Origin of the sequence: Guyparkeria halophila, from assembly GCF_034479635.1 — a bacterium.
Lineage (GTDB): Bacteria > Pseudomonadota > Gammaproteobacteria > Halothiobacillales > Halothiobacillaceae > Guyparkeria > Guyparkeria halophila.
Window position 1 is genome coordinate 1,140,916 of sequence record NZ_CP140153.1, and the last position, 55,742, is coordinate 1,196,657.

A 55,742-nucleotide genomic window follows, 5' to 3' on the forward strand; every position below is an offset into this window, starting at 1 on the left:
CATTCCTTAGCCAGTTAAGCAATCCGGTGCGTGGCAGTGTATCGAGTTGATCCACCCTCGAACAGGGGCCGGACCGGGCGGGTCGGTGGACGGCGTCGATGCCCGTGCGAGCACGAAAAAGCCCCGGCAGGGTGCCGGGGCTGGTGTGGTCTGCGAGACGGCGGGAATCAGTAGTCGGTTTCTTCTTCCATCTTGTCGCCGGCTTCTTCGGCCTTGCCACCCATCTCGTCGGTGGCCTCCTCGACTTCATCGCCCGCTTCTTCCATGGTCTGGTCGATCTGCTCGCCGGCCTTCTCGGCCGGGCCTTGCTCCTCGGAGCAGCCGGCAACCGTCAGACCCAGGGCCATCATCAGTGCGATCAATGCGTTACGTGCGTTCATCGTTTGCTCTCCATGTCGTGCCGGTACTCCCCGGCAAATGGGTGTTGGACTCGAAAATTGAACAGGCAGCCTCGCGCTGCCGGCCCTTGGAGGATCATGCGATCGACAAGTTCAGAATCCGTCGACGTGCCGCACCTCGTCCAGAGAAAGCTGGCCGGGGCGTGGCCAGACGTCGGCGGCCTTCTTGCCGATCGCGACCATGAACGAGATCAGGTGGTCGTCCGGCAGGTTGATCAGGCGGCCGACGGCCTCGAAATCAAAGCCGTCCATGGGGCAGGAATCGAGCCCCATCTCCCGTGCGGCCAGCATCAGGCTCTGCCCGGCGATGCCGCAACTGCGCATGACCTCGTCGCGCTCGACCTGGGGCTTGTCACGGTAGTAGGCATCGATCGCGCCGGCCATCATCTCGCGCACGTCGGCCGGGGCATCCCGCCAGACGCGTTCTGCCTCGTCCTGCCAAACATCGCGCCGGCCGGTGAGAATGACCAGCATCGCCGCGTCGGTCACCTGGGCCTGGTCCCAGGCCACTTCGCGGATCGCCTGGCGGCGGGCAGGGTCCCGCACCACCACGAACCGCCAGTGCTGCAGGTTGAAGGCAGTCGGCGACTGCATCGCCAGTTCGATCAGTCGATCCTGTTCGGCCTCGGGCAATTGGTGTTCCGGGTCGAATTGCTTGATGGCGCGTCGGGTTGCAATCGCCTCGCTGACTCGCATGCAGTCTCCTCGTGCAATGGATTTCGGTAGGGGAGTATAGGCACCGAGTCGGTCGTTCGCCGCCGGGGGCCGGGGCTTGCGCGGGGACGATCGGCTCAGAATGACTTGCCGCGCAGGGCCCGCAGCAGGGCGCGCGCCTGCTTGGCCGGCTTGTGATGGGGATTGAGCTCGCGTTCGGCCCGCTGTTGCTCGGCGACCAGTCGGCGCTTCTCGATGCTCTCCGGTGTCTCGTGGTAGAGCTGTGACGCTTCGCTGGCCGGACCGCGTTTGGGGTTGAGTGCATCGACATCGACCACGAACCGCAGGCCGGCCTTGCTGATGGTCAACCGGTCGCCGGGCCGGACCGACTTGCCGCGCTTGGTCACGGTCTGGCCATTGAGCTCGATCTTGCCACCGTCGATCGCCGTCGAGGCCAGCTGGCGCGTCTTGAAGAAACGCGCGGCCCAGAGCCAGGTATCGAGCCGTTGGCTGTCCTGGGTGGTCGATGAGGAGGAAGGTTGACGTTTCTTGGCGGTTTTTTTCACTGCAACGGCGGCAATAGCGGTGGCCTGTAGGCTACGATTCGGGTCTGATTCGGACGACGCGATGCGCGTCGCCCGCCGTTTTCTCGATGTGGAGGCATCATGCAACTCGAACTGATCAGCTTCAAGCTCTGTCCCTTTGTCCAGCGCTCGGTGATCACCCTCAAGCACAAGGGCGTACCGTTCGACACCACGTTCATCCAGCTCAACGACCCGCCAAGCTGGTTCGATGAGGTCTCGCCGCTGGGCAAGGTGCCGGTGCTCAAGGTCGATGGCGAGGTGTTGTTCGAGTCGGCCGTGATCAACGAATTCCTCGATGAATCCTTCGGCGAGCGCATGCTGTCGGACGATGCCTTCGAGCGCGCCCGGCAGCGGGCCTGGATCGAACTGGGGTCGGCAGGAATCATGGCGATGTTCGGCGCGATCACCGCCCCGGAGGAGTCGGCCAGCAAGGCCAAGCGTGATGAACTGGCCAAGCTGTTCGGTCACCTGGAGAAGCATCTCGCCAAGAAGCCGCCGGCACCGTACTTCGCCGGACAGACGCTCTCGCTGGTGGATACGTCGTTCGCGCCTTTGTTCCAGCGCCTGTTCGCCCTGCCGGAGTCACTGCTTGACTGGAATGCCATTCCGACGGTGATGCGCTGGGGTGAGCGGCTGACCGACGAGCCGGTCATTCGCGAGTCGCTACCGGAGGGTTTCGACGAGCTGTTCCCGATGATGCTGAGAAAGCAGAACGGCTGGTACGCGCAGCAGTACCTGGCCGACTGACGCTCGCCAACCGTCTTGGGCGGGGCTCAGCCCCGCTCGAGGCGGTGATTGATCACGCTGCCGGCACCGGCGCCCAGCACGATGCCGGCGCCCACCCACAGCGCGAACCACTTGCCCTCGCCGATCATCGCCAGTGCCGTGCCCGGGCAGACCCCGGTACCGGCCCATCCCAGCCCGAACAGCACGGCGCCGACGATCAGTCCGCGCTTGAACGGCTTGTGCTGGATGGTGATCGGCTGGCCGGTGTTGCGCGCGTGCCAGCCTGAACGCCAGGCAAGCCAGGTGAGGGCGGCGCCCAGACCGACGGCCGTGGCGATCACCCACAGCAGGCGCAGGTCGTCGAACAACAGCAGGTCGCTGATGATCGCCGGGCTGGTGGCCCCGGCGCGGCTGAGCAGAAAGCCAAAACCGATGCCGAAGGCAAGGAACAGGGCATTGCGTCGATTGATCATGGCTCAGACCCCCAGGATCCAGGCGGCGAGCTGGGCCGTGCCCACTGCGACGGCGAAGAAGACGGCCGAGGCCACCAGGCTTGCCGGTGCCCCCATTGCGACACCCGCGATGGTGTGGCCCGAGGTGCAGCCGCCGGCCAATCGGGCACCGAGGCCGATCAGTAGGCCGCCTGCCAGCCACCAGATCGCCGAGCCGAGCGTGGACTCCGGCACCAGGGCGGTGTAGAAGCGCCCGAATTCCGCGGCAGTGCCTTGCCAGGCAGGGGCGCCATCCGTGAGGGCCGCGATCAGGCCGCCGATCACGATGCCGATCAGGAACACGATCCGCCAGTCGCCGTCGCGATCCCGTGTCGCGCCGGGCTGGAGATAGCCCGCGAGGTTGGCAAACCCGGTGGAGCAGGACAGGGGCTGGTCGGTCAGCCAGCGCTGAGCGAAGGCGAGCAGGGCGATCAGCGCGCCCACCAGCACGGGCGTCCACAGCGGGGAAAAGAGCGCGTCGATGAGCGTTGTGAACGTATCCATTGTCGACAATTCTTTGCTTAACGGACCGGGCACCTTAGCGGCCGTAGCGTATCGGCGCCAACAGATGTTTTTTACACGCCCATAACGACGAACACCCCCGGCAGGCGGGGGTGGGTGGCGTCATTCGAGTGACAGGGCGCCGGTTCAGTCAGGCCGTTCGCGGCCTTCGCCCTTCTCGGGCAGGGTGATGTTGAGCTCGAACAGTTCGAACTGCTCGTTGTGCTCGACCTCGAACTTGACCGCGTCGTCCTCGACATGGACGTACTTGCGGATCACCTCGAGGATCTCCTTCTGCATTTCGGGCAGGTAGTGCGGTGTGCGTTCCTGGCCCTGGCCGCGTTCGTGCGCGATCAGGATCTGCAGGCGCTCCTTGGCCATCTTGGCCGAGGGTTCCTGGGAACGGTTACGAAAGATATCCAGCAGACCCATGGCTTAACTCCGACCGAACAGGCGACCGAGAAAGCCTTTCTTCTCGGTCTCGATGAAACGCATGGGCAGTTCTTCGCCCAACAGGCGGCCAACCGCGTCGTGGTAGGCCTGACCGGCATCGGTATTCTCGTCCAGGATCACCGGTCGGCCGGCGTTCGAGGCCTGCAGCACGGCGTTGGACTCCGGGATGACGCCCAGCAGCGGGACGGCCAGGATCTCGAGCATGTCCTCGACCGAGAGCATCTCGCCGGTGCCGACGCGTTCGGGGGCGTAGCGCGTGATCAGCAGGTGCTCCTTGATGGCGGTCTCGCCATCCTTCGCCCGGCGCGACTTGCTCGCGAGGATGCCCAGCATGCGGTCGGAATCGCGCACCGAGGAGATCTCGGGGTTAGATACCACGATGGCCTCGTCGGCGTAGTACATCGCCAGTTGCGCGCCGCGCTCGATGCCGGCGGGCGAATCGCAGACGATGTAGTCGAAGCCTTCCTCTCGCAGGTCGTTGAGGACCTTGCCGACGCCTTCCTCGGTCAACGCATCCTTGTCCTTGGTCTGCGAGGCGGGCAGGACGTAGAGGTTGTCGACTTCCTTGTGGCGGATCAGGGCCTGGTTCAGGCCGGCATCGCCCTGGATGACGTTGACGATGTCGTAGACCACGCGGCGCTCGACGCCCATGATCAGATCGAGGTTGCGCAGGCCGACGTCGAAGTCGATCACCACGGTCTTCTTGCCGGCCATGGCTAGGCCGCTCGAAATGGCGGCGCTGGTCGTCGTTTTACCAACGCCGCCCTTGCCGGAGGTTACCACCAGGACTTTGGACACGGATTAACTCCCTAATCGCGAAAGATTGTTGACGTCATACTGCCCCGAGGGGCGGGGTCGTCAGGTGGGGCGGACTGTGCCACAAAGGCGAGCCCTTTCCCAACGACCGCGAAATTCTTCCCTGAGCACCCAATGCGCGGCACTCAGTCGAACGGATGGGCCACCAGTTGGCCATCGACCAGTTCCACCACCACGCGCTTGCCCCAGGCCGGGTGCCTTGCCAACTGCTCGCCATCGAGGAAGGTGCCGCAGATGGCGATGATTTCCGGCTCGAAGGACTCGCAGAAGATCCGGGCCTCGGTCTGGTTGCCGGCGCCGGCCGCCGCGGTGCCCTTGAGGGCGCCATGGATGTAGATCGAGCCGTCGGCCACCACGCGCGCCCCGGCACCGACGGTATTCATTACCACCATGTCCTGGCCTTGGGCGTAGAGCTCGGTACCCGAGCGCACTGGGTGGCGCAGGATCATAGGGGCGACCGGGCCGGCCGGCCCGACCGGGGCAGGTGATCCGGCTTCGGCAGGCGGGGCCGGTTCCGCGGACTCGACGGGTTCCGGCTCGGCGGCCGGCTCGGGTTCGCTCTTGGCGGGTGCCGGGGCGTCGGCCAAGGGCTGATCGTCGAATACCGGCAGGTCGGCCCCGCGTGCCTGGGTCTTCTGCTGGTCATTGCCGTGAACCACGCCGACCGGTTCCAGCCGATAGTTGCGCAGCAGGCTCACAAGCGCGGGGAAATCGATCCACTTGCCGCTGTCGGCAATGGCTGCCAGGTCGATCACGCAAGGTTGTCGCTCGTCACCGACTCCGGGGTTGCCGAACCGCTCGCTCAGGCTGCGGGTGAGCTTGAGCAGGTGCGTCTCGTACAAGTGAACATGGGTGAGCGCGAGAGAGCGCTGATCGATGTCGAGGGCCGGGGCGCCTGTCCTGGCGGCCTTGCGGGTGGTTGCGGTCATTGATGAGCTCGATTTTCGTCCTGACGATGGTAAAGCCATGCTCGCCCTTGTCTGTGCCCGCTCCCCTCCCGGACGATCAGCCGGTGAAGGGGAGTCCCGGGTGTCACAAACGGCAGAGGGCAAGGCGGAATTCGATGTCCTCGTGGACCTGACGGGGGTGGCCGTTCTCGCGGTCCAGCGTCATGAAACGCACGGTGAAGCGGTGCTTGCCGGCGCTGATTTCGGGATAGCAGATAGTGTCGTCGTCGATCATCACGCGCAGCAGTTGGTAGGGCGTGGCGCTCTCGATGCTCTGCTGCAGGAAGCCTTCCTCGGCCACCACCGACATCGTATCGACGCTGTTGCGGATCAGGCTGATGACCAGTTCGTTGGCCTGGCGGATGTCGGTAAACGGCTCGAGCCATACCGCGATGTCCTCGCGGCGCTCGGCGTCCGGCAGGCTGAGCCAGTAGTGCAGGCCGGGGATGTCGAATTCGCACAACGCGCCCGGAATCGAGGCACGCTGGCGCACGGCATTCAGCAGCTCGTGGGTCTTCAAGTGCGCGCCGGGCTGGGCGTGATAGCCGTGCAGTGCCTTGATCAGGCGATTCTGCTGATCGAGCAGGGCATTGAGCTTGTCGCGATCGACGCCGGGCGAATCCGGCACGCTCATCAGTCGGCCCTGCTGGCGCTCGAGCTCCTTGATCAGCTCGCGCTTGATGTCGATGCGCGAGAGCACATCGGCGGCTTCAAGCAGCAGCAGCACGGTGCAAAGCGTGTCATCCCGCGAGCTGCTCTGCAGATGATGATCGATGCGGGCGAACAAGTGGTCGAGCCTGAGGCAGGCCCGGATCCGTTCGTTCAGTGGTTGCTCGTAGATTTTCAGAGGTGCGTTCCGATCCATTGGATGCCGATGCGAGTCGAGGGTGTGCCGGCCGTCTTAGGGAAACTCTGCACGAATGCCATGCCGCTCTGGCCAAGCGAGCCGTTCGTGATCAAGGCGTGTCGTCGCCAGCGTGCCGGTGGCCACGTCAAGACGACGCAACGCCGAGCAAGGGCGGCTCGCCTGGCCCCGCAGGGCGAGCCTTGATCCGGGCATCTGCTGTGTTGCCGTCCTTGGAAAGGGAATAACCCTTCCGCGTCGGGCGGCCGCCTTGCATCTGCCCGGCTCAAGGCTCGCAGAGCGGTATGCCATTCGTGCAGAGTTTCCCTGCATTCTCAGCCTGCTTGCGGGATAACTCAACTCCCGCGAGCAGGGGGCTGCCGCGTGACGGTCAATCTGGCTCGTACCCCAGGATCGGCGCCAGCCATTTCTCGGCCTCCTTGCGGCTCCAGCCCTTGCGTTGGGCATAGTCGTCGACCTGGTCGGGGCCGATGCGGCCCACACCGAAGTAGCGCGCCTCCGGATGGGCGAGGTACCAGCCCGAGACGGCGGCGCCCGGATGCATGGCGTACGAGTCGGTCAATTCCATTCCGATGCGTTCGGGCGCCAGGAGTTCCCACAACAATGCTTTTTCGGTGTGATCCGGGCAGGCGGGGTAGCCGGGCGCGGGGCGGATGCCCTGGTATTTCTCGGCGATCAGCTCGTCGTTGGAGAGCGTCTCGTCGGCGGCATAGCCCCAGGATTCCTTTCTTACATGCTCGTGCAGTCGCTCGGCGAAGGCCTCGGCCAGACGGTCGGCGAGCGATTGCAGCAGGATGGCGTGGTAGTCGTCGTTCGCCTCCTCGAAGCGCTTGACGTACGGCTCAATGCCGTGGCCCGTGGTGACCGCGAACCCGCCGATCCAGTCCTTGATCTTGCTGCCGGTGGGCGCGACGAAGTCGGCCAGGCACTGGTTGGGTTTGCCACCCGAGCGCGGCATCTGCTGGCGGATGTGGTGCAGGGTGGTCTTCACGCCCTGGCGTGACTCGTCGGTGAACAGACGGATGTCGTCATCGATCGACGCGGCCGGCCAGAACCCGTAGACGGCCTTGGCCGTCAGCCACTTCTCCTCGACGATCTGCTTGAGCATGGCCTGGCCGTCCTCGTAGAGCTTGCGCGCCTCGGTGCCCACCTTCTCGTCGTCGAGGATCGCCGGGAACTTGCCGAACAACTGCCAGCTCTGGAAGAACGGCGTCCAGTCGATGCGCTCGACGATCTTCTCGAGCGGGTAGTCCTCAATGACGTGCACGCCGGGCTGCTTCGGTGCGACGGGTTTGTAGTTGTCGAAGTCGACGCGTTGGCGGTTGTCGCGCGCCTGCTGGATGGAGACGCGCTTGGCCTCCTTCTGATTGGCCTGGCGGCGCTCGACCACCTTGGCGTACTCGCCTTCGACCTCGTCGACGAACGCCTGCTTGTGCTTGCCCAACAGCTTGCTGGCCACGCCCACGGCGCGCGAGGCGTCGAGCACGTGGATCACCGGCTGGTCATAGGCCGGCTTGATCTTGAGTGCCGTGTGCAGCTTGGAGGTGGTTGCCCCGCCGATCATCAGCGGGATGTCGAAGCCCTGGCGCTGCATCTCGGCGGCGACGTTGGTCATCTCCTCGAGCGACGGGGTGATCAGGCCGGACAGGCCGATCAGGTCCGCGTTTTCCTCGCGGGCGGTGTCGAGGATCTTCTGCGTCGGCACCATCACGCCCAGGTCGACGATCTCGAAGCCGTTGCATTGCAGGACCACGCCGACGATGTTCTTGCCGATGTCGTGGACGTCGCCCTTGACGGTCGCCATGACGATCTTGCCGGCTGATTGGGCCTGGCAGCTTTCCTCTTCCATGTAGGGCAGCAGGTGGGCCACCGCCTTTTTCATCACCCGCGCGGACTTGACCACCTGCGGCAGGAACATCTTGCCGGCGCCGAACAGATCGCCGACGACGTTCATGCCGTCCATCAGCGGGCCTTCGATCACGTGCAGCGGCAGCTCGGCGTTCTGGCGGGCCGCCTCGGTGTCCTCGATGACGTACTCGTCGATCCCCTTGACCAGCGAATGCTCGAGCCGCTTTTCCACCGGCCATTCGCGCCATTCGAGATTCGGGCCGCTGGATTTCTCGCCACCGGACTCACGGTATTTGTCGGCCAGCTCCAGCATCCGGTCGGTGGCGTCATCGCGACGGTTGAGCACGATGTCCTCGACCGCCTCGCGCAGTTCCTCGGGGATCTCGTCGACCACGGTGAGCTGGCCGGCGTTGACTATCCCTAAGTCCATGCCGGCCCGGCCGGCGTGGTAGAGGAACACGCTGTGGATGGCCTCGCGCACCGCCTCGTTGCCGCGGAAGGAGAACGACACGTTGGATACCCCGCCGGAGACCAGTGCGTGCGGCAGGTTTTCCTTGATCCAGCGAGTGCCCTCGATGAAGTCGACCGCGTAGTTGTTGTGCTCCTCGATGCCGGTGGCGATCGCGAAGATGTTCGGGTCGAAGATGATGTCCTCGGGCGGAAAGCCGATGCCGGTCAGCAGGTCATAGGCCCGCTGGGCAATCTCCTGGCGCCGCTCGAGGCTGTCGGCCTGACCGTCTTCGTCGAAGCCCATCACCACCGCGGCCGCCCCGTAGCGCTGGACGGTGCGTGCCTGCTCGAGGAACGACGCCTCGCCCTCCTTGAGCGAGATCGAGTTGACCACGGCCTTGCCCTGGACGCACTTGAGGCCCGCTTCGATCACCTCGAACTTCGAGGAGTCGATCATGATCGGGACACGCGAGATGTCCGGCTCGGCGGCGACCAGGTTCAGGAAGCGCTGCATGGCCTCGACGCCGTCGATCAGGCCCTCGTCCATGTTGATGTCGATCATTTGCGCGCCGTTTTCGACCTGCTGGCGCGCGACGTCGAGTGCCGTGTCGTAGTCGCCTTCCTTGATCAGGCGACGGAAACGGGCCGAGCCGGTCACGTTGGTGCGTTCACCGATGTTCACGAACAACGAGTCAGGGGTGATGTTGAACGGCTCGAGCCCTGACAGGCGGCAGGCGACTTCCGGTTTGACGGGCTGGCGCGGCTTGACCCCATCCACGCGGCGTGCCATCTCGGCGGTATGCGCCGGCGTGGTGCCGCAGCAGCCGCCGATGATGTTGAGCAGGCCGGCTTGCGCCCATTCGCCGATCGCGGCGGCCATCGGGTCGGCCTCAAGGTCGTACTCGCCCAGCTCGTTGGGCAGGCCGGCATTGGGGTGCGCGGAGACGAAGTATTCGCTCAAGCGCGAGAGCTCGGCGACGTACTGGCGCAGCAGATCCGGTCCGAGCGCGCAGTTCAGGCCGATCGACAGCGGCCGCGCGTGGCGCAGGCTGTTGTAGAAGGCCTCGGTGGTCTGGCCCGACAGGGTGCGTCCGGAGGCGTCGGTGATCGTGCCGGAGATCATCACCGGCCAGCGCTGGCCGTGCGCGACAAACAGCTCCTCGAGGGCGAACACCGCCGCCTTGGCGTTGAGCGTGTCGAAGATGGTCTCGATCAAGAAGATGTCGACGCCGCCCTCGAGTAGGGCTTCAGCCGACTCGCGGTAGGCCTCGACCAGCTCGTCGAAGCTGGTGTTGCGGTAGCCGGGATCATTGACGTCCGGCGAGATCGAGGCGGTACGGTTGGTGGGGCCGAGGATGCCGGCGACGAAACGCGGCTTGTCGGGCGTCTCGGCGGTCTTGGCGTCGGCCGTCTTGCGGGCGATCTGGGCGGCGACCACGTTGATCTCCCGCGACAGCTCTTCCATCTGGTAGTCGGCCATGGCGATGCGCGTGGCCGAGAAGGTGTTCGCCTCGATGATGTCCGCGCCGGCGTCCAGGTACTGGCGGTGGATGTCCTCGATCACGTCCGGACGCGTCAGGACCAGCAGATCGTTGTTGCCCTTGAGGTCCACCGGCCAGTCGGCAAAACGCTCGCCGCGGAAGTCATCCTCATCGAGCTGCGCGTTCTGGATCATGGTGCCCATGGCGCCGTCGAGCACCAGGATGCGCTCGCGCATCAGGTCACGAAGCTGGTCGAAAACGGGGTGGTCTCGGTCGATCGAAGTCATGGGCGACGCGCGGTCCTGGATCGGCCGGGCCGGCGTCCTGCACAGGCGGGGCAGGCCGCACGGCCCGGCGCGGTGAGTTTGAGGAGCGGCAGTATAACGTAGAGCCCCTGCCAGGAGGGGAGGGGCGGGCTCAGTGCCTGCGCGAGTCGCGTTGGGACTGGCGCAGGCGCAGACGGCGCTGGGCGAGCCGGCGGCGCTTGTGGATCGAGATATTGATCCGCCAGAGCACGCGGATGATGGTAAAGCCGAGCAGCGCGCTGACGAATGACAGGGTGAGCAGCCCGACTCCCAGCGGCAGCCAGATCGCGGGCAACTGGCTCATGGCATAGCCGACGCTCATCTCGCCGGTCGGCGGGGCAAGCTCCGCGCCGGTGAGCATGGCGCCGATCTGGTAGGCAAGCCAGAGCAGGGGGGGGATCGTGACCGGATTGGTGGCCCAGACCATGGCCACGGCCAGGGCGATGTTGACCCGCATGGCGATCGCGCCCACGGCCGCGATCAGCATCTGACCGGGAAGCGGAATAAAGGCGAGAAACAGACCGAGGGCGACGCCGCCGGAAACAGAACGGCGGTTGAGGTGCCAGAGGTTCGGATCGCCGAGGAATTGCGCCACCGGGCGCAGGAACGGTTGGTTGACGATCCGCTGGCGATTGGGTGTCAGTCGACGGAAGAACTTGCGTGGCATTCTGGCCTCGTCAAACCTCGGCTTGCCGATCCGGGCAGTCCTGGCGTGCCGGCGTTGTCCGTGAAGGCCGGCGACCGTTGTGTCGCCTCATTCAGAGACTCTTGAGCAGGTCTCGTACCTTGCGGCTCAGCGTCATGTAGTCGCGCTTTTCCTCGTCGGTCAACTCGCCGATCACCCGGTGACGAAAACGGGCCAGCGCCTGGTCGGCCGCCTCGATGCGCGCATGGGCGTCAGGCTTGAGCCAGATGGTCTTGGCGCGACGGTCCGATTCGGAGATCCGCCGCTCGATCCAGTCGCCTTTTTCCAGGCCGTCGAGCAGCTTGACCAGCGTTGGCCCTTCGATGGCCAGTTCGCCGGCGAGTTCCTTCTGCGTGCGGCCTTCACCCTCGTCGCGCAGGATGCGGAGCACCGCCCACGCCGAGGCCGTCAGGTCGAATTCGCTCAGGGTGTCGTTGACCTGAACGCGCCACAGCCTGGAGACGTCGAAAACCAGGCGGGTGATTTCGTCTTCGCGTTGCTGGGCCGGATCGGTAGATTGGGTCATGGTTTGGTGCCGGCTGTCATGGGAATCAAACATCCGTATGGTCGCATTACTTGGGCGTTTTGACCATCCCGGGGCATCGAGCGCGGTGGGCAGGGGTGCGGCGGCTCTTGGTGGTCGGCGGCGGGCCGTGAAGGCGGCTCGCGATCCCGCTTGCGGCCGGTCGGGCAGATTGCCGCAGCAAGGCGTTTGCGGTACCATCGCGCCCTTGAATCGGGGCCCGTCGGTCCGCCATCAACCCGTCAAGATTGTGGTTCGTTAATGACCAAGTTCGTCTTCGTTACCGGTGGGGTCGTTTCGTCACTGGGCAAGGGAATCGCTGCCGCCTCGCTGGGCGCGCTGCTCGAATCGCGTGGTCTGCGCGTCACGCTGATGAAGCTCGATCCCTACATCAACGTCGACCCGGGCACCATGAGCCCCTTCCAGCATGGCGAGGTGTTCGTCACCGACGATGGCGCGGAGACGGATCTCGATCTGGGCCACTACGAGCGGTTCGTGCGCTCCCCGGTCGGTCGGCGCAACAATTTCACCACCGGGCGGGTCTACGAGACCGTCATCCGCCGCGAACGGCGTGGCGACTACCTGGGCGGGACCGTTCAGGTGATCCCGCACGTCACCGACGAGATCAAGCGTCGGGTGGTCGAGGGGTCCAAGGGCTACGACGTCGCGTTGATCGAGATCGGCGGTACGGTCGGTGACATCGAGTCGCTGCCGTTCCTTGAGGCAATTCGTCAGCTGGGCGTGGAGATGGGCCGTGATCGCGCCATCTTCATGCACCTGACGCTGGTGCCCTACATCAAGGCGGCCGGTGAGGTTAAGACCAAGCCGACCCAGCATTCGGTCAAGGAACTGCGCTCGATCGGTATCCAGCCCGACATCCTGGTTTGCCGTGCCGAGGTGCCGCTGCCGGAGGAAGAACGCCGCAAGATCGCGCTGTTCACCAATGTCGAGCACGATGCGGTCATCTCCGCGATCGACGCCGACACCATCTACCGCATCCCGCGCCTGCTGCATGCGCAGAAGCTCGACGAGACGGTCTTGCGCAAGCTGCACATGAGTGCCGGCGCGGCGGATCTCACCGAGTGGGACCGCGTGGTCGAGGCGCAGACCAAGCCCGATCGGATCGTCGATATCGCCATGGTGGGCAAGTACGTCGATCTCGTCGATGCCTACAAGAGTGTCAACGAGGCGCTGCTGCACGCCGGCATCCAGACCCGCACCCGGGTCAATATCCACTACTTCGACTCCGAATCCTTCGAGCACGACGGCGTGGCCCGGCTCGAAGGCATGGACGCGATCCTGGTGCCGGGTGGCTTTGGCTCGCGCGGGGTCGAGGGCAAGATCGCCGCGGTGAAATACGCGCGCGAGTCGGGCAAGCCGTATCTGGGCATCTGCCTCGGCATGCAGGTCGCCGTGATCGAATACGCGCGCCATGTGGCCGGTCTCGAGGGGGCGCACTCGACCGAGTTCGATCGCGAGACGGAAAACCCGGTGATCGCGCTGATCACCGAATGGCGCGACGAAGAGGGCAACCGGATCGAACGCAGCGAGGACGTCGACATGGGCGGCACCATGCGCCTGGGCGCCCAGCGCTGCCGGATCGAGGCGGGCACCCTGGCGCAACGCATCTACGGCTCGGACGAGATCAGCGAGCGCCATCGCCACCGCTACGAATTCAACAACGGTTACCAGCAGGCGCTCGCCGAGGCCGGGCTGGTGTTCGCCGGTTGGTCGGCGGAAAACGAATTGGTGGAGACGGTGGAACTGCCGGATCATCCGTTCTTCTTTGCCTGTCAGTTCCACCCGGAATTCCGTTCCACGCCGCGCGACGGCCACCCGCTGTTCGTCGCCTTCATCAACGCGGCCCATGTCCAGCGAGTGGGCAAGGCCGAGGCCCTGGACGACGCATGACGATGAAGCTTCTGGATTTCGAGGTCGGACTGGACCAGCCACTGTTTTTGATCGCTGGCCCCTGCGTGATCGAATCGGCCGATCTGGCCCAGGAAACGGCCGGTCGCTTGAAGGAAATGGCGGAAACTGCCGGTATCCGGCTGATCTACAAGAGTTCGTTCGACAAGGCCAACCGCTCGTCGACCGAAAGCTTTCGTGGGCCGGGACTGGATAAAGGGCTGGCGATCCTCGAGGACGTCAAGCGCGAATTCGGCCTGCCGGTGCTTACGGATGTCCACGAGGATACGCCGCTCGAGGAGGTCGCCTCGGTGGTCGACGTGCTGCAGACGCCGGCCTTCCTCTGCCGTCAGACCAATTTCATCCAGAACGTCGCCCGCCAGGGCAAGCCGGTCAACATCAAGAAGGGCCAGTTTCTCGCGCCCTGGGACATGGCCAACGTGGTCGAGAAGGCCCGTGCGGTCGGCAACGACCAGGTGATGGTCTGCGAGCGTGGTGTGTCCTTTGGCTACAACACGCTGGTCTCCGACATGCGCGGCCTGGCGATCATGCGCCAGACCGGGGCGCCGGTGGTCTTCGATGCCACCCACTCGGTCCAGCAACCGGGCGGGCAGGGCAAGGCCTCGGGCGGCCAGCGCGAGTTCGTCCCGGTGCTGGCGCGCGCCGCGGTGGCGGCCGGTATCTCGGGTCTGTTCATGGAGACCCACCCGGATCCGGCCAAGGCGCTTTCCGATGGGCCGAATGCTTGGCCGCTCGACGAGATGGCCGACCTGCTGCTGACGCTGACCACGCTCGATCGTACGGTCAAGGCCTCGGGTTTTCCGGAGAATGCGCGGCTGGGCCTGACCGACTGAGCTGGAGCAGGGCCGACCTTGGCAGACAACGGGGTGGCCGAATAACGAATACGGGGCCGGGCGCGGCAAGGCGCCGGTCCGCAACCGATCCAAACCGAACATAAAGTCAGGAGAACACTGCATGGCAGCCATTGAGCGAGTGCACGCACGCGAAGTCATCGATTCACGCGGCAACCCGACCGTCGAGGCTGAGGTCCATCTGGCCGGCGGTGTCGTGGGCCGGGCGATCGTGCCCTCCGGCGCCTCCACCGGCGCCCGCGAGGCCATCGAGCTGCGTGATGGCGACAAGAGTCGATTCCTTGGTAAGGGCGTGACCCGTGCGGTCGCCAACGTCAACGGCGAAATTAACGACGCCGTCAAGGGCATGAACGTGCACGCGCTGGCGGACATCGACAACACGATGATCGATCTCGACGGCACCGAGAACAAGTCTCGCCTGGGCGCGAACGCCATCCTGGCCGTCTCGCTGGCCGCCGCCCAGGCGGGTGCGCTCGAGCGGGGCGAGCCGCTGTTCTCCTACCTCGGTGGCGAGGCGGCGGTGACCCTGCCGGTGCCGATGATGAACATCATCAACGGCGGCGAGCACGCCGACAACTCCATCGACATGCAGGAGTTCATGATCATCCCGGCCGGCGCGCCGAGTTTCTCCGAGGCGCTGCGCTACGGTGTGGAGGTGTTCCATGCCCTCAAGCAGGTGCTGGCGGCACGCGGCCTGTCGACCGCCGTTGGTGACGAGGGCGGCTTCGCCCCGGACCTGCCGTCCAACGAGGCGGCGATCGAGGCCATCATGGAGGCGATCGAGAAGGCCGGCTACACCCCGGGCCAGGACGTGTTCCTCGGCCTGGACGCGGCCAGCTCCGAATACATCAAGGACGGCAAGTACGTCCTGACCGGTGAGAACCGCACGCTGGACGCCGCCGGCATGGTCGACCTGCTGGCCGAGTGGGTCGAGAAATACCCGATCCTCTCGATCGAGGACGGCATGGCCGAGGACGACTGGGACGGCTGGGCGCTGCTGACCGAGCGCCTGGGCGACAAGTGCCAGCTGGTTGGCGATGACCTGTTCGTTACCAACGAGAAGATCCTGCGTGAAGGCATCGAGCGCAAGATTGCCAACTCCATGCTGGTCAAGGTGAACCAGATCGGCACCCTGACCGAGACGCTGGCCGCCATGCGCCTGGCGCAGGAAAACGGCTACACCAACGTCGTCTCCCACCGTTCGGGCGAGACCGAGGACACCACGATTGCCGATCTGGCGGTGGCGACCAACGCCGGCCAGATCAAGACCGGCTCGTTGTCCCGCTCCGACCGGATCGCCAAGTACAACCAGCTGCTGCGCATCGAGGAGCGTCTGGGCGACAAGGCCCGCTTCCCGGGTCGCGCGGCCTTCGGCCAGTAAGGCCTGCGCCTCGGCTTTCCGGACGCACTGACCCGATGCCTCTCACCCGATCGGCGCCGCGCATCGAATCCCCCTGGGTCGTCGTGGATGCGGCGGCGTCGGCATCGCCGAGGGTCTTGTGCGCCTGCTGACCGTCATCCTCGTGCTGATGGTCGCCGGCCTGCAATGGCGGGTCTGGTTCAGCGAGGCCTCGATGGGCGAGGTGAGCGCCAAGCAGGAACGTCTCGCGACCCTGCAGGCCGAACAGACCCGGCTCGAGCGACGTAACGAGACCCTGATCGCCGAGGTGGGCAGCCTGCGCGAGGGCGTGGATGCCGTCGAGGCTCAGGCACGCCTGACACTGGGGCTGGTGCGCGAGGAAGAGCGTTTCTACCAGGTGGTCGAAGCCGTTCGCCCCGATACGATTACCCCGCCCGCGGTCGACCCGACCCGCGTGACGTCCCCCTCGATCGGCGAGTGATTCCTTGATGAATCCCTCACGATCGTTGCGCGTTCCTGTGCCCGTGGGTGTTTGCATGCGGTCGGGCGGGGCAGGGCGATGAGCGCCACCGCCTGGCCGCCCGCCGCGGCGACCCCGGCCGAAGCCGGGCGGTGGTGGCTGGTCGTGCCCGCCGCCGGTTTCGGCCGGCGCATGGGGGGCGACACGCCCAAGCAGTACCTGAGCCTGGGCGGGCGGTCGGTGCTGGAGGTGACCCTGTCGCGGTTTGCCGATTTGCCGGGTCTCGCCGGGGTGGTGCTGGTGACCGGCGACGGCTTCCCTGTGGGCGCGCTGAATGCGCCGCAGCTTGGCGGTGTGCCGATCCATCGGGTCGACGGCGGTGCCAGCCGGGCCTTGAGCGTGCGTAACGGGCTGGCCCTGTTTCGTGATCGCTGGGCGAGCCTGTCGGCCGGGGAGCGCCACGAGCCGGCCGAGGGGGTGGGCGATGGGCTGGGTGAGTGGGTGATGGTGCATGACGCCGCGCGGCCCTGCGTGACACCGGCGGACCTGCATCGACTGCTGGCCGCCGCTCGCTACCCGGACGGCGCGCTGTTGACCGCGCCGGTGCGCGACACCATCAAGCGGGTCGATGCGAATGGGCGGGTGGTCGAAACCGTCGATCGCCGGGTGTTGCGCCATGCCTTGACCCCGCAGCTGTTCCCGGTGGGCGTGTTGCTCGAGGCGATCGAGCAGGGCTTGGCGGCCGGGGCGGAGATCACCGACGAGGCCTCGGCGCTCGAACGCCTGGGCCTGTCGCCGCTGGCCGTCGACGCCGGCACGGACAACCTCAAGATTACCCACCCGGAGGATCTCGGCATCGCCCGGACGATCCTCCGGCGGCAGGGGGTACTCGATGATTGATCCCTTTTCGTTGCGTATCGGCCACGGTTTCGACGTGCACGCCTTCGAGCCGGGCGATCACCTCTGGATCGGTGGCTGCCGGATTCCGTTCGAACGGGGTTTTCGGGCGCATTCCGATGGGGACGTCCTGCTGCATGCGATCTGTGATGCCCTGCTGGGTGGGGCCGGGCTTGGCGACATCGGCCGGCACTTTCCGGATACGGACCCCACTTGGTCGGGGGCCGACAGTCGCGACCTGCTGCGTCGGGTGGTCGTCCTGCTCGAACAGGGCGGTTGGCGGCTGGTCAATGTCGATGCGACCGTGATTGCCCAGGCGCCCAAGCTTGCGCCCTGGATCACTCCCATGCGCGAGTCGATCGCGGCGGCCGGCGGTTGGTCGACCGAGCAGGTGAACGTCAAGGCCACCACCTCGGAGAAACTCGGCTTTACCGGACGGGGTGAGGGCATCGCCGCCGAGGCAGTCGCCATGCTGGCACGTACGCCGCGGGCGGATTGATTTATGGGGGGCGGCCAAGTAGTCTTGTCGCCCGTTTCCCGGGGCGGATGACGCAACTCGCGACATTGCGTGCCCGGAGTGACCGATTTCGACACGATTTCGACATCAGACTCGCGAAACTAGCTCTCGAACATTTGAAGTGGAACCATCGGATGCGTAAACCGATCGTCGTAGGAAACTGGAAGCTCAATGGCGCGTTGGCCGACAACGAGTCGCTGGTGCTGGGCATGCTCGACGGCATGCCGCAGCTCGAAGGCATCGACGTGGCGGTGTGCCCGCCGTTCGTCTTTGTGCCGCAGGTAGCCCGGCTGGCCGATTCGACCGCGCTGGGTGTCGGCGCGCAGAACTGTTCCGAACACGATAATGGCGCGTTCACCGGCGAAGTCGCAGCGTCGATGGTGGCCGACGTGGGGGCGCGCTACGTGATCCTCGGTCACTCCGAGCGTCGTGCCATGTACGGCGAGACCGACGAGATCGTCAGCGCCAAGGTCAAGGCCGCTCTGGCCGCCGGGCTCACGCCGATTCTCTGCGTTGGCGAGACCCTCGAGGAGCGTGAGGCCGACGAGACCGAGGCAGTGGTGCGTCGCCAGCTGGCCGCCGTGATCAGCGGCAACGGCATCCAGGCCTTCGATCGGATCGTGATCGCCTACGAGCCGGTCTGGGCGATTGGCACCGGGCGGACGGCCTCGCCGGAGCAGGCACAGGACGTCCACGCGTTCATCCGCGGTCAGTTGGCCGATCACGACGCCGGTATCGCGCAATCGGTACGCATCCAGTACGGCGGCTCGATGAAGCCCGGCAACGCAGCCGACCTGCTCGCGCAGCCGGACATCGACGGCGGCCTGATCGGCGGGGCGTCGCTCAAGGCCGAAGACTTTCTGGGAATCTGCCGCGCCGCGGCGGACACGGTAGGTAAGTAATGACCACATTCGTAATTATCATCCACGTGCTGCTGGGTCTGGCCCTGATCGGGCTTGTGTTGATCCAGCATGGCAAGGGCGCGGATGCCGGCGCGGCGTTCGGTTCGGGCGCGTCTGGCACCGTTCATGGGGCGCGTGGGCCGGCAAACACCCTGCAGAAAGTGACTGGGTGGATGGTGGTGGCCTTTTTTGGCACCAGTTTGTTGCTTGCCTACGTGATTAACACTTCCCAGGAGCCCTCGAGCGTGGTAGATTCTGCACCCGTTTCCGAGAGCGGAAACGCGCCAGGGCAAGACGGACGCACCCCGTCCGACAAGCCGGCAGGCACGCCGACCGACGTCCCATCCCCGAACTCGGCGGCACCCTCTGGGCAGCAAGACGGCAGCACCCAATCGCCGTCGGACGTGCCCGGACAGTAACGGCGGGCAATCGCCGTTGCGGCCGGATCAAGCGATGATCCGGTTGACAACCAAAGCGGACGTGGTGGAACTGGTAGACACGCTATCTTGAGGGGGTAGTGGCGAAAGCCGTGTGGGTTCGAGTCCCACCGTCCGCACCAAACACACTTTTCCGGTTCGATTGGCTATTCTTGTACGTTGCCGTGGTGATTTCTCCCGGTGCGCGCAAGGCGGTCGAACGCGCAGAAAAAACCGGTCGGGATCGACCCGGCCGGGTTTCGAGCAAGAGGGTGTCAGATGCTTGAAGGCTACATTCCCATCCTGATCTTCTTCGGTGTGGCCACCCTGTTCTCCCTGGGGCTCCTGGTCATCGGTCAGGTATTGGCACCCAACCGGCCGGATGCGGCCAAGCTGGATGCGTACGAATGCGGTTTCGCGCCCTTCGAGGACGCGCGCATGAAGTTCGACATCCGCTACTACCTGGTCGCCATCCTGTTCATTATCTTCGATCTGGAGATCGCCTTTCTGTTCCCCTGGGCCGTTGCGCTCGAGGACATCGGCGGCTTCGGGCTCGCGGCCATGGCCATTTTCCTGGGCGTGCTCGTGATCGGCTTCATTTACGAGTGGAAGAAGGGGGCGCTGGAATGGGAGTAGAAGGCGTTCTGGAGAAAGGCTTTGTCACCACCTCGGCCGACAAGCTGATCAACTGGGCCCGTACCGGCTCGCTCTGGCCGATGACCTTCGGTCTGGCCTGCTGCGCGGTCGAGATGATGCATGCCGGTGCGGCCCGCTACGACCTGGACCGCTTTGGCGTGGTGTTCCGTCCCAGTCCGCGTCAGTCCGACGTGATGATCGTGGCCGGCACCCTGGTCAACAAGATGGCTCCGGCATTGCGCAAGGTCTACGACCAGATGGCCGAGCCACGCTGGGTGATTTCGATGGGGTCCTGCGCCAATGGCGGCGGCTACTACCACTACTCCTATTCCGTGGTGCGTGGCTGTGATCGGATCGTGCCGGTCGATATCTACGTACCTGGGTGCCCGCCGACGGCCGAGGCGCTCTTGTACGGAATCATCCAGTTGCAGAACAAGATCCGTCGCACCAACACCATCGCGCGTGCCTGACGGGTACCGGCAAGCACAGGGGTAGCCTCATCCATGAACCTGCAAACGGCCCTCAAGGAAACCATCGGCGAGTACATCGTCGATCAGACCTTCGACCGCGGTGAGCTCACCATCGAGGTCGAGGCCAAGCATTGGCGCGATGTCGCCGCGCGTCTCGAGTCGAGCGAGGCCACGCGTTTCGAGCAGTGCGTCGATCTGTGCGGTATCGATTACCTCGAGTACGGTCGCGATGAATGGGCCGGCGAAGAGACGGTTTCCTACACCGGCTACAGTCGCGGCGTTGAGCCGAACACCAGCGGCTGGCTGAAATTCGGCGATGAGCCGGACCTCGGTGACCTGGGTCGCCCGCGCTTTGCCGCGGTCGCCCATCTGCTTTCCTACACCCACAACTGGCGCCTGCGCGTGCGGGTCTATTGCCCGGACGACCAGGCCCCGGCGGTGCCGTCGGTGGTGTCGGTCTGGGCCGGGGTCAACTGGTTCGAGCGCGAGGCGTTCGATCTGTTCGGCATCCTGTTCGATGGCCACCCGGACCTGCGTCGGATCCTGACCGACTACGGCTTTGTCGGGCATCCGTTCCGCAAGGACTTCCCGCTGATCGGGCATGTCGAGGTGCGTTACGACGACGAGAAGCAGCGGGTCGTCTACGAGCCGGTGTCGATCGAGCCTCGGGTGCTGGTGCCGAAGGTGCACCGTGACGACAGCCGCTACATTGACCTCGACGAGGGCTGATAGATGCCGGAAATCGCCAACTACACCCTGAATTTCGGTCCCCAGCACCCGTCGGCCCACGGCGTGTTGCGCCTGGTGCTCGAGATGGACGGCGAGACCGTCGTGCGCGCCGACCCGCATATCGGTCTGCTGCACCGCGCCACGGAAAAGCTCGCCGAGAGCAAGCCCTACAACCAGTCGATCGGCTACATGGACCGGCTCGACTATGTCTCGATGATGTGCAACGAGCACGCCTACGTGCGCGCCATCGAACAGTTGCTGGATCTCGAGATTCCCGAGCGCGCCCAGTACATCCGGGTGATGTTCGACGAGATCACCCGCATCCTGAACCACCTGCTGTGGCTCGGGGCCCACGCGCTGGACATCGGCGCGATGGCGGTGTTCCTGTACGCCTTCCGTGAGCGCGAGGACCTGATGGACTGCTACGAGGCAGTCTCCGGGGCTCGCCTGCACGCCACCTACTACCGCCCGGGCGGTGTTGCACGTGACCTGCCGGATTCGATGCCCAAATACCAGGCATCCAAGTGGCACAGCGAGCGCGAAGTCACCCGGATGAACGAGGCGCGCCAGGGCTCGCTGCTCGACTTCCTCGAGGACTTCACCGAGCGCTTCCCCAAATACGTCGACGAGTACGAGACGCTGCTCACCGATAACCGGATCTGGAAGCAGCGCACCGTCGATATCGGCATCGTCTCCAAGGAGCGTGCGCTGCAGATGGGCTTTACCGGCCCGATGCTGCGCGGCTCCGGCGTCGAGTGGGACCTGCGCAAGCACCAGCCCTACGCGGTGTACGACCAGCTCGACTTCGACATTCCGGTGGGCAAGAGCGGTGATTGCTACGACCGTTACCTGGTGCGCGTCGAGGAAATGCGGCAGTCCAATCGCATCATCCGCCAGTGCATCGACTGGTTGCGGAAGAACCCGGGCCCGGTGATGGCCGACGACCACAAGGTCGTGCCGCCACGGCGCGAAGAGGTGAAGGCGGACATGGAGTCGCTGATTCACCACTTCAAGCTGTTCACCGAGGGGTATACCCTGCCGCGCGGCGAGGCCTATGCCGCGGTCGAACACCCGAAGGGCGAGTTCGGCATCTACCTGGTTTCCGACGGGGCCAACAAGCCGTACCGTCTCAAGATTCGTGCGCCGGGCTTTGCCCACCTGTCGGGTCTCGACGAGATGTCACGCGGCCACATGCTGGCCGACGTCGTGGCGATCATCGGCACCCAGGACATCGTATTTGGAGAGGTCGACCGCTGATGACCGAGAGCAAACTCCACCTGCTGACCGATCACAGCCGCGAGGAGATCGACGGCTGGCTCGCGCGCTATCCCGAGGACCAGAAGCAGTCGGCCTCGCTGGCCGCGCTGCGGATCGTGCAGCATCAGAACGACGGTCACGTCACCGTCGACCTGATGGACGCGATTGCCGAATACCTCGGGATGGAGCCGATCTCGGTCTACGAGGTCGCCTCGTTCTATTCCATGATCGAGACCAAGCCCTGTGGGCGCCACCACGTCTCGGTCTGCACCAACATTGCCTGCTCGCTGATGGGCTCCGACGAGATCGTCGACCACTGCGAGAAAAAGCTCGGTATCAAGACCGGCGAGTCCACTTCCGACGGCCGGATCCTGCTGAAAAAGGAAGAGGAATGCCTGGCGGCCTGCGGCGGTGGCCCGATGATGCAGGTCGATCACGTTTACTACGAGAATCTGACGCCCGAAAAGGTTGACGAGATTCTCGACAAGCTGGATTGACGCCATGAGTTTTAATTACGTCAGTTCCACCGCGGTCTGTTTCGCCACGCTCGAGCACGAGCAGCCGTGGTCGCTGGAGGCGTACCTCGCCTCCGGCGGCTACCAGGCCTGGAAGAAGATCCTCGAGGAGAAGACCGACCCGGCCCTGATCATCGAGGAGGTCAAGACCTCCAATCTGCGTGGTCGCGGCGGTGCCGGCTTCCCCACCGGGCTCAAATGGTCGTTCATGCCGCGCAACGCCCCGGGCCAGAAGTACATCGTCTGCAATTCGGACGAGTCCGAGCCGGGCACCTTCAAGGATCGTCAGATCCTGATGAACAACCCGCACGCGCTGGTCGAGGGCATGGCGATCGCGGGTTACTCCATCGGCGCGACCAAGGGCTACAACTACATGCGCGGCGAGTTCTCGGACCTGGTGTTCGAGCGCTTTGAACAGGCCGTGCGGGAAGCCTACGAGTACGGCATGCTCGGGGAAAACATCCAGGGTTCGGGCATCGACTTCGACCTGTATGGCTCGTTGGGCGCCGGCGCCTACATCTGTGGCGAGGAAACCGCGTTGCTCGAGTCGCTCGAGGGCAAGAAGGGCCAACCGCGCTTCAAGCCGCCGTTCCCGGCCAACTTCGGCCTGTACGGCCGGCCGACCACGGTCAACAACACCGAGACGCTGTCGTCCGTACCCGCGATCATGCGCAACGGCGGTCAGTGGTTCGCGGATCTGGGCGTGCCCAACAGTGGTGGCGTGAAGATCTGGTCGGTATCGGGGCACGTCAACAAGCCCGGGGTATTCGAAATACCGATGGGCACGCCGTTTGCCGATCTGCTGGAAATGGCCGGCGGCATGCGGGGCGGCAAGAAGTGCAAGGCCGTGATTCCGGGCGGCACCTCGTCGCCGGTGATCCCGGGCGAGATCATGCTCGAGACCAACATGGACTACGACTCGATCGCCAAGTCGGGCACGTTCCTGGGCTCGGGCGGGTTGATCGTCATGGACGAGGACACCTGCATGGTCAAGGCGCTGCGTCGGGTGGCGCAGTTCTACTACAAGGAATCCTGTGGCCAGTGCACGCCGTGCCGGGAAGGCACCGGCTGGCTGTTCCGCATGCTCAACCGGATCATCGACGGCAAGGGCACGCTCGAGGATCTCGACCGTCTCGACGACGTGGCCAGCAAGATCGAGGGGCGGACCATCTGCGCCTTCGGCGATGCCGCCGCCACGCCGGTTCGGAGCTTTATCAAGCATTTCCGACCGGAATTCGAGTACTACATCAAGCACGGCCACAGCATGGTCGACCGCGCATCCCAGGCGGCCTAAGGCCGGCCGTGCAATCAGGTTTCCAGGTATGAGTGACGAGCAGATTACCTTTGAAGTCGACGGCATGACCCTCCAGGGCAACCCGGGGGACATGTTGATCGAGGTGACGGACAAGGCGGGGATCAACATCCCGCGCTTCTGTTATCACCGCAAGCTGTCGATCGCGGCCAACTGCCGCATGTGCCTGGTGGAGGTCGAACGCGCGCCCAAGCCGCTGCCGGCCTGTTCGACGCCGATCTCCGAGGGCATGAAGGTTTCCACGCGCAGCCCCAAGGCGATCAGCGCACAGCGCTCGACCATGGAGTTCCTGCTGATCAACCACCCGCTCGATTGCCCGATCTGCGATCAGGGCGGCGAGTGCGAGCTCCAGGACGTGGCCATGGGCTACGGCGAGGGCGTCGGCCAGTACTCCGAGGCCAAGCGCGTGGTCAAGGACAAGGACATCGGTCCGCTGATCGCGACCGACATGACCCGCTGCATCCACTGCACCCGCTGCGTGCGTTTCGGCGAGGAAATCGCGGGCCTCAAGGAACTGGGCGCGACCGGGCGTACCGACCAAATGGAGATCGGCACCTATATCTCCAAGAGTGTTACCTCCGAGCTGTCCGGCAACGTCATCGACCTGTGCCCGGTCGGTGCCCTGACGGCCAAACCTTCGCGTTACACGCATCGCCCGTGGGAACTGGTGCAGCACAAGCACCTGTCCACGCACGATGCCTTCGGCTCGAACCTCTACATCCACACCCGCGAAGGGCGGGTGATGCGTACCGTTCCGCGTGACAACGACGCGGTCAACGAGACCTGGATCGCCGATCGCGATCGTTACGCCTATACCGGCCTGTTCACCGACGATCGACTGACCCGTCCGATGGTCAAGCGTGACGGCGAGTGGGTGGCCGCGAGCTGGGAGGAGGCACTTGAGGCCGCCGCCCAGGGCATCCAGCAGATCGTCAACCAACAGGGGCCCGCGTCCCTCGGCGCGCTGGTCTCGGCCAATGCGAGCCTCGAGGAGCAGTACCTGGCCGCGCGCATCGTCCGCGGCATGGGCTCGAACAATATCGACCACCGTCTGCGCCAGACCGATTTCTCCGGTGATGCCGACGACCCGGTCATGCCGTGGCTCGGTATGGACATCCCCGCGATCGCCGATCTGAACGCGGCCGTGACAGTCGGCATGGCGGTGCGCGAAGAGGTACCGCTGTTCGCCCATCGTCTGCGTCAGACGGCGCTGAACAACCAGGCGCACGTCACCCTGATTCATCCCTACCAACAGGATCTCACCTTCCCGGCGCGCCAGGCCCCGAGCCAGGCGGCCGAGGGTGGCGATCTGGGTAGCCTGCTGGCGCTGCTCAAGGCGGCCGGTGGTGACATTCCGTCGAATCTGGCCGATCACCCGGTCGGGTCGATCGAGGAGGCCGCGGCGATCGTCGCGGAGCTCAAGGATGCCGAGAAGGGCGCGATCTTCTTGGGTGCCGTGGCGCAGAACGCCCCCGACTTCGCCGCGCAGCGAGCCGTGGCGGCCGAGCTGGCACGCCTGACCGGCGTTCAACTGGGCATCGTCGCTCAGGGGGGCAACGCCGCCGGTGCCTGGCTTGCCGGGGCCGTGCCGCACCGCGCCGCCGGTGGCGCCGATGCCGTCGGTCACGGTCGTCACGCCGCCGACATGCTGGCCGATCCCTGCGAGGCGATGATCCTGCAAGGCGTCGAGCCGGAATTCGACTCGGCCGCCGGGCAGGCCGCCATCGAGCGGCTGGAGCAGGCCGGTTGCGTGGTCGCCATCACCAGTTACGTCACCCCCGCGATGAAGCGTTACGCGGACGTGCTGTTGCCGATGGGCACCGCGGTCGAGACGGCCGGCACCTGGGTCAACGGCGAAGGCCGCTGGCAGTCGGTCAACGGCGCGGTGCGCGCATTGGGCGAGTCGCGTCCGGCCTGGAAGATCCTGCGGGTGCTGGGCAACATGCTCGACCTCAACGGCTTTGACTACATGGCGGTCACTGAGGTGCGCCGCGAGCTCCAGACGCAATGCCAGGAAGTGGCGCTCGAGAACAAGACCGCGTCCCTTGCCGACGCGCGCTTCGAACTGCCGGACCAAGCCGGGCAGGGCGCCTACCAGCGGATTGCCCCGGTCGCGATGTACGGCATCGATCCGGTCATCCGCCGGGCGGCCCCGCTGCAGGGCACCGAAAAGACCCAGTTGCAACGGCACGTGCTGGTCAACCCGGCCGATGCCGAGCGCGAGGGCTGGGCGGACGACATGACCGCGGCGATCGAGCAGGACGGCGTGCGCGCCGAGTTGCCAATCCGCGTCGACCCGCGCGTCACGCCGGGCAGTGTGGTGGTGTTCAGTGGCGTGCACGCCGGTGAACTGGCACCGCGTGCCGGTAAGGTCGAAATTCAGGTGGAGGTCGCCGCATGATCACCGAATGGCTTTCCCCGGTCATCGGCTGGATGTCGCCGTCATGGCAGTACCTGGTGGTGCACGTGCTGCTGACCCTGGTCATCATGATGCCCATCATCGTGGCGGTGGCCTACCTTACGCTCGCCGAGCGCAAGGTGATCGGTTACATGCACGTGCGCATCGGTCCCAACCGGGTCGGGCCGCGCGGGTTGTTCCAGCCATTCGCCGATGTATTCAAGCTGATGTTCAAGGAGGTGATCACCCCGACGGTCGCCAACAAGTTCATCTTCTATCTCGCGCCGATCCTGATCCTGGTCGCGGCCTTGGTCGCCTGGGCCGTCATCCCGTTCGACGACGGCTGGGTGCTGGCCGATATCAACGCGGGTCTGCTGTACGTGTTGGCGATCGGCGCGGCGGGCGTCTACGGCGTGATCCTGGCCGGCTGGGCCTCGAACTCCAAGTACGCCCTGCTGGGCGGGATGCGCTCGGCGGCGCACAAGGTGGCCTACGAGCTCGCCATGGGCTTCGCACTGGTCGGTGTGCTGATGGTCGCCGGCAGCCTGAACCTGTCCGAGATCGTGCGCGGCCAGGAGGGCAGCATCTTGCACTGGTACTGGCTGCCGCTGCTGCCGATGTTCGTGGTCTACTTCGTCTCCGGCGTGGCCGAAACCAACCGGGCGCCATTCGATATCTCCGAGGGCGAGTCTGAAATCGTGGCCGGCTTCCACGTCGAGTACTCCGGCATCGCGTTTGCCCTGTTCATGTTGGCCGAGTACGCCAGCATGATCCTGATCTCGGCACTTGCGGCGGTGATGTTCCTCGGCGGCTGGCTGTCACCATTCCAGGGCACGTTCCTCGAGCCGGTGTTCGCCTTCGTGCCGGGTATCGTCTGGTTCCTGCTGAAAATCTCGGCGCTGCTGTTCGTCTTCATCTGGTTCCGGGCGACGTTCCCGCGTTTCCGCTACGACCAGATCATGCGACTGGGCTGGAAGGTCTTCATTCCGGTAACGATCCTGTGGATCGTGGTAGAGGGCGCGTTCTTCTACTTCGAAGTCGGTCCGTGGTTCTAAGGGGTCTCTGACATGAACGCGATCAAGCATTTCTTCAAGACCTGGTTCCTGTGGGAGCTGTTGCTCGGCATGTCGGTGACCGGCAAGTACTTCTTCGGTCACAAGTACACCGTCCAGTACCCGGAGGAGAAGACACCGCAGTCACCGCGCTTCCGCGGTCTGCACGCACTGCGGCGCTACGCCAACGGTGAGGAGCGCTGTATTGCCTGCAAGCTCTGCGAGGCGGTTTGCCCGGCGCTGGCGATCACCATCGAATCCGAACAGCGCGAGGACGGCACACGCCGGACCACGCGGTACGACATCGACCTGTTCAAGTGCATCTACTGCGGCTTCTGCGAAGAGGCCTGCCCGGTGGATTCCATCGTCGAGACAAGGGTTTACGAGTACCACTTCGAGAATCGTGGCGAGAACATCATGACCAAGGACAAGCTCCTGGAGATCGGTGATCGCCTCGAGCCGCAGATCGCGGCGGACCGGTTGGCGGATGCCGCCTACCGGTAACGGCCCTCGCTTAGGGATAATCGGTACGGTGTAATCGGCACGGGGTGACGTGCCGGCGGGCGGCGGTCGTGGTAACGTCCCGTCCGGTCGTGGCACGGTGCTCGGCACCTGGAACAACGAACGAAACAACGGTCAACCGGCTCAGGGGCGGGCGCCCGCTCCCAGCAGAAGGATAGTCATGTCGCTCTATCAGATCCTTTTTTACGTATTCGCCTCGGTCGCGGTGATCGCCGCCATTCGCGTGGTGACGGTCAGGAACCCGGTGCATGCCGCGCTGTTCCTGGTCCTGACGTTCTTCTCGACCGCACTGATCTGGATCCTGATGGAGGCGGAGTTCCTCGGCATCGTGCTGTTGCTTGTCTACGTCGGCGCGGTGATGGTGCTGTTCCTGTTCGTCGTGATGATGCTCGACGTCAATATCGCGCCGCTGCGCGAGGGCTTCATCCGCAACCTGCCGGTGGGCGTGTTCGTCGCGCTGGTGATGATCGTCGAGCTGGCATTGATTCTCGGCCCGGCGAGCTTCGGCCTGGACATCTACCCGTCACCGGAGCCGGCGCCGGCCGATGCGGGCAACACGCTCGCCATTGGCCAGGTGCTTTACACCAAGTTCGTCTACCCGTTCGAGATCGCGGCGTTCATCCTGCTGGTCGCCATCGTCGCGGCGATCGCGCTCGCCCACCGTCGCCGCCCGGGCGTCCACTACCAGGACATCGACGCTCAGGTACGCGTGCGTGCCGAGGATCGGGTCCGCATTGCCGAGCTGGACGCCGACAAGACGCGCCGTGGCGATGTCGCGGGCGACTCCAAAGCCAACCAGGATAAGGAAACGTCATGATCAGCCTGTCCGAGTTCCTGATCTTCGGCGGTCTGCTGTTCTCGATCAGCGTCGCCGGCATCTTCCTCAACCGCAAGAACGTGCTCGTGCTGCTGATGGCGATCGAGCTCATGCTGCTCGCGGTCAACGTGAATTTCGTGGCGTTCTCGCACTTCTCCGGCGACATTGACGGGCAGGCGTTCGTGTTCTTCGTCCTGACAGTGGCCGCGGCCGAGGCGGCGATCGGTCTTGCCATCCTGGTGACGCTGTTCCGCAATCGACGCACGATCAACGTCGAAGACCTGACCGAGATGAAGGGCTGATTCAATGGAAAAGGTTTACCTTGCCGTCGTACTTGCCCCGCTGATCGCCTCGATCATCGCGGGCCTGTTCGGACGACAGATCGGTCGGTCCGGCGCTCACTGGGTCACCATCATCGGCGTGGCGATCGCGCTGGCCGCCTCGGTGTACGCCTTCTACATGCACGTCTTCGGCGGACTGTCGACCTTCGACGGGACCGTCTATACCTGGATTGCCTCCGACCTGTTCGAGTTCAACATCGGCTTTCTGGTCGATAACCTCACCGTGATGATGATGGTGGTGGTCACCGCCGTCTCGCTGATGGTGCATATCTACACCATCGGCTACATGCACGACGATCCCGGCTACCAGCGCTTCTTCAGCTACATCTCGCTGTTCACCTTCTCGATGCTGATGCTGGTGATGTCGAACAACCTGCTGCAGTTGTTCTTCGGCTGGGAAGCGGTCGGCCTGGTCTCGTATCTGCTGATCGGTTTCTGGTATAGGCGCGAGTCGGCGATCTTCGCCAACCTCAAGGCCTTCATCGTCAACCGGGTGGGTGACTTCGGCTTTCTGCTCGGCATCGCCGCTATCCTCGCCTACACCGACTCGCTGCACTACGCGACCGTATTCGAGCGGCTGCCCGAGCTGGCCGACATCACGGTCGAATACTGGCCGGGCGTCGAGTGGTCGCTGATCAGCGTGATCGCGATCCTGCTGTTCATCGGTGCGATGGGCAAGTCGGCCCAGGTGCCGTTGCACGTGTGGCTGCCGGATTCCATGGAAGGCCCCACGCCGATCTCGGCGCTGATCCACGCGGCAACCATGGTGACCGCGGGCATCTTCATGGTGGCGCGCTTCTCGCCGCTGTTCGAGCTTTCCGATGCGGCGCTCTCGTTCATCCTGATGATCGGGGCGGTGACCGCGATCTTCATGGGGCTCCTGGGCATCGTGCAGCACGACATCAAGCGCGTGATCGCCTATTCAACGCTCTCGCAGCTGGGCTTTATGACTGCCGCGCTCGGTGTCTCGGCCTACAGCCCGGCACTGTTCCACCTGATGACCCACGCCTTCTTCAAGGCGCTGCTGTTCCTCGCGGCCGGTTCGGTGATCATCGCGCTGCACCACGAGCAGGACATGCGCAAGATGGGCGGTCTGGCGAAGAAACTGCCGATCACCTTCGCGACCTTCTTCATCGGTGCACTGGCGTTGATCGGCTTCCCCGGTACCGCCGGCTTCTATTCCAAGGAGTCGATCATCTACGCGGTGGCCGCCTCCGAGCTGCCGGGCGCCGAGTTCGCCTACTGGGCCCTGTTCATCGGCGTGTTCGTGACGGCGTTCTACACCTTCCGCATGCTGTTCCTGGTGTTCTTCGGCGAGTCGCGCATGGATGCCCACACCGCCTCGCACGCCCAGGAATCGCCCAAGGTGGTGACCGTGCCGCTGGTGCTGCTGGCCGTGCCGTCGCTGATCATCGGTTTCCTGGTGATCGAGCCGATGCTGTTCGGTGCCTATTTCGATGACTCGATCCGGGTGCTGGCCACCCACGGCGCGATGGCGACGCTGGAAGACCAGTTCAAGGGCGCCTGGGGCATGTTCCTCTACGGTTGGACCACGCCGGTGGTCTGGATGGCGCTGGCCGGCGTGGCCGGTGCGGCGATCATGTACCTGGGCATGCCCAAGGTGCTGCCGCCGCTGTTCGCCCGTGTGTTCGCCTGGCCCAAGCGGATCCTCGAGGAAGGCTACGGCTTTGACAGCTTCAACAACACCGTCATCGCCGGCGGCTCGCGGCTGCTGGGCCGGGGTCTGTGGCAGGGTGCCGACCTGCGCGCGATCGACGGCTGGCTGGTCAATGGCACGGCCGCGGTGGTGGGCTACATGGCCCGCACCTGGCGCCTGATCCAGACCGGTTACCTCTATCACTACGCGTTTGTCATGATCCTTGGCCTGATCGGGTTGCTGACCTGGATCGTGTTCATTGGCGCGTAACGCCCCTACCGATAACAAGCGAAGGAAAACGGTTCGATGCTGACCTCCTGGCCCATACTGAGCCTGCTCGTCTGGTTGCCGATTGCGGCAGGCCTTGCCGTCATGCTGTTCGGCGAACGGCGTGGCGCCTCGGCGCGCTGGTTCGCGCTGATCGTCTCCGTCGTGGTCTTTTTGATCAGCCTCGGCCTGATTGTCGGGTTCAACACGCAGACCGCGGCGATGCAGTTCGTCGAGCACCTGCCATGGATCCCGGCCTTCGGCATCAATTACGCGCTGGGCGTCGACGGTATCTCGATGCCGCTGATCGTGCTGACCACCTTCACCACCATCCTCGTCGTGGTGGCGGCTTGGGACGTGATCAAGGACAAGGCGCACCAGTACCTGGCGGCCTTCCTGATCATGGAAGGCATGATGAACGGCACGTTCGCCGCGATGGATGCCATCGTCTTCTACTTCTTCTTCGAAGGCATGCTGATCCCGATGTTCATCATCATCGGGATCTGGGGCGGCCCGCAGCGCGTCTACGCGACGATCAAGTTCTTCCTGTACACCTTCCTCGGCTCGGTGTTCATGCTGGTCGCGCTGATCTACATGTACTTCCAGGCCGGCAGTTTTGCCATCCCGGTGCTGCACGAGTTGCCGCTGACGCTGACCGAGCAGATCCTGATCTTCCTGGCCTTCCTGATCGCCTTCGCGGTCAAGATCCCGATGTGGCCGGTGCATACCTGGCTGCCGGACGCCCACGTCGAGGCGCCCACCGGCGGCTCGGTGATCCTGGCGGCGATCATGCTCAAGATCGGTGGCTATGGGTTCCTGCGCTTTTCGTTGCCGATGACGCCCGATGCGGCGGCGACACTCGACTGGCTGATGATCGCGCTGTCGCTGATCGCGATCGTCTACATCGGCCTGGTAGCGATGGTCCAGTCGGACATGAAGAAGCTGGTCGCCTACTCGTCGATCTCGCACATGGGCTTCGTCACCCTGGGCCTGTTCCTGATCTACATGATCGTGGCCAACCCGGACAACGCCTCGGCCAGCGGCGTGACCCTGGCGCTCGAGGGCGCGATGGTGCAGATGGTCTCTCACGGCCTGATCTCGGCGGCAATGTTCCTCTCGATCGGCGTGCTCTACGACCGGTTGCACACCCGCGACATCTCGGCCTACGGCGGGGTGGTGAACACCATGCCGTGGTTCGCGGCGCTGGTGGTGCTGTTCGCCATGGCGAACGTCGGTCTGCCGGGCACCTCGGGCTTCGTGGGCGAGTTCATGGTCATCCTCGCGGCGTTCAAGGCGAACTTCTGGATTGCCTTTGCTGCGGCCCTCACCCTGATCATCGGTGCGGCCTACACCCTGTGGATGGTCAAGCGCGTGATCTTCGGCGAGGTGAAGAACGAAGGCGTGAAGACCCTTCAAGACCTGAATTTCCGCGAGGCCTGGATCCTGGGCGTGCTCGCGTTCCTGATCGTGCTGATCGGCGTCTGGCCGAACCCGCTGGTCGAGGTCATGCACGCCTCGATCGAGAACCTGGCGCAACAGGCGCTGACCACCAAGTTGTAAGACGTTCCCTATGACACTCGCCTCACTGAACCTGCAACCGGTCCTTCCCGAAATCGTCCTCGCGGCGATGGCGTGCCTGATCCTGCTCGTCGATCCGTTCCTGCCCAAGCGGGGCCCGACGGTGAGCTTCGTGCTCTCGATCCTGACGCTGATCGCGCTGTTCGTGATCACGCTGGTGCAGATGGATGACAGCGTGCGGATGAGCTTCGGCGACATGGTGGTCAACGATCCCATGGCCGATCTGATGAAGCTGGTGGTCTACGTGCTGGTCGCGGGGGTGTTCGTCATCTCGCGCACCTACCTGCGCCAGCGTGGCATCGACAAGGGCGAGTACTACATGCTCGGCCTGTTCGGCGTGCTGGGGATGATGATCACCATCTCCTCGAACCACCTGTTGCTGCTGTATCTTGGGCTCGAGCTGATGTCGCTGGCGCTCTATGCCATGACGGCGTTCAAGCGCGACGATGGCCGCGCCTCCGAGGCGGCAATGAAGTACTTCGTACTCGGCGCGCTGGCCTCGGGCATCCTGCTTTACGGCATGTCGCTGCTCTATGGCGTGACCGGTGACCTGACCCTGACCGCGATTGCCGAGTCGGTCGCCGGTGGCGACGATTCCATGGCGCTCAAGGCCGCCCTGGTACTGATCGTGGTGGGTGCGGTGTTCAAGATGGGTATCGCCCCGTTCCACATGTGGCTGCCCGACGTCTACGAGGGCGCGCCCACGGCGGTGACGCTGTATCTCGCCGCGGCACCCAAGGTCGCCGCGCTCGCCCTGGTAATGCGCCTGCTGGTCGATGGCATGGGGCCGCTGTTCGCCGATTGGCAGCCGATGCTGATCGTCGTGGCGATGCTCTCGATGGCGATTGGCAACGTGGTGGCCATTGCGCAGACCAGCTTCAAGCGGATGCTGACCTACTCGACCATCGGCCACGTCGGCTTCATCCTGCTGGGTGTGCTGGCCGGCACCAACGAGGGCTACGCCGCGGCGCTGTTCTACACCATCGCCTATGCGGTGATGACCATCGGTGGTTTCGGCATCATCCTGCTGCTGGCGCGTCAGGGCTTCGAGGCCGAGAGCATGGATGACCTGAAGGGGCTGAATGACCGCAGCCCGGTGATGGCCTTCGTCTTCCTGCTGCTGATGTTCTCGATGGCCGGCATTCCGTTCACCTTCGGTTTCTGGGCGAAACTGGCCGTGCTGCAATCGATCGTCGGCGTCGGGCTGTGGTGGCTCGCCACCTTCGCCGTGGTCACCGCGGTGATCGGGGCGTTCTACTACCTGCGCGCGGTGAAGATGGTCTACTTCGACCAGCCCGAGGACACCAGCCCCATCCAGGCCGATATCAACGTGCGCGGCGTGCTGGCGCTCAGTGGTGCCTCCATGCTGATCTTCGGCCTCTATCCGACCGGCCTGACCGCCCTGACGGCCGGCGCCTTCGGCCTGTAACCCGACCCTTCCACACGCCATCGACACGAGGCCTGCATGATCGCCGACTGGATTATCGTGAGCTACCTGATCGGCCTGTTCGTCCTCGCGAACCTGCCATTCGTCAACCAGCGCCTGTTTCTCGTGATCCCGGTCGCCGAACCGGGTCGTCAGAAGTCGTTCTGGTGGCGGATCGTCGAATGGTTGGTGTTCTTCGTGATCGGTATGGGTGTCGGTATCTACCTCGAGTACTCGATCGGGGGCGTCGAGCCCAAGGGCTGGGAGTTCTGGGCCGTGGCGGTCTGCATCTTCGCCGTCTTCTCGGTGATCGGGTTTATCTGGCAGTACCAGCTACGCAAACACCTCAAGGTCTGAGCGCTTCTCGCGCCCACCAGGCAAAACCAGGCAAAACCGCCAGTCGAGCAAGGCTCACTGGAGGTTTTTTCATGCGGGTGCGGTGTCCGGTCTCTGCCGTGGCCCTCGACGAGTCTTCGGGGCCGCATGTCGGCTTTTACCCGAGGCGGAGGACGACGGGGTCGATGTCACCGGTGATGATCACTCGCGATGTTCCCGGCGTCCGGGCGCTCGCCCGTCTCCCGATTCGGCGGCGTTGCTGTGGCGGTTGCCAGCGCCATTGGGCTGGTTGGGTGGGTAGAGCAGGCCGGAGGGACGCTGACGGATCAGCTGCCAGTAGGCCCGCACGAGATTGAGCGGACGCGCGATGCGCGTGCCGCGCGCCCGCAGGGCGACATTGAGGGCCAGGGCAAAACTCACCGTGAGGTTGACCGCGCCGATCAGCAGCACGAAACCCAGCAACAGGGCGAACATCAGCGGCCCGGCGAATTCCTGGGACATGGCGTAGCCCAGGTCCGCCGAGGAGAAGGCGACGTGGCGTATGTCGAGCGGCAGCCCGAGCAGGTAGCCGACGTAGCCGGTCGACCCGAGCATGATGCCGAAGGCGAAGTTGCTGATCAGGGCGCCGTAATGGCCATCGATGTAGGCGGCCAGACGATGACGGGCGCCTTGCGGCAGCAGCCGTTGCAGCAGCGGGTGTTCCCGTAGGCGTGCCTCGAGACCCAGGTAGGCCGCGCGGTTGTCGAAGAAACCCGCGATCAGGCCCGAGAGAAACAGCCAGACGCCGGCAATGGCGGCATAGAACAGCGCCAGGCCGGTGACCGGGTTGATGCCCGTGAGGATGTAGGCGGCCCGCTCGGGGGTGATCAGCGAGGTGCCCGTCTGTTGTTGCCAAACCGTGGCGATCAGGAAGGCAAGCGAGAGGGCGGCGATGACGTTGCCGGCGATGGCGACGAACTGGGTGCGACCCACGCGCAGCAGGAGGTCAGCCAGTTTGCGGGGATTCGCCCGGCCATGCTCGCCCAGCTCGACCTGCTCGGCAATGCTCGCCGCCGTCATCGCCGGCTGCTTGGTGGCCACCGTCCCGTGCAGAATGTGGATCAGGACGAAACCCAGCCCGTAATTGAGACTGACCAAGACGGTCTCGGGCAGGCGCGCAAAGCCGCTCTCGAGGATGTGGATCTTGAGCAGGGCCATCACGGCGATCACCAGCCCCCCGGCCAGCCCCGAGGCCAGCATTCGGAAATACGCGGGCCGGTCGCCGGCGATGTAGTGTTCGCCCTTGTCACTGGCGTTCTCGGTGACGCTGCGCGCCAATTGGCGCACGCTGCGCCGGATCAGCGGGCGAATGCCGTGCCGCTCGGCACTGGCCTCGACCAGTTCGGTGAACAGGGCGGTCGCGCGCTCATTGCATTGTTCGCATGCCTTGGGGTCGAGGATGTCGAGCAGTCGTTCGATCCGGGCGATGGTCTGGCCGAGTCGTTCCAGCAAGTGGGTCAACGAGATGCTGGTCCCGCGCGTGACCGCTCGCCGGTGCAGGCGTTCGACCTCCTCGTTGCACTGTTCGAGCAAGACGCGGATGTGGGCGTCGTCGTACAAGTCCTCGATCTTGCCGTCCATCCAGCCGACGTAGTCACGCACGTGCGCGCCGACCTCTCGCTGCAGGGCGATGAAACTGGAATCGCGCGTGGCCATGCTCGGATCGAGGCGCAGGATGTCGGGCTCGAACTCCTCGGCGGCGATCCAGATGGCCAGCATCTCCAGGGCGTAGAGCGCCTCGCGGGTCAGCCGGTCCGTCCCTTTCTGGCCGGGCTGGTCGGGCGACGACGGCCAGAATGTCCGCATCAGCCGTTCCCAGCAGGCCGGTGGCACCTGCGCCACCCACTCGGGATCGTCCGCCTCGTGGAAGGCGAGATAGAACACGTCACGCACGTTCATCGGGTCGGCCGGCGCGGGATTCAGGCGCTCGTAGACACGTTGGCCCAGCTCGCGCAGGAATCCGCGCCGCGAAAACAGGCCCAAACCAGCCAGGACCTGGAAAAAGCGCGCCTGGTCGAGCCAGTCGCCCAGACGCTGATGAAGGGCGTCCTGCAGGGTGGGGTCGGCCTCGACGGCCGTCTGCAAGCGCTCGATGCGTTCAATCGCCGCCGAGGCATCTTCGTCCGAACCGGGACGCAGCCAGTCCACCAGGGCGACCAGCGTGCCGACCGGATCGTCCGCATGGCGTTCGGTGAGCGTCCGGAGCAGCTGCTGGGGCATGGGAAGATCCTGTCAGAAAGGCGGATGGTTCAGAGGCGTCGAACCATTTCCTCGGCACGGGCCAGGTACTTGCCCCGCATGAACAGCAGGCGCCAGCGCCGGCCACCCACCTGGTCGAACAGGATGGTGGCACGCACGCCGGCGAGCAGCAGGGCGCGCACCGACGCGGAGATAGCCATGTCCTCGAGATGATGCTTCTCGCCGTTGATCACGAACTTCTGCGGCAGGTGGCTCAAGGTGCCGCGGTAGAGGTTGTTCAGATCGGCCATCAGGCCGCTGTCGGCACCGTGCTCGTCAAAGGCGGGCTTGAGTTCCTCCAGGCGGGAAAACAGCTTGCCCGCCATCTCGTCATCGCGACGAAACGCCTTGGTCACGGCGAACAGGGTCACCAGGTAGCGGGTCAGCTCGAGGTCATGCGGCGCCCGCGACTTGCCGGCCAGCAGTTCGGTCAGGCGCTTCATGCCAAAACGCACGCCGGTAATCCCGCCGTAGATGCTGGCCGTGTCGGGTGCATCGAAGGCGAACAGCGAGCCGATGCTCGCCTCCAGGGCCTGGCTGTCCGCCACGCGCCCCTCGTAGGCGAGTGTCTGGATCAGCTGCACGGCCTGGGTCATGCCGGCCATGGCGATCAATTGGTCGTCGGTATCTTGTGGCATGCGTCCCGAATCGGTTGGATTGATGAATCAGTCCCGGGGCAGGGCGCGGGTAATCACCGCGCCACCCAGGCAGATGGGGCCATCATAGAACACCACCGACTGCCCGGGGGTGATGGCGCGTTGCGGCGCCTCGAACGTTGCGATCAGCCGATCGCCCCGTTGTTCGATGGTCACCGCCTGGTCGGGTTGGCGATAACGGATCTTGGCGGTCAGCGGGCGATCGGTCGGCGGCGGCTCGATCCAGTGGACCTGCTCGGCCTCGAGCCGGTCGGCGAACAGGGCCGGGTGGTTCTTGCCCTGCGCGACCAGGAGCACGTTGTCGGCGAGATCCTTGTCCACCACGTACCAGGGCTCGTCGCCGTGGGTCTTCATCCCGCCGATCTTCAGGCCCTGGCGCTGACCGATGGTGTGGTACATCAGGCCCTGGTGGGTGCCGATGGACTCGCCGTCGAGGGTCTGGATCGGCCCGGGTTGGGCGGGCAGGTAGGTCTTGAGGAAATCGGCAAAGCGCCGCTCGCCGATGAAACAGATCCCGGTGGAATCCTTCTTCTTCGCCGTGATGAGGTCGTGAGCGGCGGCAATCTCGCGTACGCGCGGTTTTTCCAGCCCGCCGAGCGGGAAGTGCGCCGAGCCGACCTGCTCGCGGCTCAATGCGTGCAGGAAATAGCTCTGATCCTTGTTGGTATCGATGCCGCGCGCCAGGTGCACGCCGTCGGCATCGTCGATCCGCCGGGCGTAATGGCCGGTGGCGATCGCATCGGCCCCCAGTTCGCGGGCGTGGTCGAGAAAGGCGCGGAACTTGATTTCGCGGTTGCAGAGGATGTCCGGGTTGGGCGTGCGCCCGGCCTGGTACTCGTGCAGGAAATGGGCGAATACGCGGTCCCAGTACTCGCCGGCGAAGTTGGCGTAGTGGAACTCGATGCCGAGGCGGTCGGCCACCGCCATCGCATCCAGCATGTCCTCCTTGGCCGCGCAGTACTCGGCGTCGTCATCGTCTTCCCAGTTCTTCATGAACAGGCCCTCGACACGGTAGCCGGCCTGTTTCAGGAGCAGGGCGGCCACCGACGAGTCCACGCCGCCGGACAGACCCACCATGATGCGAGGGGCATCCTCGGGGGCGCGCGGGATCAGGTTGTCGGATTGGGTGTCGGTCATCGGATCGAGTGCAACAGGTCGAGGGGGTGGCGGCGCCCGCGTTCGAAATCACGGATGGCGGCGGTCACGAACGGAGAGCGGTGCGGGAGGTCGGATCGCTCCAGCGCCACGCGGCTCATGAAGTGCGCGGCGAGGATGCCCTCGTCGAGGGGCGCGTCGTCCGGCGCCTCGCCGATCTTGCCGATGATAGCGACCCGCAGCACGCGTCGACCCTGGTTCGGGTTGTCATGGTACAGCCCCAGCAGGTCAGTCGGCGCGAAGGCAAAGCGGGTCTCCTCACGCACCTCGCGGATCACCGCCTCAATCAGGGTTTCGCCCGGCTCGACGTGTCCGGCGGGCTGGTTGAGGTAACGCTGGCCGCGGATGCGTTCCTCGACGATCAGGTACTCGTCGTCTCGGCGGGCGATGCCGGCGACGGTCAGCGAGACGAGCGGTCGGTCGGTGGACTGTTCCATGGCGGCATTATAACGATGGTGGCAAATGGTCGTGGTGGCGAGTGAGTCGGCCTGAGCTGTAGGCCCAAAGGGAGAGGGGGGGGGCTGGCGTTGTGACGTCTAGACGTCACTATGTTGCTATACTTCGTTCGCTGTACGACCTTCCATTGCGAGATCCGGCATGAACACCGAGACGAAGCGTTCCACCATCTACTTTGATGCGCAATTGCACCAGGCCTTGAGAATGAAGGCGGCCCATTCCCATCGTTCGATTTCCGAGATCGTCAACGACGCGGTCAAGGCAGCGCTGGCAGAAGATCAGGAGGATCTGGCGGCATTCGATGAGCGCGTCGCCGAGCCGACAATTAGCTACGAAGCCCTGCTCGCCGACCTGAAGGCGCATGGCAAGCTATAAGCTCCGCTTTCGCCAGTCGGTTAGTCGTGATCTTCGCCCTATCCCGAAACCGGACGTCGAGCGGATTCTGCGGCGTATAGACGCGCTGGCTGACGATCCCCGCCCACCCGGTTGCGAAAAGCTCTCTGGACAGGAACGCTATCGTCTGCGCCAGGGTAACTACCGGATTCTGTACGAAATCGTCGATGACGAACTCGTGGTGACCGTCGTCAAAATCGGTCATCGTCGGCACGTTTACCGGCGTTGACCGCCGATCCGCTTATTCCTGACGCTTCGCCTTCCACTCGTAGAGTAGGTCGAGCGCGGCCCGCGGGCTGATCTCGTCCGGATCGAGGGCGTCGAGCGCCTCGAGCAACGGGTCGGGTTCGGCCTCGGCGAGCTCGCCTGGGGCCTCGGCCGCGAACAGGTCCAGTTGCGGCACCTCGCCCCCGGCATGCGACTGCCATTCGAGCTTTTCCAGCAGCCCGCGCGCGCGACGGATGGTGGGACGGGGCAGGCCGGCCAGCCGGGCGACGTCGATGCCGTAGCTCTGGTTGGCCGGGCCGTCCTTCACGCCATGCAGGAAGACCAGCTCGCCCTTGTGCGTGATCGCCTCGAGGTGGACGTTGATCAGCGTCGCGAACTGCTCGGAGAGCGTGGTCAGCTCGAAGTAGTGGGTGGCGAACAGCGTCATCGCGCGGTTTTTCTGCAGCAGATGCTCGGCCACCGCCCAGGCCAGGGCCAGTCCGTCGAAGGTCGAAGTGCCGCGACCGATCTCGTCGATCAGCACCAGCGAGCGCTCGGTGGCGTGATGCAGGATCTCGGCGGTCTCGGTCATTTCGACCATGAAGGTCGAGCGACCGGAGGCGAGATCGTCGGAGGCGCCGATGCGGGTGAAGATGCGGTCGATCGGGCCGATCTCGGCCCCCTCGGCCGGCACGTGCGCCCCGGCATGGGCCAGCAGGACGATCAGCGCGGTCTGGCGCATGTAGGTCGACTTGCCGCCCATGTTCGGGCCGGTGATCAACAGCATGCGCCGGTCTGGGGCCAGCTCGGCATCGTTGGGCACGAATATCGCCTGGCTGTTGGCCTCGACCACCGGGTGGCGTCCCTGTTGGATATCCACGCCCAGTGCGCCCCGGAATCGCGGTGCGTTCCAGCCGTGGCGTTCGGCCACATCGGCCAGCGCGGCCAGCGTGTCCAGATCGGCCAGGGCATTGGCACGCCGGCGCAGCTCCGACTGATGCCCGGCCAGGTCGACCAGCAACGCCTCGAAGCATTCGCGCTCGCGGGCCAGCGACCGGTCGCGTGCGGTCAGCACCTCCTGCTCGAAAGACCTCAACGTGTCGTTGGTGTAGCGCTCGACGGATTTCAGTGTCTGGCGCCGGGTGAAGGTCTCGGGCATGCGCGCCGACTGGCTGCGCGGTACCTCGAAGTAGTAGCCGTGCACGCGGTTGTAGGCGAGCTTGAGGTTGTCGATACCCGACTGGCGCCGGGCGTCCTCCTCCATGGCGGTGAGCGTGGTATCCGCCCGCTGGGAGAGGCTGCGCAGGCGGTCGAGCTCCTCGTCGAATCCGGTGGCGATCACGCCGCCGTCGCGCAGCCAGACCGAGGGCTTCTCGGCGATGGCGGCATCCAGCAAGTCGCGTACCGCGGGCAGATCGGCCAGGTCATCGATCAGGGCGGTGATCAGCGGCTGGTCACAGGCCTCCAGCGTCGCGGTCAGGGCGGGTAACTGATGCAGCGAGTCGCGCAGGGCGGCGAGGTCGCGGGGCCGGGCGGTGCCCAGCACGATGCGCGTGGTGATCCGCTCGATGTCGTTGACCTGACGCAGCGCGTCGAAGAGGGCGGCCGGCAGGTCACGCTCGCGCAGCTCACCGATTGCCTGATGCCGGGCGGCAAGCGCCTCGTGGTCGCGCAGCGGGCGGGCCAGCCACTCGCGCAGGCGTCGTGCGCCCATGCCGGTGGCGGTCCGATCCAGCAGGCCGATCAGGGCCCCGTCCGGGCGCCCCTGGCTGTCCTCGAACAGCTCCAGGTGGCGGCGGGTGTGCACGTCGAGCAACAGGGCGTCACTGGTCTGCTCGACGGCCAAGCCGTCGATGTGGCCCAGATGCGTCTTCTGCGTGTCGTTGACGTACTGCCAGAGCGCGCCGGCGGCGCCCAGGGCCGCCTCCAGCGACTGGCGGTTGTCGGCATGGATGCCGAAGCCCGCCAGGTCCCGGGTGCCGAACTGGGCGCACAATCGTTCGGTGGCCGTCTCGCTCGAGAAGTGCCAGATCGGGCGTTCGCGGCTGAATCCCTCGGCGCGGAACAACCCATCGGTCAGTGCCTCGATGCGCAGTCCCTCGGGCAGCAGCAGTTCGCGCGGGTCGACGCGGGCCAGTTCGGTGGCCAGCTCATCCGGCCCGTTCGGCGCCATGATCGCAAAGCGGCCGCTGGACAGGTCCAGATGGGCCAGACCAAGGCGTTCGCGGCCACGCGAACGGCTGCGCGCCACCGCCACCAACCGGTGCGCCTGACGCTGTTCGAGCAGGGCCTCGTCGGTGACCGTGCCCGGGGTGACAACCTTGACCACCTCGCGCTTCATCGGCCCCTTGGCCTGCACGTCGCCGACCTGCTCGCAGATGGCGACCGATTCGCCGGCCTTCAGCAGGCGCGCCAGGTACGACTCGTAGGCATGCACCGGCACGCCGGCCATGGGGATGGGCTCGCCGGCCGAGGTGCCGCGTTGCGTCAGGTTGAGATCGAGCAGCCGGGCGGCGTGGCGTGCGTCCTCGAAAAACAGCTCGTAGAAATCGCCCATCCGGTAGAACAGCAGCACGTCCGGGTAATCTTGTTTGATCCCGAGAAACTGCTGCATCATGGGCGTATGCGCGCTGAGAGGGTCCGCGTCTCCGGCTGGGGCGGGTCGGGGCGATGTCGGGTTCGTCATGCGCGGCATTGTAACCAAAACCCCGGCCCCGAATTGATTCGGGATCGGCCGGGGCACGAGGGATAAGCAAGCAGGATGGACGATCAAGACAACGCGCAACCGATGCAGCGACCGCCGGCATGGAACGGCATTGACGCGATGACCGACGGCGATCTCGATCGTCACTCACGCATCCGCTGTCTGGGCCAGGCGCTGGCGACACGCGGCCTGCGTCTGGCTGTGGCGGAGTCCTGTACGGGCGGGCTGTTGGCGGCGAATCTCACCGAGCAGGCCGGCAGTTCGTCCTGGTTCGAGGGCGGTTGGATCACCTACAGCAACCGGGCCAAGCAGCGTGATCTGGCCGTGCCTGCGTCGCTGTTTGCCGAGGTGGGCGCGGTGTCGGGCGAGGTGGTCACGGCCATGGCGGGCGGGGCGATCGAGCGGGCCGACGTCGATTACGCCGTGGCCATCAGTGGCGTGGCCGGGCCGGGCGGTGGCAGCGACACCAAACCGGTCGGTACGGTGTGGATCGGCTGGGGCTATCGTCCCCCCGCGGAATCCGGCGCCACCCAGGCCGGCCCCACCACCTTCGCGAGCCGCTTTCGTTTCCCCGGTGAGCGGCAGGCCGTGCGCGAGGCGGCGGTCGACGTCGCGCTGCAAGGGCTCTGCGCCCACTTGGGCGGCAAGGGCTGGAGCCAGCAGGTCGCCAGCGAATGGTCATCGGCCCACTGGCCGGTCGCCGGACTCAAGTGGGAGGAGGAGCCCCGCGCATGAACATTGATCCCGCCACCTATCGCCTCGACAGCGCCCGCTATGTCCTCTCACCCAATCACGACCAGCGTCCCCGCGAGGAACGCATCGAACTGGTGGTGATCCACGGCATGTCCCTGCCGCCTGGCCAATATGGCGGCACGGCGATCGAGCGGTTCTTCACCAACGAACTCGATCCGGCCGAACACCCGTATTTCGAACAGATCCGCGAGTTGCGTGTGTCCGCCCACGTGGTGATCTATCGTGACGGTTCGGTCACGCAATTCGTACCCTTCGACCGGCGCGCCTGGCATGCGGGACAGTCGCGCTTCGGCGAGCGCATACGCTGCAACGACTTCTCCATCGGCATCGAGCTCGAAGGCACCGATACCGAGCCCTATACCGCCGTGCAATACGAGGTGCTCGGCAAGATGCTGGTCGCGATCAAGCGCGCCTATCCGACAGTGAACGCCGTGCGCGGCCACAGCCATATCGCCGCAGGTCGAAAGACGGACCCGGGCCCCGCCTTCGACTGGGGGCAGCTGGCATCCCGGTTGCCCGAAGGGGTCGCTACCGCATGACATCCTGTTCATCTCCGTTAAACGTTGGGGCATCCACCCGATGAAACTCCTGGTCCTGATCCTCGTCGTCGCCATTGATCGCCTCCTGGAATTCTTCCAGCGCTGGCGTGCCGATCGGTGGCCGCATCTCGCCACGATCGAGGTGTTCGATACGTTGGCCGGCATGATCGGCGTGACCGCTGCGCGCCTGATCGTCTGGCTGCTGCTGCCGGCGGCTTTGCTGGTCTGGCTGGGGCCGGGCGGTGATGGCTGGATCGGCTGGCTGGTGTCGCTGGTCGTGCTTTTACTGGTGATCACGCCGCGCAACACCTCGGAGATCAACCGTCAATTGCTGGATGCCGCCGCCCGCGACGATCAAGAAACCGTCGAGTCCGCGCGCCGGGTGCTGTTCGACGAGACGCCCGTCGACCCGGCCGCGGCGACCACGCGGCAGACCGGCGAGCGCATCATCGTGTTGGCCTTCAGCGAATGGTTCCTGGTGCTGTTCTGGTTCGTGTTGCTGGGGCCGGCCGGGGCGTTGTTCTATCGACTGACCGAATGGCTGGCGCGCGAGGAGGGCGTAAAGCATCGGGACGGTGAAGAGCAGCCCCAGCCGGCGCAAACGGGCTGGCTGCATCGCGGACAGCGCAAGGTGCACGCGCTGATGGTCCTGCCGGCGGCGCCGGTGTTCACCGTGCTGATGCTCTTGGCAGGCTCGTTCCAGCGCGGCCTGAGCGCCTGGCGCGGGGACGCGGCGCAAGGCCGCGAGCACGGGGCCCTGGATGACTGGGAGGCCGGATCGATCGGCCTGATCGCCCGGGTCGGTCACGCGGTGATCGACGTCGAGCGGGCCGACGAGTGCCTCGACGAGAACGCCTGCCTGGCCGACCAGCGCACCTGGTATCGAGCCGCCCACGCCATCGTGTGGCGAGCGCTGTTGTTCGGCTTGGCCCTGGTGGCGGTGCTTACCATGATCGGCTGGGTGCCATAACGGGCAGCCCGGCAGGTTTCGGGGGCGCAAGCACTGGTTGGCGCGGCCGTCTAAACTTGCAGCCGTTTCTTGCTCTAAGAGGAATCATCATGAAAACGCAGCAAATTATCGGGCTGGCCCTGCTTGTACTGGGTCTCATCCTGCTGTTCTTCGGCTACCAGGCGTCGCAAGGGCTGGAAGACCAGCTCTCCGAGGCGGTCACCGGGGAATACACCGACAACACGATGATCTACTGGATTGCCGGTGGCGTGAGTGCGGTTGTCGGGCTGGCAATGCTGGCGTTCGGTAAGAAGTGACACTCGCCTCCTAACCGACGTCCCCGGCGACGGTGTCTTACCGTCGCCTTCCGCTCGCTGCGAAACCATCTCACAGGTTTTCGGGGAGCGGTGTTTGTCGTTTGCTGCCCTAGCGAGACTGATAGAATTCCGCCTCGAATTCGAACCGCGAGCGTCCATGTCCTCCCAGACCACCCGACTCGACCTGATCCGCCACGGCGAACCCGTTGGCGGCCGCCGCTTTCGTGGCGATGCCGTCGACGACCCGCTGAGTGAACTCGGCTGGCAGCAGTTGGAGCGACGCGTGGAATTGCTGGCGGATCGCGGGCTGGCCGATTGGGACGTGATCGCGACCTCGCCGATGCGCCGCTGCCGGGCCTTTGCCGCCTCCGTCGCCGAGCGTCGCGGGCTTGAGCTCGTCGTCGACCCCGACCTGCGCGAGATCGGGTTCGGTCCCTGGGAAGGCCTGCGCCACGCCGAGATCCCCGAGCGGTATCCCGAACAGCACGCGGCGTTCCTCGCCGACCCGGTCGACGGTCGTCCCCCCGGCAGCGAACCGATGACCGACTTCGTCGAGCGGGTCACGCGCGGGCTCGAGCGCCTGGAAACCAATCACGCCGGCCAGTCCGTGCTGGTGCTCTCGCACGCGATCGTCATGCGCGCCGCCTGCGTCTGGGTGCTCAACGCCCCGCTGGCGGCGATCGCGCACGTGGAAACCGAATACGCCGCCATGCTCTCCATCCGCCACAACCACCGCGGCCGGCGCTTGCTCGGCCTCGACAATGGCCTGCCGGGAGACGAGGCGTGACGCGGCGGGTCGTTGACGTGGAACTGGCCGTATTGGGCCTCGAGCCGATCGATGCGCCTGGCGATGACCGCAGCGGCTTTTCCCGCCCCGTCTGGACCTGGCCGACAGGCGGCGCGGCCGGGCAAGCGACCGGTGAGCGACCATTGGCCCATCTGCTCGCTGGTCGCTTCCAGCGTGTTGCCGCCGCCGACGATGCGGTCCACGAGATTACCTGTGACGATCCCGATGTGCTGGCGTTGGTGGCCGTGCACCGCGCGGCTCGCGACGAGAGCGCATCGGCCAGCAGCGCGCATGGTTATGCCACCGCCCGCGCCCTGGGCGATTGGTGCCTTGCCGGTGGCACGCGTTCGGGTTTCGCGGAGCAGGTGGAGGCCTGGCGCGAACGAGGTTTCGAGCGGCTGCTGTGTTTCGATCCCGTCCACCTCAAGCCGGAAACCGATCATGCGATCACGTTGGGCCCGCGCTTTCTCGGCTTGACCGAGGCGGAACTCGACGGTCTGCTTGCCGAGCTGAATCCCTGGCTGGCCGAAGACGGCATGCGGGCCGTGCGCCTGGGACGTCAGCCCTACCTGCTGGCCGAATCGCGGGTCGATGGTGTCGGTCCGGCGAACGCGGCATTGCAGCGCAGTGGGGCACCCTTGGCCTGCCTGTTGAATCGCAACGCCGGGGTCTTCCTCGACGAGGAACGCAGCGACCCCGTGTTGCGCCAGTGGCTGACCGAACTGCAGATGTGGCTTTATCCGCAGCCACTCAACGATCGGCGCGCCGCGCAGGGTCAGCCCATCCTGAGCAGTTTCTGGCCACATGGGTTGAGTGCCCTGTCCAATGGGTTGCCGTCCCCCCAGGTCGATCAACGGCAGATTTTGACCGACTCGCCGGCGGTGCTCGCCGCATGCGAGGCAACGGTGTGGCAAGCCGACGAGATGGATGCGGCACGTGAGGCGATCCGTGCCGGCAGGTGCGTGCGGGTGCTGCTGACCGAGGCGGCGTGGTGTCGACTGGAGGGCGACGTGGGCGGTTTTCAGCAGGAACTGGCCGGCATCGATGCCTGGCTCGAGCGACTGCAGAGCGAGCACCCGGGCCTGCGTGTTCGCCTGGATGATGGCCAGGGCGGGGTGTGGCAACCGGCATCGGCGTTGAAACGGGCCTGGCGTCGACTGTTGAACCGGGTGGGGCGATGACCGTAGAGACAAAAGCGGGCCCCAATGCCGACAAGGCCGAGAAGACCGCGCGCCTGCTGGGAGTCGCGAGCATTCGCCGGCGTCAGGTGTCCGAGCCGACCGAGGCCTTGGCACACCTCAACCCACGGCTGGCCCGCGTGCTCGCCGCGCGTGGTATCACGCAGGCCGCGCAACTCGACCAGCGCCTGGGCGCGGTGCTCCCGCCCACCGGTCTGCCGGATCTCGACGAGGCGGCCCGCCTGATCAGCGATGCCATCGAGCGACAGGAATCCATCCTGATCGTGGGCGACTTCGATGCCGACGGCGCGACCGCGACCGCGCTGTGCCTGCGTGGTCTGCGTGCCATGGGCGCTGAACAGGTGGACTTCCTGATCCCGGATCGCCAGCGTCACGGCTACGGCCTGAGCCCCGCGTTGCTCGACGAGCTTGAGACGCCGCCGGCGCTGATCCTCACGGTCGACAACGGCATCAGCGCCCACGACGGCGTGGCCGCCGCCAAGGCCGCCGGATCGCGCGTGGTCGTCACCGACCATCACCTGCCGGGCGAGACCCTTCCCGCCGCCGATGCCATCGTCAATCCCAACCGCGCGGATGCGGCCTTCGGTTCAACCGCGCTGGCAGGCGTCGGCGTGGCCTTCTATCTGCTCGCCGCTGTGCGCAGCGAGCTCGACCGTCGCGGCTGGTTTGCCGAGCGCGAGCGTCCCAATCTGGCCAACTGGCTGGATCTCGTGGCCCTGGGCACCATTGCCGACGTGGTTGAATTGGACGACAACAACCGCCGCCTGGTCGCCCAGGGCTTGTCCCGCATTCGTGCCCACGCCTGCGCCCCGGGCATACTCGCGCTGTTCGCCGTCGCCGGGCGCGACCCGCGCGAGGCCCGTTCCAGCGATCTGGGCTTTGCCATCGGCCCGCGGCTGAACGCCGCCGGGCGGCTGGAGAACATGCGGCTGGGGGTCGAATGCCTGCTCGCCGACGAGCCGGCCGAGGCCCGGCAACTGGCCGCCACGCTCGACCAGATCAATCGGCAACGCCGCGACGTCGAGGCCGACATGCTGGACACCGTCGCCGCCGACCTCGACCGGGCCATGGCCGGGCAGGGCGACACACCGCCCAGCGAGCCGGCCGACTGGGTGCGCTTTGACCCCGGCTTTCATCCCGGCGTGATCGGTATCGTCGCCGGGCGGCTGAAAAGCCGTTGGATGCGCCCCGTGTTCGTGTTCGCCCCGGCCGAGGTGGGCAGCGATGACGGTCGTCTCAAAGGCTCGGGACGCTCGATCCCCGGCATCCACCTGCGCGACCTGCTGGTCGAGATCGACGCCCGCCATCCCGGCCTGATCGATGGCTTCGGCGGGCACGCCATGGCCGCGGGCCTGTCACTCGACCGCGCCCGGCTCGATGCCTTTCGCCAGGCCTTCACGCACGTGATGAGCCGCCACCAAGAGCGGCTGCCCGACGGTCGCGAAGTGATCACCGACGGCCCACTGGAGCCCGCCGATCTGCACCTCGACTTCATCGACACCCTCGACCACCACGGCCCATGGGGCACCGGCTTTCCCGAACCGCTGTTCGACAACACCTTCGAGGTGCTCGAGCGCACCGCGCTAAAAGACGGCAAACACTGGCGTCTGTCCGTGCGTCTCCTTGACCACCCGAACGCCCGCCCCGTCGACGCCATCTGGTTCCGCGCCCCCGATCAACTCCCCCCGGGCCGCCACTGGCAGATCGCCTACCGTCCCGTCGCCGACAGCTTTCGTGGCCGAAAGCGCCTCAAACTATTCGTGGAGACGGCGTTGCCGGTCCCGGCGTCATAGCAGCGACCCGTGGTATTGAGTGAACCCGTGGGTCGGGCTTCTGCCTGACAATCCGCTCGGCGGGGCGGATGAGGGTTACACTGAAAGCCGTTTCACGAACACCAACCGGACGGTCAAGCGCATGCCGATAAAACCGCCGTTAACGCACGCCCCCGTACTCGACCGGCTCGGTTCGATCGCCAAGGACACGCCGGAAATCGCCGTGCTCTGGCTTTACGGGTCGCAGGCAAAGGGAACCGCGACGCCCAACAGCGACTACGACCTGGCGGTAGCCTTCGCAAAGCCGCTTGCCGATCCATTCGAGCGTCGGCTCCGACCCGAGTTGCTGGCACAGGCCTGGCAGGATGCACTGGATCTGCCCGCTGAAAAGCTCTCGGTGATCGATATCGATCTGGCACCCATTCCCCTTGCAATGGCCGTGGTGCGCACAGGACGTCCCTTGTGCGTCAATGATCCGTTGCGATTGGCGAGGGAAGAAAACCGGATCACGTCGATGTGGGAACTCGACTATCAACACCACCAACAGCAGTATGGTTGAGGAGCCGTGGCGATGACCGAGCGGATGGAACCCGAATACGTTGCTGCCATGCGGGAGCATGTCGCGCAGCTGGCCGAGGAACTCGACGAACTTCGCCGTCTCGCGAATGAGGGGAGTGCCCTGCCATCGCTTCTTTACCGGGCGGCCGAACGCAACCTGCAACTGCTGACCGAGGCGTGCATTGGAATCGCTAAGCAAAAACTAAAGGCGTCTGGGCTGGTCGTGCCGAGCGAATCGCGCCAGGCGTTTGCGAAGTTAGCCGCCATGGGCGCGGATCACAGCGGCACACCCTGGAACAAGGTGATCGGGTTGCGCAACGCGCTGGTGCACGATTATCTGAATCTTGACCCAGAAATCGTGACCACCGTGATTCGCGAAGGCCATTACGAGACGCTCCTGGCATTCGCCAAGGAACACCTGGCGGGGTGATTCGGGGGAATGGCCGGCCCCCTACGGTCGTTTCCAGACTGCAATGCTGAACTACGTCCCGGACGTGCCTGGACCGCGGAGTTGCACTCCGCGCCACGGCGAGTCCAACTCGCCGTTCCCATATGGCCTGACAGGAACTGATCGACAGACTGACATCGAAAAACCATGGAGGTTGATGCATGGTGGCAAGGATGCCCCAATCGCGTTACCGGCACGGAGGGCTTCCGCACCTCGATGCGCCGGGACATTTTCAGCACATTGTCTTTCACCTGGCCGATTCGTTGCCGCGCGAGGCGCTCACCAGCATTGAGTTGGAATTGGCTGAGCTTCCCCATTCTCGACGTAAACGGGCGATGGCTCGCCGGATTGCCGCCTTGTTGGATGCGGGGCTTGGCTCCTGCCTACTTGCTGATCCGTTTTGCGCACGGATTGTGGCGGACACGCTGATTTTCGGTCATGGGAACCGTTACTGGCTCCACGACTGGGTAATCATGCCGAATCATGTTCACGTACTGATTCGTCAGGGCGAGCGTGAGCCCTTGGCGCGAATTATCCAGTCATGGAAGCGACACTCGGCCCGCGAGATTCGGCGCAAAGGAGCGGACATCTATCGGCATGCCGGCAGTGAGAGTGCGGGCCTGTGGCAACGCGACTACTGGGATCGATACATCCGGGATGAGCGTCATCTTGCCGCAGTAAAAGAGTACATCTGGCAAAACCCGGTCGCTGCCGGGTTGGTATCGAGTCCGGAGGACTGGCCCTACGGCTCAGCAGCTCGGGGAGACGACGAAACCTAAACAGAGTTGGGACCGCGGGAGTGCATCAGCGCCGGCGAGTGCAACCCAGCGCTCCCCGGCCCGGCATGGACCGCGGAGTTGCACTCCGCGCGCCGGCGAGTTCCACTCCCCACTCCCAGCACTCCAACGACGGACCGTAGCGTTGCATCCCACGCCACGGCGAGCGCAACTCGCCGCTCCCAGCACCCGACCACGGACCGTGGAGTTGCACTCCACGCCACGGCGAGTGCAACTCACCGCTCCCAGCTCCCAACGATGGACCGTGGAGTTGTACTCCACGCCGGCGAGTATAACTCGCCGCTCCGATGGACCGCGGAGTTGTACTTCACGCCTACGAGTGCAACTGATCAATTCAGTCCCTGTAACCCACCTCATTGAGATACAATCCCGCGCTATTCAATTCCGAGTTAAACGGGAAACGGATTCATGTGCGGAATCGTCGCAGCGGTAGCCGAACGGCAGGTGGGGCCCATCCTCCTGGAGGGGTTGCGTCGTCTGGAATACCGCGGCTATGACTCGGCCGGGGTGGCCTTGCTTGACGAGGAGCAGGGGTTGGCCTCGGCGCGCGCGGTGGGCAAGGTTGCCGCCCTTGCCGAGAAGCTGGAAGCCATGCCGATCACCGGGCAGCTCGGCATTGCCCACACACGCTGGGCAACCCACGGTGTGCCGGTCGAGCGCAATGCGCACCCGCATTTGGCCCCGAACGGCGAGTACGGCCGTGTTGCCGTGGTGCACAACGGCATCATCGAGAACTTCGCCACGCTCAAGGCTGAACTGGTCGAGGCCGGTTGTGCCTTCGCCTCGGACACCGACACCGAGGTCATCGCGCACCTGATCCACCACCAGCTCGAGTTGGGGCTTTCGCCGAAAGCGGCATTCGATGCAGCGGTCGATCGTCTACAGGGCGCCTTCGCGCTGGCGGTGATCGTCGCTGACGCCCCCGAGACACTGTTCGTCGCCCGTCAGGGCAGCCCCTTGGTGATCGGTGTGGGCATTGGCGAGTACTTTGCCGCCTCCGATGCCCTGGCCCTGCTGCCGGTCACGCAATCGTTCATCTACCTGGAGGAGGGCGACCGCGCGGTGCTCACCCGGGAGTCGGTAGCCATCACCGACACGGCCGGCCAGCCGGTCGAGCGCCCCGTGCGCCAGTCCGCCCAGCGCGCGGAAAGCGCCGATCGGGGTCGCTTCCGCCACTTCATGCTCAAGGAGATCCACGAGCAGCCGCAGGCCATCGCCGACACGCTGGAAGGACGCATCGCTCACGGTCACATTCTGCCGGCGGCGTTCGGCGTGGGCGCCGATGCGATCTTCGCTTCCGTCGAGCGCGTGCAGATCATCGCCTGCGGCACCAGCTATCACGCCGGCATGGTCGCCCGCTACTGGTTCGAGGACATCCTGCGCGTGCCCTGCGCCGTCGAGGTGGCCTCCGAGTTCCACTACCGTAATCCGGTGATCAGTCCCAATACGCTGGTCGTCGCCCTGTCGCAGTCCGGCGAGACCGCCGACACACTCGCCGCCATCCGCATGCTCAAGCGCGAGGATCCAGAGCGCCCAGTGCTTGCCATTTGCAATGCCCCCGAATCCTCGCTGGTGCGCGAGTCGGATCTGGTGCTGATGACCCGCGCCGGCCCGGAAATCTCGGTGGCCTCCACCAAGGCCTTCTCCACCCAGCTTGTCTCGCTGGCCCTGCTGCTGCTCGCCGTGGGCCGTGCCAGTGGGCGCATGGAAGAGGCTGAAGAAGAGCGCATCGTCGCCGGCCTGGAAAAAGTCCCTGGCCGCATCCAGGACGCGCTGGACCACGGCGACCGCGTGCGTGAGCTGGCCGAACTGCTGGTGGAAAAGGAACACGCCCTGTTTCTGGGCCGCGGGCCCATGTACCCGATCGCGATGGAGGGTGCGCTCAAGCTCAAGGAAATCAGCTACATCCACGCCGAAGCGTACCCGGCCGGTGAGCTCAAGCACGGGCCGCTCGCGTTGATCGACGAGACCATGCCGGTGATCACCATCGCGCCGCAGAACGAACTTCTCGACAAGTTGAAGTCCAATATCGCCGAGGTCACTGCGCGCGGGGCGGAGCTGTTCGTTTTCGCCGATGAGCGCGCCGGACTGCACTCGGCAGACTTCACCCATGTGCTGCCGGTCACATCGAATGTGGGTAGAATCAGCGCCCCGATTATTTTCAATATCCCGCTGCAGTTGCTGGCCTACCACGTCGCCGTGCTCAAGGGCACCGACGTGGACCAGCCGCGCAACCTGGCCAAATCGGTCACCGTGGAATAAGACTCAAGCGCCAAGCAAGGAACCTCTGGATGAACGAAATCCGGCCCAGTCAGCCAGCCACACCCAATCCGCCGCGATTCGATGACGAGATCGATCTGATCGACCTCGCCGTCGCGCTCTGGCGGCGCAAATGGGTAGTGATCATCGTGGCGGTGGTGATTACCGCGATGGCGGCCACATTTGCTTTCGGGCGGGGTGATGCATCCAAGGCCACATCATTTGCCTCGATCTATAGCCTGCCGAAAGTTTCAGTTGATGGTGGTGATGAAAAGCCCGTCGTTGCACCGAGTGCGGTGATGGAACTGAGCCAGCGGGTTTTCGTGCCGCAGGCCTTGAAGCAGGATCGCGAGGCGGATACCGGCAAAGATTTCCAAAAACTGGAAGTAGCCCTCCAACAGCCCGAGGACACGTCGTTGATCGTGATTGAGACCGAGGCCACCGAGACACAGTCGGAACGCATCACTGACCTGCATAAGGCGATCATGGGGCGAATCGAGAAGCTGGCCGAGTCCGAAGTGGATGATCTGCGTGCAAAGCTCGATCAGCGCATCGAGATGCTAGAGACCCGTCTGGCGGACGCTGAGTCGCTAGCCGATTCCCTTTCAAAGACCGATGGTGACCTTTCTGAAATCTCGCTGGAAATAGCGGAAGTAAAGCGAGAATTATTGCAGGCCGAGTTGAAGAAATCGTCTTTGAGCACCGGTCGCCTGGTGGAGCTGGGTCAGCAACGTGAACTCGATGGGGGAACATCGAGCACCTTGATCGTTGCCCTCGGCGCCATCCTCGGCCTGTTCGCCGGTCTGTTCGCTGCCCTGATGGTGGGCTTTGTCGCCGCGGCGCGCGAGCGCCTGCACGAAACCGAATCCACGGAAGACTGATCTCGACATGACGCAATCCACCTTTGCCGCGCCCCAGGAAACCCGCATCGCCATGATCGGCCTGGGCTACGTCGGCCTGCCGCTCGCGGTCGCCTTCGGTCGCGTCCAGCCGGTGGTCGGATTCGACATCAACGCCAAGCGCATCGCCGAGCTCAAGGACGGTATCGACCACACCCGAGAGGTCGAGCCGGATGAACTGGCCGAGGCGACCCAGCTTTCCTTCACCGATCGCCTCGAAGATATCGCCGATTGCAATGTCTTCATCGTCACCGTCCCCACGCCGATCGACCGCTACAAGCGCCCGGACCTCAGCCCGCTGATCGGCGCCTCCACGACGGTCGGGCAGGTGCTGAAAAAGGGTGACGTGGTGATCTACGAATCCACTGTCTACCCCGGCGCGACGGAAGACGACTGCGTACCGGTCCTGGAGCAGACCAGCGGCCTGACCTTCAACGTAGACTTCTTCGCCGGCTACAGCCCCGAGCGTATCAACCCCGGCGACAAGGAACACCGCGTCTCTGACATCATGAAGGTTACCGCCGGCTCCACGCCCGAGGCCGCCGAGTTCATCGATTCGCTCTATCGGCGCGTTATTCACGCCGGCACGCACCTTGCCCCGGCCATTCGCGTCGCCGAGGCCGCGAAGGTGATCGAGAACACCCAGCGGGACGTGAACATCGCCCTGGTCAACGAACTGGCCATGCTGTTCAACAAGATGGGCGTGGATACCCAGGCCGTGCTCGAAGCCGCCGCCACCAAGTGGAACTTCCTGCCGTTCAAGCCGGGCCTGGTGGGTGGCCACTGCATCGGTGTCGATCCGTACTACCTCACCCAGAAGGCCCAGGAAATCGGCTACCACCCCGAGATGATCCTCGCTGGCCGCCGTACCAACGATGGCATGGGCGAATACGTCGCCGCCCAGATCGTGCAGCTGATGACCCGGCGCCGGGTGCAGGTCGTCGACTCCAAGGTGCTCATCCTCGGCCTGACCTTCAAGGAAAACTGCCCGGACCTGCGCAACACCCGCGTGGTCGACGTCATCAACGAACTGCGTGACTACAACGTCAACGTCGAGGTCCATGATCCGTGGGCAGATCCTGCCCAGGCCTGCGATGAATACGGTATCTCCTTGGTCGAGCAGCCGGCGCAAGGGCACTACGACGCCGTTGTGATCGCCGTGTCGCATAACCAATTCGTGCAACTGGGAGCACAAGGCATCCGATCCCTGGCCCGCGATGGGGGGCTGGTCTACGACATCAAGCACGTACTTGGACGCGACGAAGTCGACGGGCGCCTGTAACCTCGCTTGGAGCGGCGAGTTGCACTCGCCGATACGCGGAGTGCAACTCCGCTTGCCATGCACCCCGGCGGTGGGTCTCGCGGCTAAAGCCGATCCTACGGTCTATTTGTGCGTAAGAGCGCCTTCAGGCGCGATGCCATCGGTTTTACACAAAACCCGCGAGTCGTGCTTGAACTGACAGTCCCCCCGATAGGGCGGATGAAAAGCAAAATTCACTTCTAGAACCAACCAACAAAAGACAAGACTGCATGTTTCCAACAATCAAGGATCGCAAGATTCGCATCGCCGTGGTCGGCTGCGGCCGCATTTCCCGCAACCATTTCGGCTCAATCGAAAAACACGCCGACAATCTCGAACTGGCCGCGGTCTGCGACACCGATAAGCCCACGCTGGATGAGCACGCCGAAAAGTACGGCGTGCCGGGCTACGACAACATGGAAACCATGCTCGAGTCGGAAAACATCGACCTGGTGGCGCTGTGCACCCCCAGCGGTATCCATCCGGACCAGGCGGAACTGGCCGCGCGCTACAAGGTCAACGTGATGACCGAAAAGCCCATGGCCACCCGCTGGTCGGATGGCATGCGCATGGTCAAGGCCTGCGACGATGCCCGAGTACGCCTGTTCGTGGTCAAGCAGAATCGCCGCAACAGCACACTGCAACTACTCAAGCGCGCCGTGCAGGAAAAGCGCTTCGGTCGCATCAACATGGTCCACCTGAATGTCTTCTGGACCCGTCCGCAGGAATACTACGACGCCAGCAAGTGGCGCGGCACCTGGGAACTGGACGGCGGTGCCTTCATGAACCAGGCCAGCCACTATGTCGACCTGTTCGACTGGCTGATCGGCCCCATCGCCGACGTGCAGGCCATGACCGGCACGCTGGGTCGCGATATCGAGGTCGAAGACTCCGGCGTGCTCAACGTCCGCTGGCGCACCGGTGCTCTGGGTTCCATGTCCGTGA

57 protein-coding genes and 1 tRNA gene (1 of these 58 running past the window's edge) are annotated in these 55,742 nt (G+C 64.9%); 41 read left to right on the plus strand and 17 right to left on the minus strand.

The window, feature by feature from the left end; all coding sequences use genetic code 11:
* Positions 1-167: 167 nt before the first annotated feature.
* The 3 genes from SR882_RS05260 to SR882_RS05270 form a co-directional block, all read right to left on the minus strand.
* Positions 168-380 (minus strand): hypothetical protein, encoded by a 213-nt coding sequence (locus tag SR882_RS05260; RefSeq protein ID WP_322522287.1) that lies wholly within the window; start codon positions 378-380, stop codon positions 168-170.
* A 111-nt stretch (positions 381-491) separates the two neighbouring features.
* Complete coding sequence (locus SR882_RS05265; protein ID WP_322522288.1) at positions 492-1,094, minus strand: nitroreductase family protein; 603 nt, start codon at positions 1,092-1,094, stop codon at positions 492-494.
* 95 nt (positions 1,095-1,189) lie between these two features.
* Positions 1,190-1,618, minus strand: coding sequence for an RNA-binding S4 domain-containing protein (locus SR882_RS05270; protein ID WP_322522289.1), 429 nt, complete (start codon positions 1,616-1,618; stop codon positions 1,190-1,192).
* Between the two features lie 99 nt (positions 1,619-1,717).
* Here SR882_RS05270 and SR882_RS05275 point away from each other — a divergent pair, with 99 nt between their 5' ends.
* Positions 1,718-2,383 (plus strand): glutathione S-transferase family protein, encoded by a 666-nt coding sequence (locus tag SR882_RS05275; RefSeq protein WP_322522290.1) that lies wholly within the window; start codon positions 1,718-1,720, stop codon positions 2,381-2,383.
* A gap of 26 nt (positions 2,384-2,409) precedes the next feature.
* Here the strand turns inward: SR882_RS05275 and SR882_RS05280 are convergent, their stop codons facing one another.
* The 9 genes from SR882_RS05280 to SR882_RS05320 form a co-directional block, all read right to left on the minus strand.
* Positions 2,410-2,835 carry a DUF6691 family protein gene (locus tag SR882_RS05280; RefSeq protein WP_322522291.1) on the minus strand — a complete coding sequence of 142 codons (426 nt, stop codon included), beginning with the start codon at positions 2,833-2,835 and terminating at the stop codon, positions 2,410-2,412.
* Positions 2,836-2,838: 3 nt separating this feature from the next.
* Positions 2,839-3,357 (minus strand): YeeE/YedE family protein, encoded by a 519-nt coding sequence (locus tag SR882_RS05285; RefSeq protein ID WP_322522292.1) that lies wholly within the window; start codon positions 3,355-3,357, stop codon positions 2,839-2,841.
* Positions 3,358-3,501: 144 nt separating this feature from the next.
* Positions 3,502-3,786: a cell division topological specificity factor MinE gene (minE, locus tag SR882_RS05290; protein WP_322522293.1), complete on the minus strand. Its 285-nt coding sequence runs from the start codon at positions 3,784-3,786 to the stop codon at positions 3,502-3,504.
* A 3-nt stretch (positions 3,787-3,789) separates the two neighbouring features.
* Positions 3,790-4,605 carry a septum site-determining protein MinD gene (gene minD / locus SR882_RS05295; RefSeq protein WP_322522294.1) on the minus strand — a complete coding sequence of 272 codons (816 nt, stop codon included), beginning with the start codon at positions 4,603-4,605 and terminating at the stop codon, positions 3,790-3,792.
* Positions 4,606-4,748: 143 nt separating this feature from the next.
* Entirely contained in the window at positions 4,749-5,552 is an 804-nt protein-coding gene (minC, locus tag SR882_RS05300) for a septum site-determining protein MinC (protein ID WP_322522295.1), read from the minus strand.
* A 103-nt stretch (positions 5,553-5,655) separates the two neighbouring features.
* Positions 5,656-6,435, minus strand: a complete 780-nt coding sequence (zapD, locus tag SR882_RS05305) for a cell division protein ZapD (RefSeq protein WP_322522296.1) — start codon at positions 6,433-6,435, stop codon at positions 5,656-5,658.
* Between the two features lie 370 nt (positions 6,436-6,805).
* The gene (gene metH / locus SR882_RS05310) at positions 6,806-10,501 is read right to left on the minus strand and encodes a methionine synthase (RefSeq protein WP_322522297.1); all 3,696 of its coding nucleotides are present in this window, start codon (positions 10,499-10,501) and stop codon (positions 6,806-6,808) included.
* Between the two features lie 130 nt (positions 10,502-10,631).
* A complete protein-coding gene (locus SR882_RS05315; RefSeq protein WP_322522298.1) occupies positions 10,632-11,186 on the minus strand; it encodes a DUF2062 domain-containing protein in 555 nt (184 codons plus the stop codon).
* Positions 11,187-11,277: 91 nt separating this feature from the next.
* Positions 11,278-11,730, minus strand: coding sequence for a MarR family winged helix-turn-helix transcriptional regulator (locus tag SR882_RS05320; RefSeq protein WP_322522299.1), 453 nt, complete (start codon positions 11,728-11,730; stop codon positions 11,278-11,280).
* A 258-nt stretch (positions 11,731-11,988) separates the two neighbouring features.
* Between SR882_RS05320 and SR882_RS05325 the strand changes: the two genes are divergently transcribed.
* The 24 genes from SR882_RS05325 to SR882_RS05440 all read left to right on the plus strand — a co-directional run bounded on the left by SR882_RS05325 (position 11,989) and on the right by SR882_RS05440 (position 34,393).
* Positions 11,989-13,638 (plus strand): CTP synthase, encoded by a 1,650-nt coding sequence (locus SR882_RS05325; protein ID WP_322522300.1) that lies wholly within the window; start codon positions 11,989-11,991, stop codon positions 13,636-13,638.
* Between the two features lie 2 nt (positions 13,639-13,640).
* A complete protein-coding gene (kdsA, locus tag SR882_RS05330; protein WP_322522390.1) occupies positions 13,641-14,489 on the plus strand; it encodes a 3-deoxy-8-phosphooctulonate synthase in 849 nt (282 codons plus the stop codon).
* A 121-nt stretch (positions 14,490-14,610) separates the two neighbouring features.
* On the plus strand, positions 14,611-15,888 hold the full coding sequence (eno, locus tag SR882_RS05335) for a phosphopyruvate hydratase (protein ID WP_322522301.1): 1,278 nt from the start codon (positions 14,611-14,613) through the stop codon (positions 15,886-15,888).
* Between the two features lie 118 nt (positions 15,889-16,006).
* Positions 16,007-16,348 (plus strand): septum formation initiator family protein, encoded by a 342-nt coding sequence (locus SR882_RS05340; protein WP_322522302.1) that lies wholly within the window; start codon positions 16,007-16,009, stop codon positions 16,346-16,348.
* A gap of 78 nt (positions 16,349-16,426) precedes the next feature.
* The gene (gene ispD, locus SR882_RS05345; protein WP_322522303.1) at positions 16,427-17,227 is read left to right on the plus strand and encodes a 2-C-methyl-D-erythritol 4-phosphate cytidylyltransferase; all 801 of its coding nucleotides are present in this window, start codon (positions 16,427-16,429) and stop codon (positions 17,225-17,227) included.
* A complete protein-coding gene (gene ispF / locus SR882_RS05350) occupies positions 17,220-17,723 on the plus strand; it encodes a 2-C-methyl-D-erythritol 2,4-cyclodiphosphate synthase (RefSeq protein WP_322522304.1) in 504 nt (167 codons plus the stop codon). The genes ispD and ispF overlap by 8 nt, the downstream gene beginning before the upstream one ends.
* A gap of 152 nt (positions 17,724-17,875) precedes the next feature.
* The gene (tpiA, locus tag SR882_RS05355) at positions 17,876-18,643 is read left to right on the plus strand and encodes a triose-phosphate isomerase (protein ID WP_322522305.1); all 768 of its coding nucleotides are present in this window, start codon (positions 17,876-17,878) and stop codon (positions 18,641-18,643) included.
* Complete coding sequence (gene secG / locus SR882_RS05360) at positions 18,643-19,062, plus strand: preprotein translocase subunit SecG (RefSeq protein ID WP_322522306.1); 420 nt, start codon at positions 18,643-18,645, stop codon at positions 19,060-19,062. The genes tpiA and secG overlap by 1 nt, the downstream gene beginning before the upstream one ends.
* 55 nt (positions 19,063-19,117) lie before the next feature.
* Positions 19,118-19,202, plus strand: a tRNA-Leu gene (locus SR882_RS05365).
* A gap of 136 nt (positions 19,203-19,338) precedes the next feature.
* Positions 19,339-19,695: an NADH-quinone oxidoreductase subunit A gene (locus SR882_RS05370; RefSeq protein WP_125198707.1), complete on the plus strand. Its 357-nt coding sequence runs from the start codon at positions 19,339-19,341 to the stop codon at positions 19,693-19,695.
* On the plus strand, positions 19,686-20,165 hold the full coding sequence (locus SR882_RS05375) for a NuoB/complex I 20 kDa subunit family protein (RefSeq protein ID WP_058575719.1): 480 nt from the start codon (positions 19,686-19,688) through the stop codon (positions 20,163-20,165). The genes SR882_RS05370 and SR882_RS05375 overlap by 10 nt, the downstream gene beginning before the upstream one ends.
* A gap of 33 nt (positions 20,166-20,198) precedes the next feature.
* Positions 20,199-20,894 (plus strand): NADH-quinone oxidoreductase subunit C, encoded by a 696-nt coding sequence (locus SR882_RS05380; protein WP_322522307.1) that lies wholly within the window; start codon positions 20,199-20,201, stop codon positions 20,892-20,894.
* A gap of 3 nt (positions 20,895-20,897) precedes the next feature.
* Entirely contained in the window at positions 20,898-22,151 is a 1,254-nt protein-coding gene (locus SR882_RS05385) for an NADH-quinone oxidoreductase subunit D (RefSeq protein ID WP_322522308.1), read from the plus strand.
* Entirely contained in the window at positions 22,151-22,648 is a 498-nt protein-coding gene (locus SR882_RS05390) for an NADH-quinone oxidoreductase subunit NuoE family protein (RefSeq protein ID WP_322522309.1), read from the plus strand. The genes SR882_RS05385 and SR882_RS05390 overlap by 1 nt, the downstream gene beginning before the upstream one ends.
* Before the next feature lie 4 nt (positions 22,649-22,652).
* Entirely contained in the window at positions 22,653-23,960 is a 1,308-nt protein-coding gene (gene nuoF / locus SR882_RS05395) for an NADH-quinone oxidoreductase subunit NuoF (protein ID WP_322522310.1), read from the plus strand.
* 28 nt (positions 23,961-23,988) lie between these two features.
* A complete protein-coding gene (nuoG, locus tag SR882_RS05400) occupies positions 23,989-26,379 on the plus strand; it encodes an NADH-quinone oxidoreductase subunit NuoG (RefSeq protein ID WP_322522311.1) in 2,391 nt (796 codons plus the stop codon).
* On the plus strand, positions 26,376-27,431 hold the full coding sequence (nuoH, locus tag SR882_RS05405) for an NADH-quinone oxidoreductase subunit NuoH (protein WP_407653354.1): 1,056 nt from the start codon (positions 26,376-26,378) through the stop codon (positions 27,429-27,431). The genes nuoG and nuoH overlap by 4 nt, the downstream gene beginning before the upstream one ends.
* A 12-nt stretch (positions 27,432-27,443) precedes the next feature.
* On the plus strand, positions 27,444-27,932 hold the full coding sequence (gene nuoI / locus SR882_RS05410) for an NADH-quinone oxidoreductase subunit NuoI (protein WP_322522312.1): 489 nt from the start codon (positions 27,444-27,446) through the stop codon (positions 27,930-27,932).
* Between the two features lie 178 nt (positions 27,933-28,110).
* The gene (locus tag SR882_RS05415; protein ID WP_322522313.1) at positions 28,111-28,767 is read left to right on the plus strand and encodes an NADH-quinone oxidoreductase subunit J; all 657 of its coding nucleotides are present in this window, start codon (positions 28,111-28,113) and stop codon (positions 28,765-28,767) included.
* Entirely contained in the window at positions 28,764-29,069 is a 306-nt protein-coding gene (gene nuoK, locus SR882_RS05420; RefSeq protein ID WP_058575727.1) for an NADH-quinone oxidoreductase subunit NuoK, read from the plus strand. Before SR882_RS05415 ends, nuoK begins: the two co-directional genes overlap by 4 nt.
* A 4-nt stretch (positions 29,070-29,073) precedes the next feature.
* Positions 29,074-31,035, plus strand: coding sequence for an NADH-quinone oxidoreductase subunit L (nuoL, locus tag SR882_RS05425; protein WP_322522314.1), 1,962 nt, complete (start codon positions 29,074-29,076; stop codon positions 31,033-31,035).
* 36 nt (positions 31,036-31,071) lie between these two features.
* Entirely contained in the window at positions 31,072-32,592 is a 1,521-nt protein-coding gene (locus SR882_RS05430; protein WP_322522315.1) for an NADH-quinone oxidoreductase subunit M, read from the plus strand.
* Between the two features lie 10 nt (positions 32,593-32,602).
* Entirely contained in the window at positions 32,603-34,039 is a 1,437-nt protein-coding gene (gene nuoN / locus SR882_RS05435) for an NADH-quinone oxidoreductase subunit NuoN (protein ID WP_322522316.1), read from the plus strand.
* A gap of 36 nt (positions 34,040-34,075) precedes the next feature.
* Positions 34,076-34,393, plus strand: coding sequence for a DUF2818 family protein (locus tag SR882_RS05440; protein WP_322522317.1), 318 nt, complete (start codon positions 34,076-34,078; stop codon positions 34,391-34,393).
* A 180-nt stretch (positions 34,394-34,573) separates the two neighbouring features.
* Here the strand turns inward: SR882_RS05440 and SR882_RS05445 are convergent, their stop codons facing one another.
* Genes SR882_RS05445 through SR882_RS05460 form a run of 4 tightly spaced genes read right to left on the minus strand, consistent with a single transcriptional unit; the run spans position 34,574 to position 38,897 of the window.
* Entirely contained in the window at positions 34,574-36,631 is a 2,058-nt protein-coding gene (locus SR882_RS05445) for a site-specific recombinase (RefSeq protein ID WP_322522318.1), read from the minus strand.
* Positions 36,632-36,660: 29 nt separating this feature from the next.
* A complete protein-coding gene (locus SR882_RS05450; protein ID WP_322522319.1) occupies positions 36,661-37,287 on the minus strand; it encodes a lysogenization protein HflD in 627 nt (208 codons plus the stop codon).
* A 27-nt stretch (positions 37,288-37,314) separates the two neighbouring features.
* Entirely contained in the window at positions 37,315-38,442 is a 1,128-nt protein-coding gene (mnmA, locus tag SR882_RS05455) for a tRNA 2-thiouridine(34) synthase MnmA (protein WP_322522320.1), read from the minus strand.
* On the minus strand, positions 38,439-38,897 hold the full coding sequence (locus tag SR882_RS05460; protein WP_322522321.1) for an NUDIX domain-containing protein: 459 nt from the start codon (positions 38,895-38,897) through the stop codon (positions 38,439-38,441). Before SR882_RS05460 ends, mnmA begins: the two co-directional genes overlap by 4 nt.
* Before the next feature lie 160 nt (positions 38,898-39,057).
* Here SR882_RS05460 and SR882_RS05465 point away from each other — a divergent pair, with 160 nt between their 5' ends.
* Together SR882_RS05465 and SR882_RS05470 are read left to right on the plus strand one after the other, a co-directional pair.
* Positions 39,058-39,291: a CopG family transcriptional regulator gene (locus tag SR882_RS05465; RefSeq protein ID WP_322522322.1), complete on the plus strand. Its 234-nt coding sequence runs from the start codon at positions 39,058-39,060 to the stop codon at positions 39,289-39,291.
* Positions 39,278-39,538, plus strand: a complete 261-nt coding sequence (locus SR882_RS05470) for a type II toxin-antitoxin system RelE family toxin (protein ID WP_322522323.1) — start codon at positions 39,278-39,280, stop codon at positions 39,536-39,538. Before SR882_RS05465 ends, SR882_RS05470 begins: the two co-directional genes overlap by 14 nt.
* Before the next feature lie 12 nt (positions 39,539-39,550).
* On the opposite strand, the gene mutS is transcribed toward SR882_RS05470, so the two are convergent.
* Positions 39,551-42,133 carry a DNA mismatch repair protein MutS gene (mutS, locus tag SR882_RS05475; RefSeq protein ID WP_322522324.1) on the minus strand — a complete coding sequence of 861 codons (2,583 nt, stop codon included), beginning with the start codon at positions 42,131-42,133 and terminating at the stop codon, positions 39,551-39,553.
* Positions 42,134-42,277: 144 nt separating this feature from the next.
* Between mutS and SR882_RS05480 the strand changes: the two genes are divergently transcribed.
* From SR882_RS05480 to SR882_RS05545, 14 genes are all read left to right on the plus strand, one after another.
* Positions 42,278-42,955, plus strand: coding sequence for a CinA family protein (locus SR882_RS05480; protein WP_322522325.1), 678 nt, complete (start codon positions 42,278-42,280; stop codon positions 42,953-42,955).
* Complete coding sequence (ampD, locus tag SR882_RS05485) at positions 42,952-43,512, plus strand: 1,6-anhydro-N-acetylmuramyl-L-alanine amidase AmpD (RefSeq protein WP_322522326.1); 561 nt, start codon at positions 42,952-42,954, stop codon at positions 43,510-43,512. The genes SR882_RS05480 and ampD overlap by 4 nt, the downstream gene beginning before the upstream one ends.
* A gap of 40 nt (positions 43,513-43,552) precedes the next feature.
* Positions 43,553-44,482, plus strand: a complete 930-nt coding sequence (gene ampE / locus SR882_RS05490; RefSeq protein WP_322522327.1) for a regulatory signaling modulator protein AmpE — start codon at positions 43,553-43,555, stop codon at positions 44,480-44,482.
* Positions 44,483-44,571: 89 nt separating this feature from the next.
* Entirely contained in the window at positions 44,572-44,778 is a 207-nt protein-coding gene (locus SR882_RS05495) for a DUF3185 family protein (RefSeq protein WP_322522328.1), read from the plus strand.
* Between the two features lie 157 nt (positions 44,779-44,935).
* Entirely contained in the window at positions 44,936-45,565 is a 630-nt protein-coding gene (locus tag SR882_RS05500) for a histidine phosphatase family protein (RefSeq protein ID WP_322522329.1), read from the plus strand.
* Positions 45,562-46,746, plus strand: a complete 1,185-nt coding sequence (locus SR882_RS05505; RefSeq protein ID WP_322522330.1) for a hypothetical protein — start codon at positions 45,562-45,564, stop codon at positions 46,744-46,746. Before SR882_RS05500 ends, SR882_RS05505 begins: the two co-directional genes overlap by 4 nt.
* A complete protein-coding gene (recJ, locus tag SR882_RS05510) occupies positions 46,743-48,557 on the plus strand; it encodes a single-stranded-DNA-specific exonuclease RecJ (RefSeq protein WP_322522331.1) in 1,815 nt (604 codons plus the stop codon). The genes SR882_RS05505 and recJ overlap by 4 nt, the downstream gene beginning before the upstream one ends.
* 19 nt (positions 48,558-48,576) lie before the next feature.
* Positions 48,577-49,095, plus strand: coding sequence for a type VII toxin-antitoxin system MntA family adenylyltransferase antitoxin (gene mntA / locus SR882_RS05515; RefSeq protein ID WP_322522332.1), 519 nt, complete (start codon positions 48,577-48,579; stop codon positions 49,093-49,095).
* A gap of 12 nt (positions 49,096-49,107) precedes the next feature.
* Positions 49,108-49,524 (plus strand): type VII toxin-antitoxin system HepT family RNase toxin, encoded by a 417-nt coding sequence (gene hepT, locus SR882_RS05520; RefSeq protein ID WP_322522333.1) that lies wholly within the window; start codon positions 49,108-49,110, stop codon positions 49,522-49,524.
* Positions 49,525-49,715: 191 nt separating this feature from the next.
* Positions 49,716-50,321: an REP-associated tyrosine transposase gene (locus SR882_RS05525; protein WP_322522334.1), complete on the plus strand. Its 606-nt coding sequence runs from the start codon at positions 49,716-49,718 to the stop codon at positions 50,319-50,321.
* Between the two features lie 426 nt (positions 50,322-50,747).
* Entirely contained in the window at positions 50,748-52,601 is a 1,854-nt protein-coding gene (gene glmS / locus SR882_RS05530; RefSeq protein WP_322522335.1) for a glutamine--fructose-6-phosphate transaminase (isomerizing), read from the plus strand.
* Positions 52,602-52,630: 29 nt separating this feature from the next.
* The gene (locus SR882_RS05535) at positions 52,631-53,479 is read left to right on the plus strand and encodes a Wzz/FepE/Etk N-terminal domain-containing protein (RefSeq protein ID WP_322522336.1); all 849 of its coding nucleotides are present in this window, start codon (positions 52,631-52,633) and stop codon (positions 53,477-53,479) included.
* 7 nt (positions 53,480-53,486) lie between these two features.
* Positions 53,487-54,779 (plus strand): Vi polysaccharide biosynthesis UDP-N-acetylglucosamine C-6 dehydrogenase TviB, encoded by a 1,293-nt coding sequence (gene tviB / locus SR882_RS05540; RefSeq protein WP_322522337.1) that lies wholly within the window; start codon positions 53,487-53,489, stop codon positions 54,777-54,779.
* 248 nt (positions 54,780-55,027) lie between these two features.
* On the plus strand, positions 55,028-55,742 hold the 5' portion of the coding sequence (locus tag SR882_RS05545) for a Gfo/Idh/MocA family protein (RefSeq protein ID WP_322522338.1). It continues 338 nt past the right edge of the window; only the first 715 of its 1,053 coding nucleotides appear in the window; the start codon lies at positions 55,028-55,030; its stop codon lies off the right edge, out of view.

Bases quoted from the DNA above. Each gene is read 5' to 3' on its own strand.
- SR882_RS05495 (WP_322522328.1), top strand. From the start codon at position 44,572: ATGAAAACGCAGCAAATTATCGGGCTGGCCCTGCTTGTACTGGGTCTC.
- metH (WP_322522297.1), bottom strand. From the start codon at position 10,501: ATGACTTCGATCGACCGAGACCACCCCGTTTTCGACCAGCTTCGTGAC.
- nuoF (WP_322522310.1), top strand. From the start codon at position 22,653: ATGAGTTTTAATTACGTCAGTTCCACCGCGGTCTGTTTCGCCACGCTC.
- SR882_RS05275 (WP_322522290.1), top strand. From the start codon at position 1,718: ATGCAACTCGAACTGATCAGCTTCAAGCTCTGTCCCTTTGTCCAGCGC.
- ampD (WP_322522326.1), top strand. From the start codon at position 42,952: ATGAACATTGATCCCGCCACCTATCGCCTCGACAGCGCCCGCTATGTC.
- SR882_RS05380 (WP_322522307.1), top strand. From the start codon at position 20,199: ATGAACCTGCAAACGGCCCTCAAGGAAACCATCGGCGAGTACATCGTC.
- tpiA (WP_322522305.1), top strand. From the start codon at position 17,876: ATGCGTAAACCGATCGTCGTAGGAAACTGGAAGCTCAATGGCGCGTTG.
- zapD (WP_322522296.1), bottom strand. From the start codon at position 6,435: ATGGATCGGAACGCACCTCTGAAAATCTACGAGCAACCACTGAACGAA.
- ispF (WP_322522304.1), top strand. From the start codon at position 17,220: ATGATTGATCCCTTTTCGTTGCGTATCGGCCACGGTTTCGACGTGCAC.
- SR882_RS05285 (WP_322522292.1), bottom strand. From the start codon at position 3,357: ATGGATACGTTCACAACGCTCATCGACGCGCTCTTTTCCCCGCTGTGG.
- SR882_RS05370 (WP_125198707.1), top strand. From the start codon at position 19,339: ATGCTTGAAGGCTACATTCCCATCCTGATCTTCTTCGGTGTGGCCACC.
- kdsA (WP_322522390.1), top strand. From the start codon at position 13,641: ATGAAGCTTCTGGATTTCGAGGTCGGACTGGACCAGCCACTGTTTTTG.
- recJ (WP_322522331.1), top strand. From the start codon at position 46,743: ATGACCGTAGAGACAAAAGCGGGCCCCAATGCCGACAAGGCCGAGAAG.
- minE (WP_322522293.1), bottom strand. From the start codon at position 3,786: ATGGGTCTGCTGGATATCTTTCGTAACCGTTCCCAGGAACCCTCGGCC.
- nuoK (WP_058575727.1), top strand. From the start codon at position 28,764: ATGATCAGCCTGTCCGAGTTCCTGATCTTCGGCGGTCTGCTGTTCTCG.
- SR882_RS05470 (WP_322522323.1), top strand. From the start codon at position 39,278: ATGGCAAGCTATAAGCTCCGCTTTCGCCAGTCGGTTAGTCGTGATCTT.
- SR882_RS05320 (WP_322522299.1), bottom strand. From the start codon at position 11,730: ATGACCCAATCTACCGATCCGGCCCAGCAACGCGAAGACGAAATCACC.
- eno (WP_322522301.1), top strand. From the start codon at position 14,611: ATGGCAGCCATTGAGCGAGTGCACGCACGCGAAGTCATCGATTCACGC.
- tviB (WP_322522337.1), top strand. From the start codon at position 53,487: ATGACGCAATCCACCTTTGCCGCGCCCCAGGAAACCCGCATCGCCATG.
- SR882_RS05385 (WP_322522308.1), top strand. From the start codon at position 20,898: ATGCCGGAAATCGCCAACTACACCCTGAATTTCGGTCCCCAGCACCCG.
- SR882_RS05415 (WP_322522313.1), top strand. From the start codon at position 28,111: ATGTCGCTCTATCAGATCCTTTTTTACGTATTCGCCTCGGTCGCGGTG.
- ispD (WP_322522303.1), top strand. From the start codon at position 16,427: ATGAGCGCCACCGCCTGGCCGCCCGCCGCGGCGACCCCGGCCGAAGCC.
- mnmA (WP_322522320.1), bottom strand. From the start codon at position 38,442: ATGACCGACACCCAATCCGACAACCTGATCCCGCGCGCCCCCGAGGAT.
- nuoH (WP_407653354.1), top strand. From the start codon at position 26,376: ATGATCACCGAATGGCTTTCCCCGGTCATCGGCTGGATGTCGCCGTCA.
- SR882_RS05260 (WP_322522287.1), bottom strand. From the start codon at position 380: ATGAACGCACGTAACGCATTGATCGCACTGATGATGGCCCTGGGTCTG.
- SR882_RS05325 (WP_322522300.1), top strand. From the start codon at position 11,989: ATGACCAAGTTCGTCTTCGTTACCGGTGGGGTCGTTTCGTCACTGGGC.
- nuoI (WP_322522312.1), top strand. From the start codon at position 27,444: ATGAACGCGATCAAGCATTTCTTCAAGACCTGGTTCCTGTGGGAGCTG.
- SR882_RS05315 (WP_322522298.1), bottom strand. From the start codon at position 11,186: ATGCCACGCAAGTTCTTCCGTCGACTGACACCCAATCGCCAGCGGATC.
- secG (WP_322522306.1), top strand. From the start codon at position 18,643: ATGACCACATTCGTAATTATCATCCACGTGCTGCTGGGTCTGGCCCTG.
- SR882_RS05500 (WP_322522329.1), top strand. From the start codon at position 44,936: ATGTCCTCCCAGACCACCCGACTCGACCTGATCCGCCACGGCGAACCC.
- SR882_RS05445 (WP_322522318.1), bottom strand. From the start codon at position 36,631: ATGCCCCAGCAGCTGCTCCGGACGCTCACCGAACGCCATGCGGACGAT.
- SR882_RS05265 (WP_322522288.1), bottom strand. From the start codon at position 1,094: ATGCGAGTCAGCGAGGCGATTGCAACCCGACGCGCCATCAAGCAATTC.
- SR882_RS05535 (WP_322522336.1), top strand. From the start codon at position 52,631: ATGAACGAAATCCGGCCCAGTCAGCCAGCCACACCCAATCCGCCGCGA.
- SR882_RS05430 (WP_322522315.1), top strand. From the start codon at position 31,072: ATGCTGACCTCCTGGCCCATACTGAGCCTGCTCGTCTGGTTGCCGATT.
- nuoL (WP_322522314.1), top strand. From the start codon at position 29,074: ATGGAAAAGGTTTACCTTGCCGTCGTACTTGCCCCGCTGATCGCCTCG.
- SR882_RS05440 (WP_322522317.1), top strand. From the start codon at position 34,076: ATGATCGCCGACTGGATTATCGTGAGCTACCTGATCGGCCTGTTCGTC.
- hepT (WP_322522333.1), top strand. From the start codon at position 49,108: ATGACCGAGCGGATGGAACCCGAATACGTTGCTGCCATGCGGGAGCAT.
- SR882_RS05465 (WP_322522322.1), top strand. From the start codon at position 39,058: ATGAACACCGAGACGAAGCGTTCCACCATCTACTTTGATGCGCAATTG.
- glmS (WP_322522335.1), top strand. From the start codon at position 50,748: ATGTGCGGAATCGTCGCAGCGGTAGCCGAACGGCAGGTGGGGCCCATC.
- ampE (WP_322522327.1), top strand. From the start codon at position 43,553: ATGAAACTCCTGGTCCTGATCCTCGTCGTCGCCATTGATCGCCTCCTG.
- nuoG (WP_322522311.1), top strand. From the start codon at position 23,989: ATGAGTGACGAGCAGATTACCTTTGAAGTCGACGGCATGACCCTCCAG.
- SR882_RS05450 (WP_322522319.1), bottom strand. From the start codon at position 37,287: ATGCCACAAGATACCGACGACCAATTGATCGCCATGGCCGGCATGACC.
- SR882_RS05390 (WP_322522309.1), top strand. From the start codon at position 22,151: ATGACCGAGAGCAAACTCCACCTGCTGACCGATCACAGCCGCGAGGAG.
- SR882_RS05480 (WP_322522325.1), top strand. From the start codon at position 42,278: ATGGACGATCAAGACAACGCGCAACCGATGCAGCGACCGCCGGCATGG.
- SR882_RS05525 (WP_322522334.1), top strand. From the start codon at position 49,716: ATGCCCCAATCGCGTTACCGGCACGGAGGGCTTCCGCACCTCGATGCG.
- SR882_RS05375 (WP_058575719.1), top strand. From the start codon at position 19,686: ATGGGAGTAGAAGGCGTTCTGGAGAAAGGCTTTGTCACCACCTCGGCC.
- mutS (WP_322522324.1), bottom strand. From the start codon at position 42,133: ATGATGCAGCAGTTTCTCGGGATCAAACAAGATTACCCGGACGTGCTG.
- nuoN (WP_322522316.1), top strand. From the start codon at position 32,603: ATGACACTCGCCTCACTGAACCTGCAACCGGTCCTTCCCGAAATCGTC.
- minC (WP_322522295.1), bottom strand. From the start codon at position 5,552: ATGACCGCAACCACCCGCAAGGCCGCCAGGACAGGCGCCCCGGCCCTC.
- SR882_RS05280 (WP_322522291.1), bottom strand. From the start codon at position 2,835: ATGATCAATCGACGCAATGCCCTGTTCCTTGCCTTCGGCATCGGTTTT.
- SR882_RS05460 (WP_322522321.1), bottom strand. From the start codon at position 38,897: ATGGAACAGTCCACCGACCGACCGCTCGTCTCGCTGACCGTCGCCGGC.